Origin of the sequence: Rhizobium sp. J15, from assembly GCF_002531825.1 — a bacterium.
Lineage (GTDB): Bacteria > Pseudomonadota > Alphaproteobacteria > Rhizobiales > Rhizobiaceae > Rhizobium.
Genome location: NZ_NWSX01000037.1, coordinates 1 through 55427, shown reverse-complemented (window position 1 = coordinate 55427; position 55427 = coordinate 1). Strand labels below are relative to the sequence as shown.

Here is a 55427-nt window from a genome sequence, read left to right as displayed (position 1 = left end):
GGATCAGCTTCGCCATGGGACCACCCCTTTCGGCAGGCGTTTGGCCAGGAGTTCGAGCAGCAGCATCATGACGACGACCATGAGAACGACGAGCACCGACAGCGCCGAGGCAAGGTCGGAGCTGCCGCTGTCGTCGAGATTGTAGATGGCGACGCCGAGCGTCTGGGTGCCGGCCGACCAGAGCAGTGCCGAGATCGTCAGCTCGTTGCAGGCGATCAGGAAGACGAGAATGACGGAGGCCCCGGCGGCCGGTGCAATCAGCGGCACGATGATATCGGAAAGTCTTCGGAAGAAGCCGGCGCCGGAAAGACGTGCCGCCTCCTCCAGCGCCGGATCGAGCTGGTGGAAGGCGCTGACGACGGGCTTCAGGCTGACGGCGAAGAAGGAGGAGAAATAGGCGAGAAGAATGATCCAGATCGTGCCGTAGAGCGAGATGTGGAGGAAGGGGATCGGTGCCGCGAAGACCAGGATGAAGGCGACCGCCATGACGATGCCGGGCAGCGAATAGGGTATCTCGATCAGGCTGGCGACGATGCGGGACACCGCATCCTTCCGCCGCGTCAGCGCATAGGCCGTAAGCACGGTCACCACCAGGAGACATAAGGCGGTGGCGCCGGCGAGCGACAGCGAATTGACGAAGGCGGTGCGCGTTATCGCCTGCCGGAACAGGATCTCCTGAAAGGCATGCAGCGACATGGTCTTGAAGGTGAGCGGTACGCCATAGGCCGGCACCAGCGCGCCGGCGACGAGCGCGAAGAAGGGAGCGGCGAGCATGAAGAACAGGATCGCCCAAAGAAGCGGCGTGAAGGCAAGCCGCCAAGGGCCGAGCGCCAAAGCCGCATTAGCGCCCGAAAGCCCGATGACGCGATAGTCGCGGCCTCTGAGCGCCCGGTCCTGGATCATCAGCCCGGCGACCGAGATCATCGCGATGATGCCTGAGAGCACCGCAACATCACCGAAGGTGCGGCTGGTGAAGGCGGAAAACTTGGTGAAGATGAGCGTCGGCAGCGTGAAGATCGAGGCCGGAATGCCGAGAATGGCGGGAATGCCGAAATTGCCGGTGCAGGAGACGAAGGAGATCGCGGCACCCGCGATGATGCCGGGCAGCGACAGCGGCAGGATGATATCGCGGAACACCCGCAAGCTGGATGCGCCGGAAAGCCGTGCGGCCTCCACGCCATCGCGCGGCAGCGTCATCAGCCCGGCCCGGAGCGCGAGATAGACGAGCGGCGCGTGCTGGACGCCGTAGAGCAGCGCGATGCCGCCGACCGAATAAAGCGGCTGCGGCGAGCCGAGCGGCGGAGCGATCGCGAGCGCCTTCAAGAGCGGGCTCGATGGTCCCGACATCTGCACCCAGGCAAGCGCCGTCACCTGCGGCGGGATCATCATGGGCAGCACGAAGAAGAAGCTGAGCGGCCCCCTACCCGGAAGGTCCGTCAGCGTCAGCAGGAAGGCGAAGAGGCAGCCGATCAGAAGCGAGACGATCGTGCCGAGAACCGAGGTGACGAGGGTGTAATAGGTCGCCTGCCAGAGCGACGCCTCGCTCAGCACATCGATGACGCCGCCGCTGGCAAAGGCCGCAATCCCTGCCATGGCAAGGCGGGCGAGCGGCAGCACGCTGAGGACGAGCACGGTGATGACGATAAAAGGAAACAGCCAGGCAGGCTGGCTGTTTCCCGATCTTGCAGAGAATTGCATGAAAGGATCAGTTCGAGCCGTAAATGCCCGAGAAGGTCTTCAGATCCTGGTCGGTATTCTTGAGCGCTTCGGCCGCCTTGATCGGCAGCACCTTGATCGTATCGCGCGCCGGGAAACCTTCCGGCAGCTTCATGCCGTTGCGGGCCGGGATATAGCCGAGCTTGAGGAAGCCTTCCTGGCCCTTTTCCGAGAGCACATAATCGACGAACTTCTTGGCGGCCTCGGCATTCTTGGTGCTGGCGAGGATGCCGACCGGCTCGGTGACGGCCGACACGCCTTCGCTCGGGAAGACGAATTCGACGGGCGCGCCCTTGGCCTTCTCGCGGATCGGCAGGTAATCGACGACCATGCCGTAAGCCTTCTCGCCCGAGGCGACCGACTTCAAGACGGCGCCGTTGCCGCCGGCGGCGATCGCGCCGTTTTCGGCGAGCGACTTGTAGAAATCCCAGCCGAGGCCGGGCACGGCGGCCAGCGTCTGGGCGTGGATAAGCGCCGCACCCGAAGCAAGCGGGCTCGGCATGGTGACGAGGCCCTTGGCTTCCGGCTTGGTCAGATCCTTCCAGCTCGCCGGCTTCATGCCGGCCGAGGTGTTGTACATGATGCCGGTGGTGATCAGCTTGGTCGAGTAATAGTAGCCGTCGGCATCATAGAGGGTGGCGTCGTATTGGGCGGCTTCCGGCGACTTGTAGGCCAGCAGCTTGCCCTCCTGCTTCAGGCGCTCCAGCGTCACCACGTCGGCGATCAGGAGAAGATCGGCGACCGGATTGCCGGCCTGGATCTCGGCCTGCAGCTTGGCGATGATCTTCGGCGTGCCGTCGCGCACCCAGTCGACCTTGATATCGGGATTGGCGGCCATGAAGCCATCGACGGTCGCCTGTGCGTCTTCGTTCGGCTGGCTGGTATAGAGAACGAGGTTTGCGGCCGAAGCCGGAATGGCAAGCAGGCTCGCGGCGAGAAGGGCTGCGGCGGAAACGATCGTTTTCATAGGGAGGGGTCCTCGGAATTGCGTCACCCCTCCCTTATTAGGGGTCGTTGACAGAGATGTGACAGGCGGTGGCAGGCTCCGCTTGCCGGCATCGGGCCGCGGCACTTGCGCGCCGCGGCCCGTTGGAGAAGGTTACTTCGCGGCCTCTTCGATGAGTTCCGCCACTTTCTCAGGATGCGAAACCATCACGACATGAGAGGCGCCGTCGACCACGACGGTCCGCTTGGACCCTGCCCGCTCGGCCATGAAGCCGAGGGCTGCGGCCGGGATGTTCTTGTCGCCGGTGCCGTAGACGAACCATGACGGCAGCTTCTTCCAGGCGGGCTCGCCGGATTTTTCGGTGAGCGCCGCTTCGGTGATCGGCCGTTGGGCAGCCGCCATCAGCGCGGCCTGTTCGGCCGGCACGTCGCTCGCGAACTGGTCATGGAATTTCGCCTGGTCGATATAGAGATCGACGCCGCCGCTGGCGAGTTTCACCGGCGCCGCCAACGCGCCGCTCAGCGTGCCGCCCGGAAACTTGCCGGCGAGATCTGCAACCGATTCACCGGCATCGGGCGCGAAGGCCGCGACATAGACCAGCGACTTGACGTTGTCGTGGCCATTCGCGGCGGCCGAGATCACCTGCCCTCCATAGGAATGGCCGACGAGGACCACGGGACCGGCGATGCTGCCGACGACGTCGGAGACATAGGCGGCATCGCTGGAAACGCTGCGCAGCGGATTGGCGGCCGCCACGACCGGGAAGCCGTCCTTGCGCAGGATTTCGACGACGCCGTTCCAGCTGGAGGAATCGGCAAAGGCGCCATGAACGAGGACGACGGTCGGCTTGGCCGGCTCGGCAACGGCAGCACCGGAGAAGAGAGCGCCCGCCAGGGCGACGGCAGCAGCAAGTTTGAACATTGGTCATTCCTTTCGTCGGTTGAGTGTCACAGGAGCCGAACCGGGTTCGCGTGTTCACGAGCTCTCGTGTTCGGTATATAATTTGTAAGCGATTTCTTTGTACACGATCTAATTAGTTCGTCTCGTCGGCGGCGTCAATAGCTTGCAAACAGATCGCGCACAAATTATATGGAACGGAGAGGAGAGCGTGATGAAAGACACCCCATCGAATGATCTCGCCGGTGTGCCCCAGATCGATGAAATGCTTTGCTTTTCAATCTATTCGGCCGGCCACGCCTTCAACCAGCTTTACCGCCCCCTGCTCGACGAAATGGAACTCACCTATCCGCAGTTCCTCGTCATGACCGCCCTGTGGGCGCGTGACGACCGCACGGTGAAGGATCTCGGCGAGACGCTTTTCCTCGACTCCAGCACCCTCACCCCGCTGCTGAAGCGGCTGGAAAATGTCGGCCTCGTCACCCGCAACCGAAATCCCGCCGATGAACGCCAGGTGCTCCTGCGGCTGACGAAGAAGGGACTGGCCCTGAAGAGCCGCGCCGCCCATGTGTTCGACTGCATCGGCAAAGCAGTCGGTCTCGACGCCGAGACCGTCGGCAAGATCCGGGACACGATCGCGTCGATCCGCGACAACATTCACGGCAAGGACAAGGACGAGGCCTGACGCGAGCTGCGCCAGGACGATTTCCGTCGACAAGCCGATAGCATATTGTACGATCCGTCTGCTGCCGGCACGCGCCATTGGTCAACACCGCAACGCGGCCCGAACTGCCGGTGCCCGCACTCTTGCCTAAGCCTCACGCAGGCGTGACCACGCCGCCATTGCCATCCGGCCGCGCTGAGGTACGTCAATCCTGTTTCGATGAAGGAGGAGTTTCAATGGAATATCGTCTGCTCGGCCGCTCCGGCCTGAAAATCTCGACATTGACCATGGGCACGATGACCTTCGGCGGCGTCGGCTGGGCAAAGATGGTCGGCGATCTCGGCGTCTCCGAAGCCAAGAAGATGATCGACATGTGCATCGACGCCGGCATCAACCTGATCGATACCGCCAACGTCTATTCGTCAGGCGAATGCGAAAACATCATCGGTGAGGCGCTCGCCGGCAAGCGGCCGCAGGGCGTGCTGCTCGCCACCAAGGCCCGCTTCGGCATGGGCGAAGGCCCGAACGACCGCGGTCTCTCGCGCTACCACCTGATCCGTGAATGCGAGGCGAGCCTGAAGCGCTTGAGGACCGATGTCATCGACCTCTACCAGGTGCATGAATGGGACGGCCAGACGCCGCTCGAAGAGACGATGGAAGCGCTCGACACGCTGATCCGGCAGGGCAAGGTGCGTTATGTCGGCTGCTCGAACTATTCCGGCTGGCACATCATGAAAGCGCTCGGCATCGCCAACGAACACAAATACCAGCGCTTCGTCAGCCAGCAGATCCACTATACGCTCGAAGCCCGCGACGCCGAATACGAGCTGCTGCCGATCTCGATCGACCAGGGCCTCGGCGTGCTCGTCTGGAGCCCGCTCGCCGGCGGCCTGCTTTCCGGCAAGCACCGCCGCAACCAGGCAGCGCCCGAAGGCACCCGCCAGTTCGCCGGCTGGACCGAGCCGCCGATCCGCGACGAAAACCGCCTCTGGAACATCGTCGAGACACTGGTCGCGATCGGTGAGGAGCGCGGCGTCTCGGCCGCGCAGGTGGCGCTCGCCTGGCTGATCGGCCGCAAGGCGGTCACCTCGGTCATCATCGGCGGGCGCACCGAGGCCCAGTTCCGCGACAATATCGCCGCCGCCGAGCTGAAGCTGACGGAGGAGGAACGCAAGCGCCTCGACGCCGTCAGCCTGCCGCCGATCCTCTACCCATATTGGCACCAGTTGAACACGGCGAGCGACAGGCTCGGCGAAGCCGACCTCGAGCTTTTCGGCCCGCATCTCCAGCCATAGCCCCGAGGCATTGCACGGCGGAGGATAGGCGTCACAAAAGATGCACTTTATCAGTGCTAGCATGAGATCCCGCCACCGCCAGGGAGGTTCTCATGCTGAAGAATTACAAGGTCCTGAAGGGTACGGCGAGCGCGCTCGCCCTCGATGACGACAACGATCCCCATATCGAGATCCGCATCGAGGCGGCAGGCGTCAGCTACCGCATCGCGCTCAACGTCCGCTCGAAGACGTCGCCGCACGACCTGCTCTACGCCAACATCGTCGATTTCAAGCACCAGGCGCTGACGGAGGCGCTCGAAGCTCTGCCGATGGGCCTGATCGACATTCGCAAGGACCGCCCGGAGCTTGCGATCGATTATGTCCGCGGCGGCCTGATCGAGCGCGAGGATATGGATGTCGCGCCCTTCCAGCTCTCCGGCCCGAAGAACGATCTGCGCGAATTCATCGAGCCGATCGTCGAGGAAGGCATTGCCGATCCCGACATTCATTTCTATGCCTTCGGCGAGGCCTGGGGGCCGGAGCACGACAAGCCCGATCAATATTTCGATTTCGAGCCCGGCAACGGTATCCACGACATCCACATGAACCAGGGCGACGGCGGCAGCTTCAAGGCCACCAACGGCCCGAACCAGGATGGGGCGCTGCTCGTCCATTTCACCGATACCGACGAATGGGCGGCGATTTTCCTCTGCTTCCAGTCGCAGAACTGGAACACCGATGCCGAGACCGGCCATCCCGTCTCCGAAAACCGCGGCGGCCAGGGCCGCGGCGAAGGCACGCGCCGGCCGCAGCCGGTCGTCGCCTCGTCGCTGCGCATCATCGCCGCGCTGATCAACCCGGTAAACGGCGAAGGCGGCATTGAGGCCGAGACGGTGACAATCATCAACCGCTCCGACATGTCGGCGTCGCTCGACGGCTGGAAGCTTGAGGATGAAAACGGCCGGACGCAGACGCTGTCGGGCACGCTTGCCGCGGGCGAGATCCGCACCATCGCACTCAACGCCGCCGCCGGCGGCCCGCAGCTCGCCAACAAAGGCGGCGACATCATCCTGCGCAACGGCGACGGAGCGGTGGCCGACCGCGTCGGCTACGGCAAGAGCGAAACGGCAAACGAGGGCTGGACGACGATCTTTTGATTGGGTGTCGGTCTCGGTTGGGTTCTCCCTCTTCTCCCCAGCGGGGAGAAGGTGGCCCGAAGGGTCGGATGAGGGGGCCACACGGCACGCCTGGGCCTGCCTTCGCTTGCGCTCAGCGCATTCGCGGCTCTGCCGCTCACCCCCTCATCTGCCTGCCGGCATCTTCTCCCCGCTGGGGAGAAGGGACTCGTGGCAGCGTCTCGCCCTGCTCGCCGCAATCACCCGCCGATCTCATCCGAGATCAGCTTGCCCAACCGGCCGATCCCATCCTCGATCATCTGCTCGTTGGCGCAGGAGAAGCTGACGCGGAAGGTGTTGGCGCCGGAGCCGTCGGCGAAGAAGGCCTTGCCGGGGACGAAGGCGACCTTGGCGGTTTCCAGCGATTTCGCGAGCAGCTTGGCGCCGTCCATGCCTTCCGGCAGCGTGATCCAGATGAACATGCCGCCTTCCGGCTTCGTCCAGCTGGTGCCCTTGGGCATATATTTCTCCAGCGCCGCCAGCATGCAGTCGCGCCGCTTGCTGTAGACGGCCTTGATCTTGGCGACCTGCGCGTCGAAGCCGCGCTCGGCGACATGGGTGATCGCGATCTGGTTGATCGTCGAGGAATGCAGGTCGGCCGCCTGCTTCATCAGCACCAGCTTGCGGATGACGGGCGCATTGGCGACGATGAAGCCGACGCGAAGGCCGGGCGCCAGCGTCTTGGAAAAGCTGCCGCAATAGATCGTGCGGGTGTTGTCGATATGACCCTTCTCGGCGATTTCGAGCGCCAGGATCGGCGGGATCGGATCGCCGTCGTAGCGCAGCGACTGATAGGCCGCATCCTCGATGACGGCGATATCGAGCTCTTCGGCGAGCGCCAGCACCCGCTTGCGGCCGGCGAGATCGACCGATTCGCCGGTCGGATTGGAAAATTCGGCGGAGAGATAGGCGAACTTCACCTTGCCGCCGGCAGCAGCAGCCGCGGCACGATAGGATTCCGGCGTCCGGTTCCCGCCCGGCGTCAGCTGGTCGTAGGCCGGCTCATAGGCATTGAAGGCCTGCAGCGCGCCGAGATAGGTCGGCCATGTCACCAGCGCCGTATCATTGGGCGACAGGAACAGCTTGCCGAGATAATCGAGCCCCTGCTGCGAGCCGGAAACGATGAAGACATTGTCGAGCCCGCAGGCAATGCCGAGCGCCGCCATCTGCCCGACCAGCCATTCGCGCAGCGGCTTATAGCCTTCGCTGACCGAATATTGCAGCGCCGAACTGACCGCGGCGCTTGCGAAGATATCGGCATAGGCCTGCTTGAATTCCTGATCGGGAAACAGCGCCGGATCCGGAATGCCGCCGGCAAAGGAGATGATCTCGGGCCGGTCGAGCAGCTTCAGCAGTTCGCGGATTTCGGATGCGCGCATGCGCGAAGAGCGCGACGCAAACATGGTGTCCCAGTTCAGCATGGGGTTTCCTCGTATTTTCTTAGCATTGCCCACAGACCACGCAGGGAAATTTATGTCAACAATACTGACCTATTTTCTTGTCCCCCTGACAAGTTTCAAGCGGCAAGTTTGTAGGTCTGGTGATTATGCGCGGCCACGCCGAGTAGCCTGCCCCATTGCATGAAACGATCACGAGACAAAATGGCCGCATTCAGACCTTTCCAAAACCGGCCTGGTGGCAGTAGTGTGCGCGCCATTATCCAATGGACTACCCAAGGTGCCAGCAATGATCGCGACGTCGACCTCTCCTGAAATCACAATCGAATTCCACAAGTCTCCCGTCTCCGACGCCGACCGCATCAAGGCACTGGAAACACCCGGCTTCGGTAAAGTCTTTACGGATCACATGGTCCTGGCACGCTGGACGCCCGACAAGGGTTGGCACGACGCAAAGGTGACGCCGCGCCGCCCCCTGGAACTCGACCCGGCAAGCGCCGTGCTGCACTACGCCCAGGAAATCTTCGAAGGCATGAAGGCCTATAAGGCCGACGACGGCCGCATCCTGCTCTTCCGGCCGGAAGAAAACGCCCGCCGCTTCGCCCAGTCGGCAGCCCGCATGGCAATGCCTGAGGTACCGGAAGAACTTTTCCTGAAGGCCGTCGAAGAGCTGGTCCGGGTCGACAAGAACTGGATACCGTCAGGCGACGCCAGCCTCTACCTTCGACCTTTCATGTTCGCTAACGAGGCATTTCTCGGCGTTCGTCCGGCTCAGGAATACATCTTCTGCATCATCGCCTCTCCGGTCGGCGCCTACTTCAAAGGCGGAGCGAAGGCGGTTTCCCTATGGGTCGAGACCGAATACACCCGCGCAGCCGCCGGCGGCACGGGTGCAGCAAAATGCGGCGGAAACTATGCAGCCAGCCTCGTGGCGCAAGCGGAAGCCGCCAAGAGGGATTGCGATCAGGTCGTCTTCCTGGATGCAGCAGAGCATCGCTGGGTCGAGGAGCTCGGCGGCATGAACGTCTTCTTCGTCATGAATGACGGATCGGTGGTGACCCCGCCTCTTGGCGGCACCATCCTGCCGGGCATCACCCGGGCTTCGGTGATCGCGCTCGCCGGAGAAAAGGGCCTTCGCGTCGAGCAGCGTCCCTACTCCTTCGAGGAATGGCAGGCCGACGCAGCCAGCGGCAAGCTCGTCGAAGCCTTTGCTTGCGGCACGGCCGCGGTGCTGGCGGGCATCGGCCTGGTTCGGCATGCAGGCGGCGAGTTCAAGGTCGGAGACGGACAGACGGGCAAGCTGACCAGCGAGCTGCGCCAGCAGCTCGTCAGCCTGCAGAAGGGCGCCACGAATGATGAGCGCGGCTGGACACGCCTCATCCCGGCCTAAACTTCAGACTTTCCACGCGAATGGCGGCGCCAACACCGACATGGTGGGCGCCGCTCTCCGCCTCGCCCGCAAAACCCGCCGGACTGTCGCAAACTCGCCGCTGCCGATGCAATCATCCATGCAGCGGCCGAGCGTCACGGCGATATCCGGACCTGCGACGCCCGTTTCAAGGGCCTTCCGCACCTCGTCCGCATCGATAAAAAGACTGACCCGCATGTGACCCAAGTGCTCGACGGCGGGCCGCCACGCCTCTATCACAAGATGGGGAATGGTGGCCCGGCATCAGGGACAGCTGACAGCCGGCATGTGCGGACGGGACCGAATTCGATGGCGAAAATGACGATCTCGCTTCCGGATAGTCTGGCGGATTATGTCGCGCGCCGTGTCGCAAGCGGCAGATACGAGAGCGCCGACGCATTCCTGGCGGAGCTGATCGTGAAGGACCAGGACCACCGCAAGCTCGACGACGACGAACTGCGCGACATTCTGAGGCAGGCCGAGGAAAGCGGCATCAGCGACCGGCGCATTCTCGATATATTGCTGGAAACGAAGGCGAAGCTGCGTGACAACTACCTATAGGCTGACCCGAACCGCCGATGCGGTGCTGTCGGGCATCGACGAATATGCCAGCCTGCATTTCGGCGAGGCGCAGGCCGATGCCTATCTCCTCGATTGGGACAGGATCTTCGTGCTTCTCTCGCGCGTGCCGTCCATGGGAGACGCGTGCGACGAGCTCGGCGCCGGCCTGCGCCGCCTCCTCCACATGCGCCACGTCGCCTTCTACCGCGAAATACCGGATGGCATTCTCGTCATCGACATCATCGGCGCCGACCGGCTTCCCGAAAGGCACCTCCAATCCACCCGACGCTCAGGATCGACCGGCCCGCATGCCCAATGACAGCACCTCCTCCTTCTACGCGGAAAACGCCGAAACTTACGCCAACCGCACGCGCAGCCTGCCGAAGCTCGAGCTGGACGCCTTCCTCGCCGGGCTAGCGCCGGGCGCCTCGATCCTCGAACTCGGCTGCGGCGCCGGGCAGGACAGCGCCTACATGCTCCAGCAAGGCTTCGACGTCACCCCGACCGACGGTTCGGCCGAACTCGCAAGACAGGCGGAGGCACGGATCGGCAGGCCTGTCCGCGTCATGCTGTTCCAGCACCTCGACGCCGAAAACGCCTATGACGGCGTCTGGGCGCATGCGAGCCTGCTCCATGTCCCCCGCCCCGAGCTGCCCGACGTCTTCGCCCGCATCCGCCGCGCGCTGAGGCCTTCGGGCCTCCTCCACGCAAGCTTCAAGGCCGGCGAAGCGGAAGGCCACGACGGCCTCGGCCGCTATTACAACTATCCCTCCGCCGCCTGGCTGTCGGACATCCTGACCAACGGCGGCTGGCGCGACATCGCCATCGCCGAGCACGACGGCGGCGGCTATGACGGCAAACCGACGCGGTGGCTCACGGTCAGCGCGAGGCAGTGAAAGGATCCGGCGAAGGCCAGGCCGCCTCACCGCACGACGTGCTGACGCCGGCCTCAGCTATCGTGCGCCGGCCGCCAATGCGGATAGGTGACATAGGCGGTCAAGGCGCCCTCCTCGTGCGAGCGGATGGTCACCGTCTCGCCCTTGGGCATGTAGACGATCTCGCCCGGGCCCGCGGTGACGGTGCCGGCGTCGGTCGAGACCGAGAGCCGTCCCTCCAGAACGATCATCACGTCGTCGACCGCCATCGTCTCGCTGAGGCTCTGGCCGGGGGCGTAGCGTCCGTAGCCGATGGTGATCGGCCCGCCGTCCCGCTCGTCGACCAGATTGCCGACGGATATGTCGGCCTCCTGCCCCGGGGAACACTCGAGCGATGCGTCGGCGATTGAGAACTTGCGCATTTTCATCGTCTGCCTCCCTGCCAAGGCGGAGGTAGCGCACCGGTCCGCTCCGCCAAGTGGATTGTGACGCATCGCCGGTTTGCCGCGGCGGTCTCCAACCTTACCAATCCGTATGTTGTGGCGGGCCTGTGCCGCTGGTTAGATGCGGACTTTACAGTGCGGGCACGACCAGGCGCATGAAAATCCTGCTTATCGAGGACGACGCCAAGACGTCGGATTATGTCTCCAAGGGCTTCTCCGAGGCGGGCCACGTCTGCGACGTGTTCGCCGATGGCCGCGACAGCCTGTTTCAGGCGCAGCGGGAAGCCTATGACGTCATCGTCGTCGATCGCATGCTTCCCGGCCTCGATGGCCTTGCCATCGTCCGCTCGCTTCGCGCGGCCAGGATCGGCACGCCGGCGCTGTTTCTGACGTCGATCGGCGGGGTGGACGACCGCGTCGAGGGGCTGGAAGCGGGCGGTGACGATTATCTCACCAAACCCTTCGCCTTCTCCGAGCTTCTCGCCCGCGTCAACGCGCTCGGCCGCCGGCCGCCGGTGCAGGAGCAGAAGACCGTGCTGAAGGTTGCCGATCTCGAGCTCGACCTCATCCGGCGCGAGGCCCGCCGCGGCGGTCAGGCCATCGAGCTGCAGCCGCGCGAATTCACGCTGCTGGAAGTGCTGATGCGCGGCGAAGGCCGGGTCATCACCAAGACGATGCTGCTGGAGCGGGTCTGGGACTTTCATTTCGACCCGAAGACCAGCGTCGTCGAGACCCATATCAGCCGGCTGAGGGCGAAGGTCGACAAGCCCTTCGAAACGCAGCTTCTGCACACGGTCCGCAACACCGGATACAGCCTGCATGCGCCTCGCTAAGCTGCGCCGGAGCACGCCGTTCCGGCTTGCCGTCACTTTCGGCGTCCTCTTCGTCGCCACCTTCATCTTCAGCGGCGCGATCATGTACCACATGCTGCGCGCCGGCCTCGAGCGCGACCTGGAACAATCGCTCCACGAGATGAATTCGCTGATCGCCTCGGCCTACCAGCCGCACGATACCGAGGATCTGATCAACACGCTGAACAATTATGCGAGCTTCCAATCGACCTCCGACGGGCTCTACTCGCTGATGGATGCGGGCGGGCGCAAACTGGCCGGCAATTTCGCCGCACCCCGAATCCCGAACGGCGTCTATACCGTCACCTCGCGTGACGTCGGGCTGAAGGGGCACGAACGCTACCGTATGCAGGTCTCGGCGATCGGCCCCTATACGCTGGTGGTCGCCGAAAACTTCAACGATGTCGACGAAATGCTGCGGATCGTGCTCGTCAGCTTCGAATGGGCTGCCGCGATTGCCGTGGCGACCGCCATCGTCGGCGGCGTCTTCCTGGCGTTTCGCGCCCAGGCGAGACTGGACAGGGTTGCCAACACCATGAACGACGTCGCCCATGGCGCGCTGCAGGCCCGCATTCCGATCACCGGAAACGGCGACGATCTCGACACGGTGGCCATCCAGATCAATGCGGCCCTGGAACGGCTGCAGACACTGGTCGAGAGCATGCGGCAGGTGAGCGCCGATATCGCCCACGATCTCAAGACGCCTCTCAACAGGCTGCGCCTGACGCTGGACGCCGCCGTGGCGCGAAACGACCGGCAGCTCGACGTTTCGGCTCTTCTCGATGAGGCGAGAAGCGAGAGCGACCGGATCAACACCACCTTCGCGGCACTCCTGCGCATTTCCCAGATCGAGGCCGGCGCCCGCAAGGAGCGTTTCCAGGCGACCGACATCGATGACGTGCTGGCCGTCATTTCCGAGGTCTATGCCGACGTAGCCGAAGACGCCGGCCAGTCCCTCGCAATCGCCGAGCGCTGCTCGGCGCTCGTCTGGGGCGACCGGGATCTGCTGACGCAGATGATCGCCAATCTGGTGGAGAACGCCATCAACCACTGCCCCGGCGGAACTGTCATCACGCTGTCGCTGCGGCGACAGGACGATCGCGCCATATTGGCGGTCGCCGACAGCGGGCCGGGCATTCCCGCCGAGGAGCGGGACAAGGTGTTCCGCCGTCTCTACCGCCTCGACAAGAGCCGCACGACTGAGGGAAGCGGCCTTGGCCTCAGCCTGGTCAAGGCGGTTGCCGACCTGCATTCGGCGGAGATCGCCATGGGCGACAACCATCCCGGCCTCACCGTTTCGATAGGCTTCCCGCTGCCGCCGGCCCATCTTTCCAGCCTCGCATCCGCAGCGCCGCAAGCCTGATGAAACGCGCCGCGAACCGGCGCACTTCCGCCGCCGTGCGATACGGTAGGACGCTCCACGGCCGGCGGCGGCCAAGCCGGTAGGTCGAGAGCCCCGCCTGTATCTGGGAATGCCGATCGGCCCGCTGGCTGACCGGAACGGGATCGACGAAACAAGCCTGCAGCCCCTCGTCGAATTCCAGATCGAACGCGAGATCATAGGGCAGCCGCATCGGAACCAGCCTATCGGCAATCCAGCCGGCGGCCTTGCGATTGATCAGATAGGCGCCCGAACCCTTCTCGCGGGTGAGCGCGATCGCAAGCGAGCGGGATGCCGTCAGCGGCTCCACCCTGTGCTTGCGGCCCGTACTCACTGTCGAAAGCCGCAGGATATCCCAGGATGCGTGATGATCGAGCGCGGCGGCGAGCACCTCGGCGAAGTCGTCGTCGAAATCGAGATCGTCTTCGAGAATGAGAGCGAATTCGCCGTTGCCGGCAAGGAAGCGCCTGGCACACTCGACATGGCTCAGATAGCAGCCGATCTCGAAAGGATTCGGCCTGCGGCCATGCCGGCGCAGATAGGACTGCCCGTCGAAATCGCGGCGCGGCAGGGATATGCCAACGCCGTCGACGGCCGCCACGCGCTCGAAGCCTATGCCGATCTCCGACAGCAGGCGCTCCATGCGAAACCGGCGAAGCTCCGCCCGGTCGAGATTGATGAGATAGGTATTGATCCGCAGGCTGACCGGATGGACTGCCGTGGCGATGGCGGCGGTTGCGGCGCGCATGTTCATGAGAGCTGGCCTCGACTTGGATGTGACGACGGCACCAAGCTGCGCCCGAAAACTCACGGGGACTTCGCCCGAACTATACAAATTCGTAAAGCACGCCCGCCTTCTGCCGATCGCAGGCATCCGGGCAGCACCTCGATGCGCGAATGATGGGTTGAGATGATTTCCGGCAACGGCTATTTCAGGCAAAACTCAGGCGGGTTCCTCCGCAAACGACAAGGCCACGGCTTCCATGATCCCAGATTTCCTCGTCACCCATTCCGGTGGCTTCCATGCCGACGAACTGCTGTCGAGCGTCATCCTGACCCGGCTGTTCCCGCAGGCGCGCATCGTCCGCAGCCGCGCACCGGAATGGATCACGCCGGGGCCAAACCGCATCATCTACGATGTCGGCGGCGCCTATGACGCCGAGGCTGGGATTTTCGATCATCATCAGCGTGGCGCGCCGTTGCGTAGAGATGGCCAGCCCTTCAGCTCCTTCGGACTGATCTGGAAGCATTACGGCCATGATTATCTCGCCGCCGCCGGCATTCCCGAAGAGCATGTCGCCGAACTCCACGCCTCCTTCGATGCGAGCTTCGTCTTGCCGGTCGACCTGACGGACAATGGCGCGCTCAGCCCCTCCGGGCCGCTCGCCGGGCTCACCCTGCCCGCCCTGCTGGAAACCTTGAAACCGGTTTTCGACGATCGCGATCCCGAGGCCGACGGCCGCGCTTTCCACGCCGCACTTGCCGTCGCCCGCAGCTTCGTCGAGGCGAAGATCGCCCAGAGCGCCGCAAAATTGCGGGCAGAGGCCATCGTGCATCAGGCCATCCGCAATACCGGCGAGCGCCGCGTTCTCGAATTGCCGATGGGCATGCCCTTTCGCCCTGCGATCGTGAAGGCAGGCGCCGATCACCTGCTCTTCGTCGTCCACCCGCGCGAAAAGGACTGGTGCGTGACCGGCATCCGCCGCGCCGACGAAGGCTTCGAACTGAGAGCCGATCTGCCCGCCGCCTGGGCCGGCCTGACCAATGGCGAGCTGGAGGCCGTCTGCGGCGTGCCCGGCGCCAGCTTCTGCCACAACGGCCGCTTCATCGCCGCCGCCAAGACCCGCGAGGCAGCCCTCGCCATGGCCGAGCTTGCGGTCGAGGAGGCTGTTTCCGGCTGAAAGGTCTGATTGCTGCAGACGCCGCAGCCCCACATCGGATTGCTGGCAGGTTGGCCCACCAACCCGCCTTCATGCTCGGGCTTGTCCCGAGCATCTGCCCCCGTTCGGTAGGGCAGCAGATCCTCGGCACAAGGCCGAGGATGACGTTGAGTAAAAGAGCGAAGCAAAAAAAAGAGGCCGGAGCTTTCACCCCGGCCTCCCGTTCAATATCAGCGAAATCGCTTAGTTCACGCTCTTGTCGACCAGCTTGTTCTTGCCGATCCAGGGCATCATGCCGCGCAGCTTGGCGCCGACTTCCTCGATCTGGTGGCTGTCGTTGTTGCGGCGGATGCCCTTGAAGCGGGCGGCACCGGAGCGGTATTCCTGCATCCACTCGGAGGTGAACTTGCCGGTCTGGATGTCCTTGAGGACGCGCTTCATCTCGGCCTTGGTTTCTTCGGTGATGATGCGCGGACCGGTGACGTATTCGCCCCACTCGGCCGTGTTGGAGATCGAGTAATTCATGTTGGCGATGCCGCCTTCATAGATCAGGTCGACGATCAGCTTCACTTCGTGCAGGCACTCGAAATAGGCCATTTCGGGCGCGTAACCGGCTTCGGTGAGCGTTTCGAAACCGGCGCGGATGAGCTCGACGAGACCGCCGCAGAGAACGACCTGTTCGCCGAAGAGGTCGGTTTCGCACTCTTCGCGGAAGTTGGTTTCGATGATGCCCGAACGGCCGCCGCCGACGCCGCAGGCGTAGGAGAGAGCGAGTTCAAGGGCGTTGCCGGAAGCGTTCTGATGAACGGCAACGAGGCAGGGAACGCCGCCGCCCTTCTGGTATTCGCCGCGAACCGTGTGGCCCGGGCCCTTCGGCGCGATCATGACGACGTCGACCGAAGCCTTCGGCTCGATCAGGCCGAAGTGAACGTTGAGGCCGTGGGCGAAAGCGATCGCAGCGCCATCGCGGATGTTCGGAGCGATGTCGGCCTTGTAGATGTCGGCCTGCAGCTCGTCCGGCGTCGCCATCATCATCAGGTCGGCCCATCCGGCGGCTTCGGCAACGGTCATGACCTTGAAGCCGTCGGCTTCGGCCTTCTTGACGGTGGGCGAACCGGCCTTGAGAGCGATGACGAGGTTCTGGGCGCCGCTGTCCTTGAGGTTCAGCGCATGGGCGCGGCCCTGCGAGCCGTAGCCGATGACGGCGACCTTCTTGGCCTTGATGAGGTTGAGATCGGCATCACGATCGTAATAGACGCGCATTTGAAGTTCCTTCCCTTGTGCTTGTCCTGTTGACTGTCATTAAGGCGAAATCAGCCGAGAGCCGGCATCTCCGCCAGTACCTTTTCCGTGCCGTAGAGCCGGAGGAAGGCGGTCACCGCCTTCTCCGCCTGGCGCGCGGTATCCTTGAGGCCGGGCTCCCCGAGCAGCATGCGCACATGCAGGTCGGAAACGACAAGACCGTAAAGCGTATGATAGGCCTCGTCGGCATCGGCAAAGCGCAGCAGCCCCGCCCTCTTGCCGGCATCGATCAGCGCCATGGCGCGCCGGTCGATCTGGCGGCGGCCGCGCTCCAGCAGAAGCTTTCCGAGCTTCGAACCGTCGCGATGGGACTGGCCGATCGCCAGCCGGTTCAGCGCCAGCGAGACATCGCCGGCCAGCACCTCGAGCAGGTCGCGCGCGAAGATGACCACATGGTCGTGCAGGCTCGCCGCCGTCAGCCGCTCGCCGTTGCGCTCGAAGGTGCGCACCTTGCTCGCCTGATAGGCGATCATCGCAGACAGCAGTCCGTCGCGGTCGCCGAACCACTTGTAGAGGCTTTCCTTGGAGCAATTGGCAGCGCGCGCCACCCCCGAGGTCGTCAGCGCCTTCTCGCCGCCATCGACGAGCAGCCGCAGCGCCTGCTCCAGAACGGCGTTCTGGCGCGGCGAAAATTCGCTCGACTCTACGGCATCGACGGACACGGTCACGGCTCCCATATACGTACCGTACGGTACGGTTCGTGAGCTTTATGCGGCAAACCGATCGGGCCGTCAAGCCGGGCCCGGCAGATTTTTATACGGGAAAGGCGGGCGCAGCACCAGAATTGGATAGGCGGACACTGATGGCGATTGCATAATGCTTGTCGAACGTCATTTGCCGGGAGCCTTCCATGCCGCGTCTGTCTGCTGCCCTTCTCCTGGCCGGAGCGATGCTCCTGGCAGCGACGCCCTTCACCGGCCGCGCCGCCGCGCAGGATAGCGAGGTCTATGACCGCATCGAGGAATTGCACGGCGATGCCGCGGGCTTCGACCGGCCGCTGCGCCAGCTCGTTCTCGCCATGCGCTCCGGCGATGCCGAGACCATTGCCGGCCTTGCCGAATATCCGCTGAGCGTGAAGGCCAATGGCGAGACCTACGATGTCGAGAACGCCGAGGATTTCGTCGAGAATTTCGACGATCTGGTGACGCCGGAGACCCGCCGCGCCGTCGGCCGCCAGCAATATCAGGATCTCTTCGTCAGCAGCGAGGGCGTCATGCTCGCCAACGGCGCCGTCTGGATGGGCGCGGTCTGCGACGACAACGCCTGCGACGAGAGCCATTGGGCGATCATCGCCATCAACAATTAGCCTCGCGCAGCCATGTCAGCCATCGCTGCGAAGCTTGCGCGCCAGCGTCTGCAGCTCCTTGAAGGCTTCGTAACGCCTGCGGTGCAGATCGGAAACCTCGCCCTCTGACGGCTGAAAACGTGTTTCCACCCTGGTGAGCTCGCCCATCGCCGCGCGCACGTCGGCAAATTGCCGGCCGGCGACGGCGCCGAGGATCGCTGCGCCGAGCAGCACCGGCTCTTCGGCCTTCGTGGCGACCACCGGCTTGCCGCTCGCATCGGCGAGCACCTGGCGCACGAAATCGTGCTGGCCGGCGCCGCCGCTGATGACGATGTTTTCGACGCTGACGCCCGCCTCGGCCTGCGTTTCGATGATCTGCCGGAGGCCGTAGCCGATGCCGCAAAGCCCGGCGATGTAGAGCGCAACCAGGCTGTCGAGATCCCGCTCCATGCCGAGACCGGCGATAACAGCCCGGGCATGCGGATCGGCAAAGGGCGCGCGATTGCCGAGGAACTCGGGAACGACATGCAGCCCGGCCGCCAGCTTGACCGCATCGGAAGCACGGCCCGCCTTGCCGGCGGCCATGTCGGCAAGCAGGACCGGCAGCGCGGTGCCCGCGCTCGTCGCAAGCTCCCTCGCCTCGCCGGCCGCCGGATGGAAGGAGAGGAGCTGGTCGATCGCCGCGCCGGCGGCACTCTGGCCGCCCTCGTTCAGCCAGAGGCCCGGCACCATCGCCGAATAGTAAGGACCCCAGACGCCGGAAACGAAAGACGGTTCCGCCGTCGAGGTCATCGTGCAGGAGGACGTCCCGAAGACATAGGCAAGATTGGCCTGCGGATCGGCGCCGACGGTTCCGACGCCGCCGGCATGGGCATCGATCAGCCCGGCCGCGACGGCCGTGCCCGGGACCAGGCCGAGTTCATCGGCTGCCGCAGCGGTCAGTCCCTGGCCAAGCGCCGACCCCGGCTCGACGATGGACGTGCCGATGCGGGCAAAACCTTCGTCTGCCAGCACGCCGAGGCCGATCTGGTGGAAATAGCCGCCGTCCCAGCGCTTCTCATGGGCGAGATAGGTCCACTTGCAGGTGACCGTGCAGGTCGAGCGCGACAGGTCGCCGGTCGCCCGCCAGGTCAGGAAATCCGCAAGATCGAAGAATTGCCAGGCGGCATCGAACACGGCGGGACGGTTTTCCCGGAGCCAGAGAAGCTTCGGCGTTTCCATCTCGGGCGAGATGCGGCCGCCGACATAACGCAGCACGTCATGCCCGAATGCATTGATGCGCTCCGCCTGCGGGACGGCCCGGTGGTCCATCCACACGATGATATCCCGGTCCGGATCTTCCGAAGGTCCGACGGGCAGCGGCTTGCCGCCTTGGCCGAGGACGACGAGCGAGCACGTCGCGTCGAATCCGAGCCCGACCACCGAAGCCCGATCGATGCCGGCTGCTGCAACCACCTCCCGCACGGCGGCGCAAACGGCGCGCCAGATCTCGCTGCTCGACTGCTCGACGATGGAACCGGCCTCATGAAACAGGCTGATATTGCGCTTGGCAGAGGCAAGCATGCTGCCGGCCATATCGAACAGGCCCGCCCGGGCGCTGCCGGTGCCGACATCGACGCCGATGACGTATTTGGCGCCGGCTTCCGGGGTGTGGGATGTGTCGCTCATGGTCTCTCGTTTCAGATCGCCGGGGATCGGGTTGATGGGCAGCCGTGGCCGGGGACGCTGACATTACGCGGTCGCGGCGACATGGCAAGGTGAGCACGCGCTGGCGAGCTCGCCGTCACAGCATGCCTCCGACATTTTCCAGAATGGCGGTCAGTTCCCCTGCCCCTGTCGCGACGGCGGCGGCTCCGGCGGCATCGAGCACCGCGCGGCGGCCGGGCCTCGGATCGGCCGGATCGACGAAACCGATGGCCGTCATGCCTGCGGCGAGTGCCGACGCCACGCCGTGGACGCTGTCGTCGATCATGACGCATCTGCCCGGACGGGCCCGGAAGCGGTCGGCGCAATGCAGCAGCAGATCGGGGGCCGGCTTCGGCCGCGAGACGGCTTCGGCGCTGAAGACGCTCTCGCCGAAGGCGCTCCAGAGATCGAGCTTGCCCAGGCTGTTGCGCAGCCGCCGCATCGTGCTGTTCGAGGCGACGCATTTCGGACGGTCGAGGCTGTTGACGACCTCGGCAATGCCGGCAATCGGCGTCAGCGAACGGGCGAATTCCTCGAACAGATGACGATGCCACTGCTCGAACAGCGCGGCGACGTCGGCGATGCCGTATTCAAGCCGGCACATTTCGGCGATGACGCTTTCCGAATTGCCGGTGAATTTGACATGGGCCTCCGCCGCGCTGATCGCAATGCCCGCGCCTTGCAGCGTTTCCGCGAGCGTACGGCTGGCGATCGGCTCGCTGTCAATCAGCACGCCGTCGCAATCGAAGATCACGAGGTCGATGCTGTCCATGGCGCCTCGGGTACCGGGATGATCGATGCGGTTATCGAGCATGCCTCACCTCCGCGCCTGCAGGGCGAGATCCGGCCGGTCCGTGGTGATCTGCCGGATCGGTTTGGCGAGCCAGTATTCGAGATCGCTCGTCTCGTTCGGAACCCAGGCGCCGAGCCGGTCGAGCGGCACGAGACGGGTGATCTCGTCCCACTGCGCCTGAAGCAGCGACTTCTCGACGGCGATGATATCCGAGCATTGCTTCATCAGGCTGAGGCCGCTCGCAAGGCCGAGGCGCTCGGCCGACTTGGCGTCGAAGGATGACAGGGTGCGAATCCCGGGCGCGGCCCTGCGGATATCGGCAAGCACATCGGGATGAAAGCTCGTCAGGATCGAGCGCTCCGTCAGACCAAGCCGCTCGACGGCGGCGAATGCCTTGGCGGCCAGCCCCTCGTAGGGCGTGCCATCGGCATGCGTCTTCAGTTCGATATGAAGCTCGAGCGGCGTGTTCTTGAAGACGGCAAGCACTTCTTCCAAGGTGGGGATCACCTCCCCGTCGCTGTCCTTGAGGTTGATTTCACGATGTTTTCCGGGGCCAAGATCGGCGACCGGGCCGCGCGCATCCGTCGTGCGTTCGAGCGTCGGGTCGTGAATGACGAGCATTTCACCCGAGCGCGTCAGGTGGATGTCGAACTCCACGCCATCGACCGGCATTTGCGCGAGTTTGCGGAAGCCCGAAAGACTGTTTTCGGGCCAGAGATTGCGGCCACCGCGGTGGCCGATAATATGCACCATCGTCTGAATATCCTTGAAATTCGGCGTGTTACTTTCCTGAATCCACCAGCCCCTTGGTGAACCAGCGTTGCATGAAGAGAATGACGGCTGCTGGCGGCAGCATGACGAGCAGTGCAGCGCTCATCGCAATGTTCCAGGCGGGCGCGGAGTCGGAGACCGGAACGAGCTGCTTCAGCCCGAGCACCGCCGTTCCCATCTCCTTGTCGGTGGTGAAGAGCAGCGGCCACAAATACTGGTTCCAGCCATAGAGAAACAGGATGATCGACAGCGCCGCGATATTGGCGCTCGACAGCGGCAGCAGGATATCCTTGAAGAACTTCAAGGGGCCGGCCCCGTCGAGCTTGGCCGCCTCGCAAAGCTCGTCGGGAACGGTCAGGAAGAACTGCCGGAACAGGAAGGTTGCCGAGGCGGAGGCGATCAGCGGCAGGATCAGGCCGGCATAGCTGTTGACCATGTTCCATTTCAACGAGGCTTCGATGCTGTATCCCGTCAGCCCTTCGACGACGCCGGAAAGACCGATGATGCCGGCGAGCCAGCGGATTGGCCCGGCGGCATCGGCGACCGCCTCATAGGTCGGGATGATGCGGACCTCGACCGGAAGCATCAGCGACACGAAGATCAGCCAGAACGCCGTCATCCGGAACGGGAAGCGGAAATAGGTCACGCCGAATGCGGCAATCAGCGAGATCGCCAGCTTGCCGACGACGATGCCGGCGGTGACGATGATCGAATTCAGGAACAGCTGCGAGAACTCGCCCTGCTGCCAGGCGGCGGCCAGTTTTCGAAGAAATGCGAGCCCGGCAGCACCGGAAACGGCGCCTGCTGAACCTCCTGCAAGGTCAGCGAGCCGGCGACGAAGGCGAAATAGAGCGGCAGGCAGACGAAAACCGCGCCGATCAGCAATATGGCGTGGCAGAAGATCGAAAGACCGAGATGGCGTTCGGGCATGGCTACACCTGGTAATTGACCTTGCGCTCGAGCGCGCGGAATTGAACGATGGTGAAGAGGATGGCGATCAGCATCAGAAGCACCGATTGCGCGGCCGACGAGCCGAGGTCGAGCTGCACAAAACCATCCTGATAGACCTTGTAGACCAGGCTGTTCGTCGCCCCCGCCGGACCGCCGCGGGTGACCGCGTCGATGATGCCGAAGGTTTCGAACAGGCCGTAGACGAAGTTCATCACCACGAGGAAGAAGATCGTCGGCGAGATCAGGGGAAGCGAAATGGTGAAGAAGCGCCGCACCGGCCTTGCGCCGTCGAGCTTCGCCGCTTCCAGCAGCGAGGCCGGCACGGCCAGCAAGGCGGCGACGAGAAAGATGTAGTCGTAACAGACATTCTTCCAGACCGAGGCGATCGTCACCAGAAGCTGCGCATCGAAAGGCCGCCGGTTCGGGTCCCATTCGAAACCGAACCCATGCAGAAGCTGCGCGACCGGCCCCACCGCCGGATTGAACAGGAAGGCCCAGATCACCCCCGATATGACAGGCGCGATCGCATAGGGAAGCAGGATGATGCTCTTGTAGATCCCCCTGCCCCTGATCACGAAATCGGTCGCGAAGGCAAAGAGACCGGCAAGCAGAAGCGTTGCGGCGTTCTGGGCAACGGTGAACCAGAGCGTGAACAGCGCGCTGCCGCGATATTCCGGGCTTGCGAACAGATTGTAGAAATTCGTGAGCCCGACGAAAATCTGGGTGCCGCCGAAGGGATCGACCTGAACGAAGGCCAGCGACAGCGCCTTGTAGGAAGGGATGAAAAAGAAGAACAGCAGGATCAGCAGCTGCGGCGCGACCAGCCCGAAGGCAAGCCACGGCCTGTTGAAGTGGGCGGACTTCAACCCGGCCTCCGACGGCTGCGTCACCGAACGGCCCGTCGACAGAAGATCCGGGATGCGAAGGCGCCGGGCGGCGCCTTCCATCTTTCCCATGGTTCTACTTTGCCGCATGAAGCTGCTCGTACTGGCGAAGGATCTGGTTGCCGCGCGCCGCCGCCGCATCCAGCGCCTCCTGCGGGGTCTTCTGGCCGGTCCACACACCCTGGATCTCTTCCACCAGAAGCGCCATCGACTGGTTATGATTGCCGAAGCGGAAGCCGCGCGAATTGTCGCTCGGCGTGCCGCGCGTCAGCTGGAGGATGGCGATCTCGCGCGTCGGGTGGTCCTTGAAATAGCCCTCGGACTTGGCCTGTTGATAGGCGGCGTTGGTGACCGGCACATAGCCGGTCTGCTTGCTCCACCAGACCTGCGTCTTCGGTGAGGCGAGGAAGTTCAGGAAGGCGGCGGCGCCGGCATATTCTTCCTCCGACTTGCCTTTCAGGACCCAGAGTGCACCGCCGCCGATGGTGCTGTTCTTCGGCTGGATACCCTCCTCATGCGGCAGGAAGGTCGCGCTCCAATTGAATTTCGCACCGCTTTCGACAGCAGCATGCGCCGCGGTGGAGGCCACATAGGTCGAGCAGGTGCCCGAGGTGAAAAACTGGTCGGGCGAGAGCCCCTGCCCGGCGATCTGCAGGATGCCGGCGTCGAGCCACGTCTTCAAGCGCGTCACCTGGCCGACGACGAGCGGGCTCTTGTTGAAGATGAATTCGATGTCGAGGCCGCCGAAGCCATTCGCCTTGGTGCCGTAAGGCTGGTCCTGGATCGCCGCGTAATTCTCGATCAGGCTCCAGTAGAAGTCGTTGGCCAGCGCCATCTGGCACTTCGAAACGCCCTTCTCCTTGATGGCGCGCAGCTGCTTGTCGAGCTCCTGCCAGGTCTCGCCCGGCTTGTCGAAGCCGGCTGCCTTGAAGTGATCGGCATTGTACCAGAAGATCGGCGTCGAGCTGTTGAAGGGCATCGCCGCCGGCTTGCCGTCGACCAGATAGAAACCGGCGACCGGCGCGACGAAATCGTTCCAGTCGATCTTGTAGCCTTCCTTCTCCATCAGTTGCGGCACCGGAATGATGGCGCCGGAATTGTACATGGTCAGGAATCCCCGCTCGGCCGCCTGGATCAGCACCGGCTGCTGGTGGACGCGGTAGGCGGCCACCATCGCCGCCATGGTCTCCTCGTAATTGCCTTTGCCGATGCCGACGACCTCGTATTTGTCCTGCGAGGCGTTGAAGTCGGCAATCAGCTTGTTGGTGATCTCGGCGAGGCGCCCGCCTGCCGCATTCCACCATTCGATCTTGACGCGATCGGCCGCGCTGGCGTCACCCGCAGCAGCCAATCCGAGCGTCACCAGAGCCGCGCCCGCCGCGAACGAGCGGATCGTCCGCCGCAAGCGGGCGCCCATCGAAGACTTTGCCGTCATTTCGTTTTCCTCTCCATAGCCGTTGTTCGCCGACCGGTGCGTCTGCGCCGGTCAACCCCTCCCAGAGTGGCGATAAAACAAGGTTGGGGTTACTTGTTACAAATGTCAATAGCGTGTTACAAATGTATGACGACAGCGAAGGAGGATGCCATGGCAGCGATCGAACTCATCGATCTGAAGAAGAATTACGGAGCGGTCCCCGCGGTAAAAGGGATCAATCTCAGCGTCGCCGATGGCGAGATGATCGTGCTGGTCGGCCCGTCGGGATGCGGAAAATCGACCCTGCTGCGGATGATTGCCGGCCTCGAAGCCATCAGCTCGGGCCACCTCAGGATCGCAGGAAACGACGTCGGCCATGTCGATCCGGCCGACCGCAACATCGCCATGGTCTTCCAGAACTACGCGCTCTATCCGCATATGACCGTTCGCCAGAATCTCGAATACGGCCTCAAGAACCGCCGCGTGCCGCGCGGCGAGATCGACCGGCGAATCGCCAACGCCGCCGGCATTCTGGAGATCGGCGAGTTCCTCGAGCGGCGCCCCCGCCAGCTCTCGGGCGGCCAGCGCCAACGCGTCGCCATGGGCCGCGCCATCGTCCGCGATCCCGCCGCCTTCCTGTTCGACGAGCCCTTGTCCAATCTCGATGCGAAGCTTCGCGTGCAGATGCGCGTCGAGATCCGCAGGCTGCAGCGGCAGCTGAAGACGACGAGCCTCTATGTCACGCACGACCAGCTCGAAGCGATGACGCTGGCCGACCGGCTGGTCGTCATGAACGGCGGCAGGATCGAGCAGATCGGCACGCCGATCGAGGTCTATCGCCGCCCCGAGACCGTGTTCGTTGCCGGCTTCATCGGCTCTCCGCCGATGAACCTGATCGATCTCGATGAGCTCGGCCCCTGCGACCTCCCGCTGCCGCGGGATACGGATCTCATCGGCATCAGGCCGGGCGCGATCAACCTCGGCGATGGTTCCGCCCAAAATCTCCAGTTCGACGCTTATGTCGAATTGATCGAGACCGTCGGCGACGAGAACAACGTGCATCTGCGCATCGACGGCAGCGATAAGCGCATCGTCGCAAGCGTGCCCACCGATCGGCACCTGCAGGAAGGCGAGCGCATGTCCTGTCGTGTGCGAAAGGATGATCTGCATCCCTTCAACAGGACGACGGGGCGGCGAACCGATTGACCGGCTGACGGCAGGCCCCTGCGATTGACAAGCGCCGGGGATTTGAGATCCATGGCGTCGAAGCGGAGGCGCAGTTTATCGCATGTCACAGAACAGAAGTGCTTCTTTCGCGTCCGTAGCGCTGCCCGACGAGCAGATGCAGGTGCGCGTGGTCTGGCTCTATTACATGGAGGGACGCACGCAGGGCGAAATCGCCGAAGCGCTGTCGACCAACCGGCTTCGCGTCAACAAGATCATCGCCGAGGCGCGCCGCTCCGGCCTGGTGACGATCACCCTCAATTCCCGGCTGACCTCCTGCGTCGCCCTGGAGCAGCTGCTGGCGGCGGAATTCAACCTCAGTCGGGCGATCATCGTACCGACGCCGGAGGATGCGGAACTCATCCCCGTCCTGCTCGGCCAGGCGGCCGCCGATTATCTCGTGCAATTGCTGAACGGCGGCAATATCCGCGGCGTCGGCGTCGGCTGGGGGGCGACGCTGCGCGAAATGGTACGCCACATGCCGTCGCTGAGACGGCCCGATCTCTGCGTCAACTCGGTCATGGGTGGGCTGACCCACGGCATCGAAATCAACACGTTCGACATTGCGAGCGATCTCGCCCGCCAGCTCAATGCCGAATGCGCCTATCTCGCAGCGCCGATCTATGCCGGCAGCCCGGAGTCGCGCACCGCGATCATCAAGCAAGACGTCTTCGAAACGGCCTTTCGCCAGATCGAGGCCAATGACGTCATCGTGCTCAGCATCGGCGACATGACCGAACGCTCACTGCTGATGCGCTACGGCCTGTCGAGCAACGTCAACATCGAGGAACTGGTCGCAGCCGGCGCCTGCGGCGATGTTCTCGGCCAATTCGTCGACAAGACAGGGCGGCCGATCGAACATGCGATCAACAGATGCGCGATCGCGCCCGAACTCGAGGCCCTGCGCGCCATTCCGAACGTCATTTTCGCCTCTGGCGGCCTGAACAAGGCGCAGGCTATCGCCGCCGTGCTGCTGTCCGGCCTGGGCAACGTGCTGATCTGCGACGAAGACACGGCCCGGCAGGCGCGACAGCTTGCACTCGATCTCCGGGCAGGCAGCGGTTCATAGAACCAAGTATGCGCGGCATCGCCAATCTATGACGCCCTGGCGCAACCGGTCGGGATCGAGAGAGGCTCCACCGGCATCGCCTTGCCGATCGCATAGAGCTTCGCGAAGCCGGCATCTTCGATAAGCGTCAGTCCGCCCGGCATCGAAGCGCCGACATAGCGGTCGGGAATATCGGCATTGACGACGAGGATGAAATCGAAACGCCTGCGCCAATCCGACAGATAGGGCGTAAAACCCTTATATTCGCGCATCATTGCGGGGCATGAAAGCACACCGATCGATACCAGATTGCCCTCGGGAACCGCGATATCAGACCATGGCGGCAGAACGGACAAAGGCTGTTTGCCTTTGGCAGTGAAGATTGTCGGCACGAAAGCATGCGAGAAGGGTACGACGAGCGCCGGCAGATGTCGGAACGTATCCAATCCCCAGGCAAAGTGCCGGTTAGAGTGCGCAAGGCTGCTGGCGGTCTCCGGTTCATGCCCCAAAGGCAGCACGGCCGCACCGGCTGGCACCTTTTTGAGCACGGTCTCGACAGCGGCGACATCTTTATGCGCCAGCCACCAATTCCACCCGATCCAGCCAGCGCGACCGAAGACCGCGAGATTGATCATCAGCGCCAGCGACAGCGCCTGCCGGCGCGTCAGATTGGCAAATGGGGACACCATCGCCATGCCGACAAGCGCCGCCATGATCGGAAAGCGCCAGCTGATCCAGCCGGTGCCGAGCATGTGACGCGGCGAAATACAGGAGAAAAGCAGCAAACCGCAAGCGGTAACGGCAAGCCCGGCATGAATGCGGATGTCGCCGGCGCGTGCGGCGCGCGTGCAGATGAGGATCAGTGGCAGAACCAACACCACATCCACGACCGGGACATAGGTGGTGATGGCGGAAAGCAGGTTCATGACGATCAGCACGATGCCATCGTTCCAGACCAGCCCAAGGCCATCGCCGCCGGCATTCGGCAAGGCGGTGGTGCGCAGATAGAGCGCGAGCGGCGGCAGAGCGCAGGCGCCGATCGCCAGCGCCAAACGGCCGGCGAGCCGCATCAGCCCCGCCTTCGACCGCAAGATGTCGAAACGCCAGGAAAATTCGAGGCCGCAGACAACAGCCATATAGAAGCCGAGCGAGAAGATGTGCATCACCGTCAGCATCAGGGCGGCGGCAAGCCGCCAGGCAAACAGCAATGCCGGATTTCCACGCTGCAGCCGCAGATCGGCGCAGGCGAAGAACAGGGCCATGCCGAGGCCGATCTGGAAATTGATGAAGCCGCCGACCATCGTCGCGCACCAGCCGAGCGACAGCATGGCGATCTGCCAATAATGCCGGCCGCCGAACAGCGCCCGGTGCAGCGCAATCGCGCCGAGCGGCGGCAGCACGATTGCCAGGAAAAGTAAGGCGCGCGCCAGCCTGTCGGCGCCGACGAGCGGCCCTATCCAGGCCGCCAGAAGATCGATCCCGACATTGGTGAAGGTGCGGCTCCAATCGATCGCATAGATCTCGGGAAAGGGCTGCTCGCCGATGCCGCCCGAAAGCAGCCAGATGCGGGCGTAGTGATTGGCGTAATCGAGAATGGGCGGAAAGCGGAACAGCACCACCAGGGCCGCGGCAAGCGCCACGAAAGCAATGATCGCAACCGTGGAATCCTGCCGGACGGTGAGATCCTCAGGTCCGGCTGCCGCATGAACAGGCGCAGCGATCCGGTCCATCATCCGGCCCGGCTGTTCTTCTTCGGGCGTGGTTCGCCTGAGGCAAAGGCCGCATCCAGTGCTGCGCGCTTGTCACCGGCGCCCATCTCCGAAAAAGCGGTCGGCAGCTCGGCCTGTTCGCCGCCGCGCAGGATCGTCTCGATCATGAACATCGGCCGCTTCTTGCTCTCCTGCACGAGACGGCCGAGATATTCGCCGATGATGCCGATGCAGATCAGCTGGATAGCGCTGAAGGCGCTGACGGCGGCCATGATCGACGACCAGCCGGTGACCGTCTCGCCCTGGAGCCAGCGCACGAAGGTATAGACGAGCAGCGCCATCGCCACACCGGCGCTGATCATGCCGAGCCATGTGGCGATGCGTAGCGGCGTCGTCGAAAAGCTGGTGATCGCGTCGAGCGCGAAGTTGATCATCTTGCGCAGCGGATATTTCGTCGTGCCGGCAAAACGGGCGTCCCGCTCATAAGGAAGAGCCACCTGCCGGCCGCCGATCCAGCTGACCATGCCGCGGATAAAGCGGTCGCGCTCCGGCATAGCCAGCAGAATATCGACGACGCGCCGGCGCATCAGCCGGAAATCGCCGGTATCGCGCGGAATGGTCACGGAAGCGAGCCTGGAAAGCGTGCGGTAGAACAGCGAAGCGGTCGCGAGCTTGAACCAGGTTTCGCCCTCACGGCGCGTGCGCTGGCCGTAGACGACGTCGGCGCCGCGCTCCATGATCGGCATCATCATCAACAGCAGTTCGGGCGGGTCCTGAAGATCGGCGTCGATCAGAAGAACGCGCTCGCCGCGCGAGGCGGAAAGACCCGCCGTCGACGCCAGCTGGTGGCCGTGATTGCGCAACAGGCGAACACCGAGCACCTGCGGCACTTTGGCCGCCAGCTCCGAAATGATCTCCCAGGTGCTGTCGGAGGAACCGTCATCGACGAGGATGAGCTCGAAGGCGTCGCCGGCAACACTCTGCGCGGCGGCAGAGGCGCGGCGGCAGAATTCGCGCAAGCCCTCTTCCTCATTGTGACAAGGCGCGACGATGGAAAGAAACGGTGCTTGCGTCATACGGACGGCGGTGCCTGCTTGATTGATGGCTCCAGCCTAGCCGGGAAAGGTCAAGCATCCTTTAATACAGGATGGCGGCCGCCGATCGCTCCCCGCGCGCTATTCCGCCGCAATGATCTCGCGCCCGCCGTCGACGTCGCGCGCCGGTGAAGCGCCGTAGAGGCGGCTGTATTCGCGGCTGAACTGCGACGGGCTTTGATAGCCGACGCGGTGGCCTGCCGTGCCGGCATCGAGACGCTCGACGAACATCAGCCGGCGCGCTTCATGCAGGCGGAGCTGCTTCTGATACTGCACCGGCGTCATCGCCGTCACCGATTTGAAGTGGTGATGGAAGGACGAGACGCTCATATTGACGCGGTCGGCCAGGTCTTCGATGCGCAGCGGCCGCGCGAAATTTTCCTTCAGCCATGCGACGGCGCGTGCAATCCTGTTGCTGTGGCTGTCCGACGTGGCGATGTTGATCAGACGGGCGCCATGCGGCCCGGTCAGCACCCGGTAGAGAATTTCCTGCTCGATCAGTGGCGCCATGGCGGGAATGTCGCCTGGACGATCGAGCAAGCGCAGCAGGCGGACGGCGGCATCCATCAGCTCCGGCGGCGCGACGTTCACCACCATGCCGCGCTGCCCGTCGGTATGAGCGGCCGGGCGGGGAATATCGATGCGGCTGAGCAGCTCCAATAGCTTTTCGGAATCGATTGCCAGCCCCAGGCAGAGATGCGGGACCTCGGGGCTTGCCTCCGTGACGCGCCAGGCGACCGGAAGGTCGAGCGAGGTGAGCAGATAGTCCCCCGTCCCGTAGCTGATAAGCTCAGTGCCGAGCTGCAGGCTTTTGGCCCCCTGCAGCACGAAGCCAAAACAGGGCCGGTAGCTGCTGTACGAGGGATCGCTGGGCTTGGAGCGGCGGCTGACGTGAAGATTGCCGATGGCGGTCGAAAACTCGCCGTCATCGGGCGCGAAGCGCATCGCGATATCGACGATTTCCTGATAGGGGCTGAAGGGCAAAGTCATGCGGCAACTCTTTCTGCCGGCTGTCTGACGCCGACGCTACCGCCCTTATCTAGAGTGCCTTTTGCGATTTCGCAAACAGGTGGGCGCCGCACTTTTGCAGGATCGTGCAAGAAGCTGAGAGGATCGCTCTAACGCCCTTGCCAACATCCGGGCAATAGTCCGCCATCCCGCTCAACCCCTCCCAACCCCAAAGGAAGCTTCAGATGGCTATCGCAAAAGGCTATGCCGCAACCGACGCGTCGCAACCGCTGACCCCCTTCACCTTCGAGCGTCGCGAACCCAATGATGACGACGTCGTCATCGCGGTTCAATATTGCGGTGTCTGCCACTCCGACATTCACCAGGCCCGCAACGAATGGGGCAATTCCATATTCCCGATGGTGCCGGGCCACGAAGTTGCCGGCGTCGTTTCCGCCGTCGGCTCCAAGGTGACGAAGTTCAAGGTCGGCGACCGCGTCGGCGTCGGCTGCTTCGTCGATTCCTGCGTCGGCTGCGCCGCGCGTGATCTGGATTACGAACACTACCTGCCGGGCCTCGTCCCGACCTATAATGGCTATGAAGCCGATGGCACGACCCCGACCTTCGGCGGCTACTCCGACTCGATCGTCGTCAAGGAAGGTTATGTGCTGCGCTTCCCAGACAATATTCCGCTCGATTCCGGCGCCCCGCTGCTTTGCGCCGGTATCACGCTTTATTCGCCGCTCGCGCATTGGAAAGCCGGTCCTGGCAAGAAAATTGCGATTGTCGGCATGGGCGGTCTCGGCCATATGGGCGTGAAGATCGGTGCTGCGATGGGTGCCGACATCACCGTCCTTTCCCAGTCGCTGTCGAAGAAGGAAGACGGTCTCAAGCTCGGCGCCAAGGACTATTATGCAACGAGCGACGCCGAGACCTTCACCAAGCTCGCCGGCAGCTTCGACCTGATCATCAACACGGTCGGCACGGCAATCGATTGGAATGCCTATCTCAACCTGTTGAAGTCTGACGGCACAATGGTTCTGGTCGGCGTTCCTGAGCACCCGGTTCCGGTCCACGCCTTCTCGGTCATCGGCGGGCGCAAGAGCCTGGCGGGGTCGATGATCGGCTCGATCAAGGAAACCCAGGAGATGCTCGACTTCTGCGGCAAGCACAACATCGTCTCGGAGATCGAGAAGATCGACATCCAGAATATCAACGAAGCCTACGAGCGGGTCGTCAAGAGCGACGTCCGCTACCGCTTCGTCATCGACATCGCCTCGCTGGCGGCTTGAGGAATAAGAGCGGCTCCTTCGGGAGCCGCTTTTTTTATGACGACACACTTGAGCTTCCTCATGCTGAGGTGCGATCCGCAGGATCGCCTCGAAGCGTCCCCCGCCAACACCGCTCCAATCCGCCAACCGGAGCACCCGCCCCGTGCTTCGGGGCTCCGGCCTTCGGCCTGCGCACCTCAGCATGAGGCTCTCTTGGCCTGCAACCGCAACAGATATTCCACCGGATTGAACGGATCAGGCCCCGAACGCGGACGCAGGCGCGGCGGCCCTGATATCGGCGCATAGTGATCGAAAGCCGTTTCCATCGTCCCTGCCCCGCTCGTCAGCCCCGGCAATTGCTGCTGGACGCTCTGGACCGTCTGAGACGCCAGCGTGCCTTCGAGACGGGCGACGCCATCGGCGATCACCGAATCCGTCGTCGTCGCGGCGGATTTCGCCAGCAGGGCCAGTATGCCGCTGAGGCTTTCGGCCGGGGTTTCGAGATGAAAGCGGTCGACCGGTTCGCAGAGCACGGTTTGCGCGGCCGAGAGCGCTGACGCCAGAACCCAGGGCGTCAGCTGCCGGAAATCGGCGGCGGTGCTGGCCGGTGAGCTGTGGCGCGCCGCCGTCATCGCCACATGGCAATCGATGACCTGCCAGCCGAAAATGCCCTGCTTCAGCGTTTCGAACACGGTTTCCTCGACCGCCCGGTAGAAGGCGACCGGCATCTGGCCGACATCCACTTCGAGCGCAAAGCTGTTGCCCGTCCCGGCAGGGCGCGGCTCGACCCGCAGGCCGATGGTGGCGAGAAACGGATTGGGCTCCTTGAAGAGGATCTGCAGGCCGTTTCCTGTTGCCGCCGGCCTCTCGGCTAGGATGACCGTGCTTTCCTCGAATCGCGCCTCAAGGCCGAAATCGGCCAGCAGGGTCGCTTGGATCACCTCCTTCTGCACCTCGCCGTAGAGCGAGACGAAGACCTCGTCGGTCTCTTCGTCCCGGTGCAGGTTGATCAGGGGATCCTGTTCGGCCATCTGGCTCAACGCCAGCCACAGCGCCGCCCTCTCCGAAGGCTGCCGCGCAAGGACGCGGGTTTCGAGTGTCGGCGGCGCGAAGTGAGCCCTGCCGGCCGCACCCTGATCGCCGCCCACGGCATCACCGATCCGGGCGCCGGCAAGCCCGCTGACGCGCGCGATCTGTCCGGCAGCAAAGCTCTCGGCGCCATGACTGCGCCCGGCCTGAAAGAGCTGGATTGCGGTCACTCTTTCCGGGCCTTTCGGCAGATCGAGATATTGCCGCAGCCGCACCGTGCCGGATGTCAGATACACATAACACAGCTTCTCGCCGCCCCAGCCGCGCTCGATCTTGAAGATCTTGCCGGCGACCGGCCCGTCCGGGTCCGGGCGCCGCTCGGGCAGGATCGCCGCGATGGCCGAGGCCAGCGCCGACACGCCGGCGCCGGTTATCGCCGCGCCGGCGAAGACCGGATGCACCAGACCTCGCGCCACCTGATCGGCCAGAGCGCTGCCGAGCCTTTCCCGCGTCAGGCGCTCGGGGGCGAGCACATAGTCGTCGAGCAGCGCCTCGTCGTTTTCCCCGAGCGCCTCGCAGAGCGCCGAAAAAAGCGGTTCGTTTCCCGGGCCCAGCGCCTCCACCCGCGCGAGCTTGCCGCCGGCATCGATGACCGAAGACATGGCGATCGGCCGGACCGAAAGCTGCGCGGCCAGCGCCTCCATCACTTCCCCGTAGCGGGCGCCGAGGCGATCGACCTTGTTGACGAAGAAGACGAAGGGAACGCCGAGCCGCCGCAGCGCCCGCACCAGCACGCGCGTCTGCGCCTGCACGCCCTCGACCGCCGAAACCACGACCACCGCCGCATCCAGCAACCCGAGCACCCGCTCTACTTCGGCGATGAAATCCGGGTGGCCGGGTGTGTCGATCAGATTGACGGTCCTGCCGTCGATCGCAAACGACACCACCGCGGCCCGGATCGTGATGCCGCGCTGCCGTTCGAGTTCGAGCGTATCCGTTTGCGTATCGCCGCTATCGACGCTGCCGGGCTTGTCGATGACGCCGGCGTTAAAAAGCAGTCTTTCGGTAAGGCTAGTCTTGCCTGCATCCACATGGGCGAGGATGCCCAGATTCATAGTGCGCATGAACCACCATCTTCTCAGAAATTCGGATGTGATTTTCGTGAGAAGTGACTCGGCGCATTGGAACCTCTGTCCGTTGTTACGGCTGGATGCGGCATCCCGGAGATGGGAGACGCGGTCGGGATGCTAAGGGCGGGCGGGGAGATGTGTCAAGCTTGGGCCTTGGCTTACCCGCGTATCGCAAAAACCAAGTCTCATTTCGGCGGTAAATCTAGCGCGCGGACGTCCACCCCACTCACCCTCATCCCTGTGCTCGTCACAGGGACCAGCAAGCCCAAGTCCTTGGGCGCGAAAGACCTTCGTTCATGAAAGTCATTCACGGCGCGGACGCGCCGTGGCTGGATTCCTGTGACAAGCACAGGAACGACGGAGGAGAAGGTGCCCCCGTGTGACACCCCCTCTGTCCTGCCGGACATCTCCCCCACAAGGGGGAGATCGGCAAGTGGCCTAAACTCTGCGCCTATCTACCGTTTCGTCAGGCTGTGACTCTCGTTGTTGGGGGAAGACGTCGCGCCCAGCCAATCTCCCCACCTGTGGGGGGTCCGAAGGACGGGTCGAGACCCGTGGCTCGACCCCGGGTCAGGCAGGACAGAGGGAGGCCACACGACACATCCTCTCCCCCGTCCTCCACCTTGAGCCTACCCCTCCTCCCGCATCGTCTCCCGCTGCGTGATGAGCCGCGCGCTGTGCTGGCCGCTCAGATAGATCCACAGCCAGCTCCAGGCGACGGAGAAGCGGGAGCGGGTGCCGATCAGGAAGTAGATGTGGGCGATGCCCCAGATCCACCAGGCGATCCAGCCTTTCAGCTTGACCTTGCCGAAATCGATGATCGCCGCACTCTGGCCGATCGTCGCAAGGCTGCCCTGGTGCCAATATTTGAAAGGTGCCGGCGCCGGTTTGCCAGACAGGCGGGCGCGGATGACCTTGGCGACGTAGCCGCCCTGCTGCTTGGCCGCCGGCGCGATGCCCGGCACCGGCTTGCCGTCGTCGCGCATGACCGATGCGGTATCGCCGATGACGAAGACGTCGGGCAGGCCGGGCGCGCTCAGGTCCTTTTCGACGACGACGCGCCCTGCCCTGTCGGCCGGCACATCAAGCCACCGGGCCGCCGGCGAGGCGGTGACGCCGGCCGCCCAGACGATCGTGCGGCTGGCGACGAAGGCCTCGCCGATCCGCACACCGTCGGCGCCGCATTCGGTCACCGGCTTGCCGAGAAACACCTCGACGCCGAGTTTCTCCAGCGCCTTTTTCGCATAGGCCGAAAGCTCGTCGGCGAAGGCCGGCAGCACCCGCGGGCCGGCTTCAACCAGCACGACGCGGGTCTTGCGCGTATCGATGTTGCGGAACTCCTTCGGCAGGGTGGAATGCGCAAGCTCGGCGATGATGCCTGCAAGCTCGACGCCGGTCGGCCCGGCGCCGACGATGGTGAAGGTCAAAAGCGCATCCCGCACGGCGGGATCGGCCTCCATTTCGGCCTTTTCGAACGCGAGCAGCACGCGCCGTCGGATGGTCGTGGCGTCTTCCAGCGTCTTCAGGCCAGGCGCCACCGGCTCCCATTCGTCATGGCCGAAATAGGCATGCGTCGCCCCGGTCGCCAGCACCAGCGTATCGTAACGCAGAGTCATGCCGTTACGCAGCGACACGGTCTTTACGCCGCTGTCGACATCGGTGACCTCGCCGAGCAGCACCGTCACGTCGGGCCGATCGGCATAGAGGCGGCGGATCGGCCAGGCGATCTCCGAGGTGGAGAGAATGGTCGTCGCCACCTGATAGAGCAGCGGCTGGAAAAGATGATGATTGCGCCGGTCGACGAGCGTGATCTTCACGCCCGCGCCCTTCAACCCGTTGACGAGCTGCAGCCCGCCGAAACCGCCGCCGACAACGACGACATGATGATCGCTCATGACCTACCCTTTTGCGCCATTTTGCTGAACGTCAATTTGGCCTATGCCGCGAACCTTGCAAGCGCCGTTTCGGCATGCCTGCCCTGCGCCTCCGGCAGTCAAGCGAAGTCTGCAGGGCGGACATCAGACACAGTTTCGCCCGTCCGGGCCGAGCTTCGGCGGTCGCAAGACGTTCATGCATATCATCGGGAAGTGTGCGGCGGTTCCGGGATAACGCCACAAGTAACTTCGAGCGCGTCGCATGATGCGGCGCGCTTCAGTCAGCCTGGAACCCGTTCACAGCGCGGGATGCGGAACTGCCGATCAATAGGGACCGATGCACTGGCGGCGCGGTCCGTTATAGGGCTGGAAGGTATTGTCATAAGCCCTGTACGAACGATAGCGCGAGTAGCACCAGGCCTCGTGGCCACCCCTTCCATAATAGGCGGGCGCTGCATAGGTGCGATAGGGCCGGCCATAATAACGGCCGTAATAACGGTATGGCGGACCATAGCGGTAGGGCGCGCCGTAATAGCGGTAAGGCGAGCCATAATAGCCGTAGGGCGAACCGTAATACGAGCCGTAATAGGGCTGGGCCAATGCGCCGCCGATGATCGTGCCGACAGCCAGACCACCCAAGGCCCAGCCCCAACCCGATCCATTATGGTGGTGCCCCCCGTGATATCCGCCGCGGTAGTAGCCGCCTCGGCCACGCCATTGCACATGCTCTATCTGCTGCTGAGCTTCGATCCTGGGTGGATTGATAGCCGGAAACGCCTGAGCCGGGGTGATGCCGGGAATCCCGATGATCAAGCATAACGCGGCGACGGTTAGCTTTCTCATGACTGTCCTCCTCTACTCCTCAGGAGGAGGACACATCTTCCCCCTCTTGAACCAAAGGTGAACGCAATTTGCCGAAAATCGTTCCGTATCGGAACAAATTATTTGCTGTCGATGGCGCCGAGGATTGACGGCTCTTCCTCCAGACGATGGCTCACCGGACATAACCCACGGGTATGCCCAATCCGTGTTTCAATTCTTCCATCGAGATCGACGCCGAGACGTCGAAGAGTTCCAGCTTGCGCACGATCTGCTTATAGATGACGTCGTAATGCTCGACACGCGGCAGCACGATCTTCAGGATGTAATCGTGATTGCCGGTTAGCCGGTGCGCCTCGACGATTTCGGGGATGTCGCCGATGATCCGGCGGAAGGATTCCGTCCACTCGTCGGAATGGTGGGCCGTCTTGACGAGCGCGAAGACCGTCGTCGGCACGCCCATCTTTTCGCGGTCGAGCACGATGATGCGCCGCAGGATATGGCCGCTCTCCTCCAGTCGCTGGATGCGCCGGGAACAGGCCGAGACCGAAAGCGCCACCCGCTCGGCCAGGTCGGTCACGGATATGCCGGCATCTCTTTGCAGCATGTCGAGAATGCGTCTGTCGCGATCGTCAAGCATTGTGTGAAATGAACCTCGCGCCCGAAATTTGCGCCATTTCGCCAAACCGTGCAAAATAATAGCACGCTCTTCTCATGAAGAGCAAACAACGCAAACACCCCGCGCGGCCATTGCGGCATCATTTTCGAAACTCGCAGCATGGGAGCATGAAGAGATGGAAACGATCGGCCTGATCGGCGGCATGAGTTTCGAAAGTTCGGCGGTCTATTATCGCCTGGTCAACGAGATGGTGCGCGCCCGCAGAGGCGGCCTCGCCTCGGCCGAGCTCATCCTGCATTCGGTCAATTTCGAGGAGATCGTCGCGCTGCAGAAGGCCGGAGACTGGGCCGGAGCCGCTCGCCGCCTCGGCGATGTGGCGGAGTGCCTGCAGGCCGGCGGTGCCGGCTGCGTCCTCATCTGCACCAACACCATGCACCTGATCGCCGACGAGGTCGCCGCCAGGGTGTCCGTGCCGCTGATCCACATCATCGACGAAACGGCGAAATCGCTGCATGCGGCCGGCCGCAAGCGGCCGCTGCTGCTCGCCACGCGCTACACGATGGAGCACGGTTTCTATACCGACCGCATGAAGAGCCTCGGCCTCGACGTCATGGTGCCCGAAGCCGCCGACCGCACCACCGTGCACGACATCATCTTCAACGAACTCTGCGCCGGCAGGGTGCACGACAGCTCGCGCGAAAAGCTGATCGATATCATCGACCGCGCCGCCGAGCGCGGCGCCGACAGCATCATCCTCGGCTGCACCGAGATCTGCCTGATCCTCGATCCCGACCGCCTGCCGCTGCCGGGTTTCGACACCACGACGATCCATGCGCGGGCGGCCGTCGATTTCGCGCTCGGCGCGGAGGAAGAAGACGCAGAAGAGGCGGCGTGACGGCAGCTACAATTTGGTTGACTCAGTCAACTAAATGCGTGACAAAGGTCTTCTATCCGCAGACCTCGGTTGGTTCGCGAGCCTGATCTTCTTACTCGACGTCATCCTCGGCCTTGTGCCGAGGATCTGCTGCCCTATCGACCGGAAGCAGATGCTCGGGACAAGCCCGAGCATGACGGAAGGGTGGGCGGCCAACTTGCCATCAGCATGGGTCTTCTTCCGGAGATCACCATGTCCGACACCGCCCTCATCGAAATCGCCCGCGATTTCAACCGCTTCTACACGAATTTCCTCGGCCTGCTGAACAAGGCCTATCTCGACTCGCCCTATACGCTGACGGATGCCCGCATCCTCTTCGAGATCGGCTCGCATCAGGGCATCAGCGCCGCCGCTCTTGTCCGCGACCTGCATCTCGACCCGGCCTATCTCAGCCGCATCCTCAAGCGTTTCCGCGCCGAGGGGCTGATCGAGACCAGCCCCGATCCGGCCGATCTGCGCAGCCAGATCATCACTGTCACCGAGCGGGGACGAGGAGAGTTCGAAGAACTCGGCCGGCGCGCCAATGCCCAGATCGCCGCGCGTTTCGACACCCTCGCCACCGGCGAGCCGCAGGCGGTGGTCTCGGCCATGGACACGATCCGCGCCCTGCTCGACCCGGCCGCCAAGCCCGCACCCGCGATCATCCGCCCTCACCGCGCCGGCGATATCGGCTGGATCGTTCAGAGCCAGGGCCGCTTCTATGCCGAGGAATATGGCTGGGACCTGCGCTTCGAGGCGCTGGTCGCCGAGGTCGCCGGCAAATTCCTCGCCAATTTCGATCCCGCCATGGAATATTGCTGGATCGCCGAGCGCGGCGGCGTCAATGTCGGCTCGGTCCTCGTCGCCAATGGCGGCGATGGCATCGCCAAGCTGCGGCTGCTCTATGTCGATAAATCGACCCGCGGCCTCGGGCTCGGCAAGCTGCTGGTCGACGAATGCATCCGCTTTTGCCGGCAGAAGGGCTATCGCGAGCTTTCGCTCTGGACCAACGACATGCTGGAGACCGCCCGCGCCATCTACATCAAATCCGGCTTCCGCCTTGTCTCCGAGGAGAGACATAGGATGTTCGGCCCTGAGGCGAACGGTCAGACCTGGGTGCTCACCCTCTGATTTACCGCCTCGCGGAAATTCCGCTTGATTTGGAAACGATCATTCCCTAATTAGGCGTCATGACCGACGCCAGCCTCAAATTGGATGAAACAACCCGCAGCCGTGGCCGTCCGCGCGCGTTCGATATGGATGCGGCATTGGATGCGGCCCTGCGGGTCTTTTCCGAACGCGGCTACCATGCCACCTCGATCAGCGACCTGACCGAGGCGATGGGCCTCGCCTCCGGCAGCATCTACAAGGCGTTCAAGGACAAGCGCGGCGTCTTCCTCGCCGCCTTCACCCGTTATCGCCAGCTCGGCCGGCGCCGTCTGGAAGCGATGATTGCGTCCGCAACGACCGGCCGCGAAAAAGTCTTCCAGATGGTGATGTATTATACCGAGCTTTCCCATGGCGAGGCCGGCCGCAAGGGCTGCCTCGTCGTCGGCGGCGCCAATGATTTCGCCCTGCTCGATGAGCAAACCGCCGCCCATGTCGCGACGGCCTTTGCCGCGGACGAGAAGCTGATGGCCGATCTCATCCACACCGGCCAGGCCGACGGCACCATTCCCCAGACGGTGGACGCTGACGCCGCCGCCCTCGCCTTTCTCTGCTTTACCAAAGGCTTGCGCGTCATCGGCAAGACGGGACGCAGCCAGCAGGAAATGATCGCCGCGACCGAAGCGGCGATGAAGCTCGTGACCTAAAGCAAATCGCGCAGCGGTTTTGTGCTGGCGAACGATCGAAATGGCGGCATCCGGTCAAGGATCGGGTGGCCGCAGCCAGCATTCCCACATTCCATTCTCATGAATCCGAATACCGGAGTTTCTGATGAGCATCTCAGCCACTACGCCGGATAATGCCATTCCACGCGCGCTATCCCCCTGGCTCACCTTCCTTTTCGCCGCCGCCTGCGGGCTGGTGGCCGCCAATCTCTATTACGGCCAGCCGCTGGCCGGCCCGATCAGCGCCGATCTCGGCTTCACGCCGGCCGCCACCGGCCTGATCGTCACGCTGACGCAGATCGGTTATGGTCTCGGCCTTCTGCTGATCGTACCGCTCGGTGACCTCACCGAAAACCGCCGCCTGGTGCTGCTGCTGATTTCCGTCTCGGCCGTTGCGCTCATCGGCGCCGCGCTGTCTTCGACGCCGGCCATGTTCCTCACCGCCTCGCTGTCGATCGGCCTTGCCTCGGTCGCCGTCCAGGTGCTCGTGCCCTTCGCTGCCAACATGGCGCCGGATGCAACGCGCGGCCAGGTCGTCGGCAATGTCATGAGCGGCCTGCTCTGTGGAATCATGCTGGCCCGCCCCTTCGCGAGCTTTCTCGCCGAGGCGTCATCCTGGCACATGGTCTATTACGTCACTGCGGCATTGATGATCGTGCTTGCCATCGTGCTGCGCGCCAACCTGCCGGTCCGCGTGCCGAAGACGAAGCTCGGCTACGGCGAACTGCTTGCCTCCATGGCGCATCTGGCCCTGACCTCGCGCGTGCTGCAGCGCCGCGCCCTCTACCAGGCCGGCATGTTCGGCGCCTTCAGCCTGTTCTGGACGACGACGCCGCTGCTGCTCGCCAGCCCGGCCTTCGGCCTGACGCAAAACGGCATCGCCCTCTTCGCGCTGGCGGGTGCGGCCGGCGCCGTCGCCTCGCCGATTGCCGGCCGGCTTGCCGACCGCGGCATGACGAAAATCGCCTCGACGATCGCCATGCTGCTCGGCATGGCGTCCTTCCTGATCAGCCATTTCGCGGCCGACGGCTCGCTCACCGCCCTGATCCTGCTGACGGTCGCCGCGATCATGCTCGATTTCGGCGTGACCACCAATCTCGTCTGCGGCCAGCGCGCCATCTATGGGCTGAACCCGGAACATCGGAGCCGGCTGAACGGTCTCTTCATGGCCACCTTCTTTGCCGGCGGCGCGCTTGGTTCGGCGCTCGGCGGCTGGGCCTATGCGACCGGCGGCTGGACGATGACCGCCTGGATCGGTTTCGCCTTCCCGGCGCTCGCCTTCCTGCTATTTTTGACGGAAGGACGCGGCAGGTAAGACAGCCGGACGCAAAGCCCTGCAAATCGGATTCGATTTCGGGGCGATACGCGGGTTAAAATGAGAAGTGACAGGATTCACTCATTTTTACAGGGATGCTTCCGGCATGGAAATGGATGAAGAAAAGATCGACGATGCCGTGCTCGCTTTGCTCTGGCTGACGCTGCATGACGGCGATCGCGCCTGGAAAGGCTTCGACTGGGACGTCATGGATCGTCTGTACAAGAAAGGTCTGATTGCCAATCCCGCGGGCAAGGCAAGTCGGTCGTTCTGAGCGACGAAGGGTTGCAGCGGTCGGAGGAACTGTTTCGCGCGCTGTTTACGCGCGCGAAGTGACAGAGCTCTAGAACAGGATGATTTTAGGCCCGGTTGGCCTAAAATCTGAATCCTGTTCTAAATTAAAGAGTTAGAGCATGATGTCGCCCGAAAACCGCTCACACTTTTCGGCATCATGCTCTAGCTTTCGGCTGAATCGAAACGCGAGCGGGCAGCGCGCACGGCATCGTGGTTCGCCTCCGCCCAGTTCAGGAGCTGCGACAGCGGCTGGTAGAGCGAGCGGCCCAAATCGGTCATCGAATATTCGACGCTCGGCGGCTTCGTCGGGAAGACCTCGCGGCCGATATAACCGTCCCGCTGCAGGTCGCGCAGCGTCTGCGTGAGCATGCGCTGCGAAATATCGGGAAGCATCCGCCTGAGTTCGCCGAAGCGGCGGGGCTCGGCCGCCAGCACTTCCAGCAGCAGCGTCGACCATTTCCCGCCGATCTGCTGCATCATGTCCCGGACCGGGCAATTGGAAAAATCGAGGCCGGCAAGATCGATCTCGCGCCGCGCCCCCGGCATCCTGTTCTTCAGACTGAGGACTGCGCCGCTCATCTGCTGGTTCCCTTCTGGTAACTTACAGCCGAAAAACTGCCTTCTTTACACCGCGAGGTCAATTCCCAATCTAGCGTTAGTCTCTTTTCGAGACCAGCTAAACGCAAAAGGAAACGACCTATGAGCGAAACCATCCTGGTCACCGGCGCCGCCGGGCAGCTCGGCCAGCGCGTCATCCATCACCTCATCGAGACCTATCATGTCGCCCCCGGCAAGATCGTCGCGGCGACCCGCAGCCCGGAGAAGCTCGCCGGGCTCGCCAGCAAGGGTGTCGTCACCCGCAAGGCCGATTTCGATGATGCCGCCGGCCTGGAACAGGCTTTCGCCGGCATCGACCGGCTGCTGATCATCAGCACCGATGCGCTGGATACCCCCGGCAAGCGCCTCGCCCAGCACAAGGCCGCCGTCGCCGCTGCCGCCAAGGCAGGCGTCAAGCACATCGCCTATACCTCGATGCCGGCGCCGGACAATTCGCTCGTCACCTTCGCGCCCGACCATCTCGGCAGCGAAAACGCCATCAAGGCAAGCGGCATCGCCTATACGATCATCCGCGACGCCTGGTATCACGACAATTACCTGCACAGCATGCCGCACAACCTGCAGGGCGGCAAATGGTACAGCGCCACCGGCAACGGCAAGGTCTCGACCATTTCGCGCGACGACTGCGCGCTCGCGATCGCCGCAGCCCTTGCCTCCGGCACCTCCGAAAGCGCCACCTACACGCTGACCGGCGCGGTATCGCTGAACAATCGCGAGATTGCCGCCATCGTCTCCGAAGCATCAGGCAAGCCGCTCGAAGTGGTGGACGTCAATGACGAACAGCTCGGCCAGGGCATGCGCGGCGCCGGCCTCCCCGGCTTCATCGCCGACATGCTCGTCTCCGCCGACGCCAACATCCGCGCCGGCAACTTCGACATCGTCACCGGCGATTTCACCAAGCTGACCGGCAAACAGCCACAGCCGCTGAAGGATTTCTTCGTGGCGCACAAGGCGGCGCTGACGACGGCTGGAGCTGGCGGGCACTGATACGGTTGGGGCGGCGGCTTGCGTCACCCCCCTCTGCCCTGCCGGGCATCTCCCCCACAAGGGGGGAGATCGGCAGGAGGTTGGAACCTCGCTCCCTCTCCACCGTATCGGCGTAGACGGGCGATAGTTGTCTGGGCAAAGCCGTCGCCCCTATCCGATCTCCCCCCTTGTGGGGGAGATGCCCGGCAGGGCAGAGGGGGTGGCCCCCGGGACGGCCAATTGCTTCCTTAACCCCCCTGCCCGCAAGCCCGGCAGAACCGCCGCACCGTCTCGGCCATCCCATACTCCAGCGCATCGGCCGTCAGCCCGTGGCCGATCGAGACTTCGGCAAGCGCTGGAATGCGCTTCACCAGATCGGGCAGGTTCGCGACCGTCAGGTCGTGGCCGGCATTGACGGCAAGGCCGATGGCGAGCGCGGCGTCCGCCGTCTGACCGAGCGCTTCGAGGATCGGCGCTGCCCGTTCCGGCGCATCGTAGCAGCCGCCATAGGGGCCGGTGTAGAGTTCGATCCGGTCGGCGCCCGTCGCCTTGGCCAGCTTCACCGCCTCGGCATCGCCGTCGCCGTCGGCAAACAGCGAGACCCGGCATCCCATCTTCTTCAGCCGCGCGACGACATCGGTCAGGAACGCCTGATGCTTGCGGAAATCCCAGCCGTGATCGGAGGTCGCCTGCGCGGGATCGTCGGGCACCAGCGTCACCTGCTCGGGTGCGGCGCCGGCGCAGAGTTCGAGGAATTCCTCGGTGGGATAGCCTTCGATGTTGAACTCCGCCTGCGGGAATTCGTCGTCGATCAGGTTGCGGATGACGGGTAGGTCGGAAAATCTTATATGGCGCTGGTCGGGGCGCGGATGCACCGTCAGGCCGCTCGCGCCCGCTGCAAGCGCGATGCGCCCGAGCGCTTCGACGCTCGGCCAGGGCAGATCACGCCGGTTGCGCAGCATGGCGATGGCGTTGAGGTTGACGGAGAGCTTGGCTGGCATGGCGGATTATCCATCGATCTCGGAAACGGGAGGCCCCGCTTTTAAGCCAAGTGCCCGGCAATGGCCAACGAGAATCGCAGATGAATGCGATGCCCGTCGCTGATGGATCGGCATTTTCAGTACCGTACGCGTACCGTAAATAGTAGTTTCCGTCGCCTCTGAAGAAGGCCGGCCGCGGCGGCGGCGCAGCGCGTGTTTTTTCCGCAGCATGTGGGCCGGAGCCCGCAGAACACGCCGTCACGTTGCTATCCCATTTAAAAGAGATTATTTTTAGCACTTATAAAAAAGATCGTTCACGCATAACGTGGACATTGTATCGCGTAAACGTAGGCCGCGTACTGCTTCTTTGCCCATAGAAGAACGCCTAGAGGAAACCCCACTCGCCGCGACCGGGAAGCAACTGGCAAGACCGCATGAGGTGCAACACGATGCCCTAGGAGGGTTCATGCCAGACGGTTCCAAACGCCTGTTTGCTACCGCCGGTATCGCTTCGGAGGCCCGGTCCAGATACCGGTTTCTGCCTTCGGCCGCGCTGCCGCCGGATTTGCCTGATGGCCCCGTGCCGATTGCCGACATGGCAAACGCATTCGGGGTTACGCACAGGACACTGCATTTCTACGAAGAGAAGGGATTGATCTCGGCCAATCGCATCGGCCTGATGCGGGTCTATGGCGAAGACGACGTGATGCGCATGGCCGTCATCACCGTCTGCCGCGAGACGGGCATGCCGATCGCCGTCATTCAGGAATTGATGCACGAGCTTCGCGCCGCCGATTCGCAGGAATCGGCCGAGGCGATGTTCCGCGAGGCCCTGCAGGTGCGCAAGCGCGAGCTGACGGCCGAAATGTCGACGCTCCACCGCCAGCTCCAGCAGGTCGGCGACCTCCTGGATTTCGACGAGGGCATCGGGACGCAGCCGCTCAACGACAATCAGGACAATTCCAGCCTGACCCCGCAGGAGAAGCATTGCCTGGAACTTATGGCCGAAGGCTACTCCACCCAGCGCATCGCCCGGGCGCTCGACCTGAAGCATGACGAGACCAGGGATCTCGAGGCCGGAATCATCCTGAAATTCCGCGCCAACAACCGCTTCCAGGCGATCGCCAAGGCCGTCCTGCTCGGCATCGTCCAGGCGTAATCCGGCACGCCCCCGACGGCCGCCACCGTCCCCTTCCCCGTTTGAGCATGACAAGACCCCTCCCCAACCCCTCCCCACAAGGGGGAGGGGCTAACCTGCCGCGCCCGTTGCCTTCCATTCACGGTTTCATCCGCAGAAGGCTTGATGCTTGGCGCAGCCGGCGCACCGCGTTAGTCCCTCCCCCTTGTGGGGAGGGGTTGGGGAGGGGTAGCAACAGCAGACCAAACAGCCCGTGCGCTCGACCGAAGTCACCACGCACGATCACAATCAGCGCACGATCGTCAGTGTCTCCGCCGCGCGGGTGATCGCCGTATAGAGCCAGCGTTCGCGCGTATCGCGAAAGGCCCAGCTCTCGTCGAAGAGCACGACGTCGTTCCATTGCGAGCCCTGCGCCTTGTGGACGGTCAGGGCATAGCCGTAGTCGAACTCGTCGTAGCGCTTGCGGGTGTTCCATGGGATCTCGCCTTCGACATCCTCGAAGGCCTGTTTCAAGAGCTTGATCTTGGCGGCGCCCCGGTCCATGTCGTCGTCCTCGGGACGGACGAGAAGATTGATGCCGGGTTTCGTCGTTTCCTTCGACGAGGTCATCACCTGCCAGAGCGAGCCGTTGAGCAAACCCTTGGCCGGATCGTTCCGGAGGCAGACGAGCTTGTCGCCGGTCTGGGGATAATCGGCGCTGAAACCCTTCAATTCGCGCAGGCGCTGATTATAGCGCCGCCGCGTCCGGTTGGTGCCGACGAGCACCTGGTCGGCATCGAGCACCAGCTGCTGCGTCACCTCGTTCTTCGGGATCACCTTGGCGGTGCCGTAGTCGCCATACATGATCTCGTTGCCTTCGCGCACCTGCATGGCAAGCTTGATGATCGGATTGTCGCGCGCCTGCCGGTGGATATCGGTCAGGAGGTAATCCGGCTCCTGATTGGTGAAGTAGCCGCCGCCGCTGACGGGCGGCAGCTGGCCGGGATCGCCAAGCACCAGGATCGGCGTGCCAAAACTCATCAGATCCTTGCCGAGCGCCTCGTCCACCATCGAGCATTCGTCGACGATGATCAGCGCGGCTTTCGCGACCGGGCTCTGCCGGTTGATCGAAAACATCGGCGCGATCGAGGTCTTGCCGGTCTCCTCGTCCTCCACCGCTTCTTCGCCGCGCGGGCGGTAGATCAGCGAATGGATGGTCTTGGCGTTGGAAGCGCCGCGCGAGCGCAGCACCTGCGCGGCCTTGCCGGTGAAGGCGGCAAACAGCACGTCGCCATCGACATTCTCGGCGAAATGCCGGGCAAGCGTCGTCTTGCCCGTTCCGGCATAGCCGAACAGGCGAAAGAGCGGCGAGCGCCCTTCGTTCAGCCATTTCGAAACAGCCTTCAGGGCTTCGTCTTGTTGCGGCGCAAATTGCATGATCGCAGGACTTGGCAGGATTCGCCTGATTTAGGCAAGGCGGAAAACGGCAAATCGCTTGGGCCGGGCGATCATCCCTCCCACGGCCGGTCCGCGCCGCTCGCGCACATGGACGGGTCCTGCGCCATGGCGCCGATGAGAAAATCCAGCACCGTCTTGACGCGCAGCGGCATGTTGCGCCGCGAGGGATAGACGACGGTGACCGGCAGCCGGCTTGGCTGATAGTTCTCCATCACGGGGATCAGCCGGCCGGCGGCGATATCAGGCCTGGCGATGACGTGCGAGAGCACGGCGAGACCCGCTCCGGCAAGGGCCGCGCGGTGAATGGCCACCGCATTGCAGGCCGTCAGCCGCGGCGAAATCCGGACCGATATGTCTTCCGAGCCATTCGAGAAGGACCAGCTATTGGCCTCGCCTGCCCTGTTGTAGCACAGGCATTCATGGTCCTTGATATCCCGAGGCGCGCGCGGAGTGGATTTCCGCGCGAGATAGGCGGGAGACGCGACGAGGAAGGCGGTCGTCCAGCCGATCCGCCGGCAGACGAGGCTGCTGTCGGCGACCGGACCGAGGCGCACTTCGAGATCCAGCCGCTCCTCGATCATGTCGGAGCTCTCCTCCCTGAAGAGCAGCTCGACCGAGAGTTTCGGATGGGCGGCAAGCAGATCGCCGAGCCGCTCGCTGAGATAGAGGCCGAGCGGCGCGGGAACGCTGAGCCTGACCTTGCCGGAGGCCATGGCGCCCTCCGAGCCGGCGGCATCGCCGAGCTCCTCCACCGCTTCGAGGATCCGGAGCGCCATCGGCAGCATCCGCTCTCCCTCCGCCGTCAGCGACAGGCCGCTCGTCGTACGGTGCAGGAGGCGCGTGTTGAAATGGCCTTCGAGCGCCGCGACCTGCCGCGAGACCGCCGGCTGCGTCACGTCGAGATCGTGCGCTGCCGCCGAGAAGGACCCCGTCTCCACGACGCGCTGGAAGGTCCGCAATGCCGAAACGATATCCATCCCTGCCCCCTCATACTTTTGCGCATAGGCTTTATGCGGGCAGACTAAGCGAGAATGGCTTTACAGTCCAGCAATTACGGATATCTTTTATCCATAAGGATACATAATATCCTTAATTGAAGGAGGCAGACATGACCCAGCGATTGAACTACGCCCAGCAGTCCCCCGAGCTTTTCAAGAAATTCATGGAATTCAGCATGGCGCTGAAGAGCAGCGTCATCGACGAGAAGCTGCAGGCGCTCGTCGAGATCCGCGCCTCGCAGATCAACGGATGCGGCTTTTGCCTCGATATGCATGTGAAGCAGGCAAAGATCCATGGCGAGAGCGAACTCAGGCTCTATCACGTCGCCATCTGGCGGGAATCGAACCTGTTCATCCCCCGCGAGCGCGCGGCGCTGGCCTGGACCGAGGCGCTGACCAGGCTGCCCGAGGGCGGCGTTCCCGACGAAATCTACGAGCGGGTGCGCGGCCAGCTTTCCGAGAAGGAAATCTCCGACCTGACCTTCGTCGTCATGGCCATCAATGCCTGGAACCGCGTCAATATCGGCTTCAAGACCGTGCCCGGCACCGCCGACAAGGCCTATGGCCTCGATAAATCAGGCCTGAACTAACCCTTACAATTCATTGAGAAGATTCAACTTTGACGCCGTCGGCATCCCGGCGACGAAAGGAGATCCGTTATGAAAATCGTCGTCATCGGCGGAACCGGCCTCATCGGTTCGAAGACTGTCGAACGCCTGCGCAAGCGCGGGCATGAGGTGATCGCCGCCTCGCCGAACTCGGGCGTCAACACGATCACCGGGGAAGGATTGGCGCAAGTGCTGACGGGCACCGACGTCGTGCTCGACCTCGCCAATTCGCCCTCCTTCGAGGACAAGGCGGTGCTCGAATTCTTCGAGACGTCGGGGCGCAATCTTCTCGCCGCCGAAAAGGCCGCCGGCGTGAAGCACCATATCGCGCTTTCCGTCGTCGGCACCGAGCGGCTGCAGGAAAGCGGTTATTTCCGCGGCAAGCTCGCCCAGGAACAGCTGATCAGGGCATCGGGCATTCCCTATACCATCGTGCATTCGACGCAGTTCATGGAATTCCTGAACGGTATCGCCCAGTCCGGCACGGTCGGCCAGACGGTTCGCCTGTCGCCCGCCTATGTGCAGCCGATCGCTTCCGACGATGTCGCTGACGCCATGGCCGACGTGGCGCTTTCGGCCCCGGCCAACAAGACGATCGAAATATCAGGCCCGGAACGCGTCCGTCTCAGCGAACTCGTCGCCCGCTATCTCCAGGCGATGAAGGACCCGAGGACCGTCGAGGCCGATGCCGAGGCGAAATATTTCGGCGCCAGGCTGAACGACCAGTCGCTCGTGTCCGACGACGATCCGCGGCTCGGCTCGATCACTTTCGAACAGTGGTTCGCCACATCCGCCCGGCCGAAATGATCGGCCTCTTCACCCCAGCCAATAAGGAGATTGCCATGATCAAGTTATCATTCCTCGCCGCCGCCCTCGCCTTTCTGGCGGCCACCGGCGCTTCAGCCCACGACAGCAGCAAGTCCGCCAAGGTGACGCTCGTCTATGAACACGAACTGCCGAACGTGCCGGGCAAGAGCATCAAGGGCGTGCTGGTCGAATACGGCCCCGGCGGCTTCTCCGAAGGCCACACCCATCCCGACTCGGCCTTCATCTACGCCACCGTGCTGGAAGGATCGATCCGCAGCCAGGTCAATGACGGTCCGGTCAAGACCTATCGGGCCGGCGAGAGCTTCTCGGAAATGCCGGGCGACCGCCACGGCGTCAGCGCCAATGGCAGCGAAACTGAGCCCGCCCGCCTGCTCGCCGTCTTCGTCGTCGACACCGACCAGAAAGAGCTGACGTTCCCGCTGCAGAACTGACGATCGCCGAAGGCCGGCCGCGCGGGCTCCATGCTTGCGCGGCCGGCCGACATGCACAATCATGTGCCGCCCGCCCTTCCCGGAGAAAGAGTGAGATGATCTACGACGCGCTCTTCGGCAAGCCGCTGATATCGCTCATAACGGTCGGCTTCGCCGGCATCGTCGTCTGGTATTTCCTCTCCAGCCAGCGGCCGACGACGCGGCTGGTGGTGCAGATCCTCTTCTTTGCGGTGATGACCCTGATCCTCGTCGGCAGCGGCATGGAACCGCATCGCTTTCAGGGATATCAGTCCGAAGACCCGCAGGCCCTGCTCGTCATCGTCGCCAAATCGCTCTGGTGGGTTCACCTGGCATGGGCCGTCATCGGTTTCATCAGGCTCTACCTGGTGCTGGAAGGCAGCCCGCGCGAGGCCCGCCTGCTCCAGGATCTCGTCATCGGCGTCGTCTATATCGGCATGATGCTCTCGATCCTCGCCTTCGTCTTCGGCGTGCCGATCGGAACCCTCGTCGCCACGTCAGGCGTCGTCGCCATCATTCTCGGTCTCGCGCTGCAGAACACGCTCGCCGACGTCTTCTCTGGTATCGCGCTGACACTCGGCCGGCCCTATGTCATCGGCGACTGGATCCTTTTGAGCGACGGCACGGAGGGGCGCGTCGTCGAGAGCAACTGGCGCGCGACGCACATCCTGACCCCCGGCAACAATATCGTCGTGCTGCCGAACAGCTTTCTCGCCAAGCTCGGCCTGACCAATGTCAGCCGGCCGGACGAGACCCACCTCCTGATCCTCACCATCCGCATCGCCCCGACGCGCATGCCGGCATCGATCCGTCAGGTCATGCTGACGGCGCTGACGAGCTGCAATTCGATCGTGCGCGACCCGCCGCCGGTGGTCGCCCTGAAGGGGCTCGACACCACTGCGCTCGAAGTCGAGCTGCAGTTCCGGGTGACGAGCCCCAGTCAGCGGGTGCCGGCGCGAAACGAGGTGCTCGATCTCGTCTATCGCCACTGCAAATCCGCCGGCCTGCTGCTCGCCGTCCCGCCCTCGGCCAGCATCCTTGCCGCCGACCTTCCGACCGAGGAAAACGCCAAGCCGCCGAGCGTGACGCCGCTTGCCCTGATCGAAGCTATTCCGGTCTTTGCGACGCTGACGGCGGAAGAAAAGGCAAAGCTCGCCGAAACCACCGCTGCCCGGCAGTTCCGCAAGGGCGATATCATCGTGCGCGAGGGCGAAATGCTGCCCTCGCTGATGATGGTGCGCGCCGGCATCATCGCCGCCCGGCATGCGGACGAGGAGCGCGGACGGCTGGCGCCCGGCGATTTCTTCGGCGAGACCGGCCTGCTCGCCGGCATGCAGGAAGTCTGCACCCTGGAGGCGCTGACACCGGTGACGGCCTATGAAATCGACCAGGAGGCCTTCGCGCCGCTGCTTGCCGAACGCTCAGGCCTGGCCGAAGAAATCGCCGAACACCTCGCCGGCCGCGCCGAACGCTTCCGCGACGGCGCCGCCCTGCCCCCGGAACAGATCCGCAGCGCCCATGCCATCCTGAAGACCATCAGGACGATTTTCAGGGCCTAGGATTTCGCACAGACCTCAGCCGGCTCGCTTCAGCACCCATTCGAACGTGTCCCGCCAGATATCGGGCGGAACCTCCTCGGACAGGGTGCCGACGAGATCGGAGAGGCGGACACACCTCAGCGTATTGCGCCAGGCCTCGTCGGCTTCCCACATGACGCGGGCGACCGCGCAGGGCTTGCTGTCGCAATAGCCGGCCGGCCGGCATGGATTGTTCTCCCGGATATTGGTGCAGGTGAAGCTGCGCGCCTTGCCCTCGACCGCCTCGACGATGTCGAGGAAATTGATCTCGGACGACGGCCTGGCAAGCCTGTAGCCGCCGCTCGGGCCGAGCGTGGTATCGACGAGAGAAGCCTGCGAAAGGTTCTGCAGCGCCTTGGAGAGATATTCCTTCGGCAGGCCATGAAGCTCGGCGAGCGCCTTGGTGGAGAGATACCTGCCTTCGGGCAGGCCCGCGAGAACGGCGCAGCAATGGAGCGCCCACTCGACCTGGCTTTTCAGGATCATTCAGCAACTCGCGTGATGGCTGGTTCTGCGAACGGAATTAAGGATATATATTATCCGCAAACCGGCATGATGTAAATGACCATGAAAGCGCGGTGTTGTGTGGCGAATGATCATCCGCCCGGCATAAAACTTTCCTGCTCGGGAATAAAACCGCCTCGCCTCGTGTCTCATCTCAGGTAGCGCGAAACCGCGTGCCCAACCCGAGGAGAAACATCATGAAGTCCGTGAAATTCCTGTCCGCCGTAGCGGCCGGCGCCTTTGCCGCGACCGCTGCCTTCGCCGCCGCCCCCGTCACGGAAGTCGATTCCGCCAAGGGCAAGGTTCTGGCCGGCGAAAACGGCATGACCCTCTACACCTTCAAGAAGGACGCCAAGGGCGTTTCCAACTGCTACGACGATTGCGCCAAGAACTGGCCGCCGCTGATGGCCGCTTCCGATGCCAAGGCCGATGGTGCATATTCGATCATCGATCGCAAGGATGGCACGAAGCAATGGGCCAAGGACGGCATGCCGCTCTATTACTGGGTCAAGGACAAGAAGGCCGGCGACATCACCGGCGACGGCGTCGGCGGCAACTGGGATCTTGCCAAACCTTGATCGTAAGGGCCCTGACATCAAGAGAGCCGGCGTGAAGACACCCGCACCTGAAAGTTTCGAGGGCCAGATCCTGGCCCTCCTCCCCTCGCTCAGGCGCTATTCGCGCAGCCTGACGCGCTCGGATGCCGATGGCGAGGATCTGCTGCAGGACTGTGTCGAGAAGATATTGACGCGCCGCGGCCAATGGCGCGGCCTCAATCTGCGCGGCTGGGTCCTGACGATCATGACCAATCTCTACCGCAACGGCCGGCGCGGCAAGGCGCGTGGCGGCCTGGTCGAGCTCGATGCCGCCGAGGATATGGCCGCCCCCGAACCGGTCGCCGATCCGCTGGAGCGCGCCCGGCTCAACGATGCGCTGAACAGCCTTTCGGAGGAACACCGCGCCGTGCTGATGCTGATCGTCATCGAGGGATATAGCTACAGCGAGGTCGCGACCGCGCTCGACATCCCCATCGGCACGGTCATGTCCCGCCTGTCGCGCGCCCGCCAACGCGTCGCCGAACACCTGAAGGCCGACAACATCATTACGCTTCGGAGACCGAAATGAACGACGCCAACCCGATCGTCACCGAAGCCGATCTCCACGCCTATGCCGACGGCCAGCTGCCCGAAACGGCGCGCGCCCGCATCGCGGCCTATCTCGCCGACAATCCCGACGAGGCGGCGATGGTCGCCGGATGGCAGGCGCAGAACGCGGGCATCCGCGCGCTGTTTGCAGGCTACGAAAAGGCCAGGGATAGCGATCCCATGCTCGTCTCCCCGGCGCGCACCGCCTCGCCGGCGGTAAAGCGCTTGGCGATCGCCGCGGCCGCCCTCCTCCTCTTCGCGCTCGGCGCCGTCACCGGCCATTATGGCCCGGCCCTTGTTCAGAAGCCGGACTTGCAGCTTGCCGGCTCCGAGACCCTGCCGAAACAGGCCGAAACCGCCTTCACCGTCTATGCCGCCGAAGTCCGCCATCCCGTCGAAGTCTTCGCCGACGAGGAAGCCCATCTCGCCACCTGGCTCGGCAAGCGGCTGGCGATCCAGAACCTCAAGATCCCGAACTTGCAGCCGCTCGGCTTCAAGCTGGTCGGCGGCCGACTGCTGCCGGTCGACGGCAGGCCGGGCGCCATGTTCATGTACGAGAACCAGGCGGGCGAGCGCCTGACCGTCGTCGTCGGCCGCAACAAGGAAAACCGCACGACGAGCTTCCGCTTCGCCTCGTCGGGCAATCTCGAAACCTTCTACTGGATCGACGGCGAACTCGGCTACGCCGTCACCGGCGAAATCTCACGCGAGTCGCTGCGCGCGGTGGCCGAGGAATGCTACCGGCAGTTTCCGTCGTGAGGATCAGCGCAGCGGATCGTTGGCAAGCTCGATCGGGTGGCCATGCGGCGTCGCTTCGGCGGCCCGCAGCCAGCTCTGCTGCAGGTCGAGGATGGCGGCTGCATCGGCCACGCCGCGGCTGACCAGCAGCTCCGAAAGCGCCGCCACCCAGCAGTCGAAATAATCGCTGCCGTCGTCAGCCCGTCCGGGCTGGTGCAATTGCCGCGAAAGGCTTTCCGCCCATTCGCTCCAGGAAAACAGCCCCTTCTCATGCAGATGCACGGTCATGGCGAAAGCCTCGGCCGCCCAGGGCTCGGGAAAGACCGGCGCCCCCTCCGGAGATTTCGGCAGACCGGGCGACTGGCTGAGCTCGGAGGGTATTTCACACACGCTCAAGATAGCTCTCCCACGCATCGATCGAGACCATCAGCGACGGGTCGGCGCCCTCGCCCCAGATCTCGCCGCCGTCGAAAACGACGGTATAGAGCCATTGCGGGTTCTCGCCCTTGCCATGCGCATTGTCATCGGGAAAGACGAAGGAACCCTGCACCGCTTCGACGACGCCGGTCTTGGCGCGGGCATAACGCGGCAGCCGCGTGTGGGTCGCCGGATTGAAATTCTTCGTCTTCACGGCCTCGCCGACGGCAAAGCGCGGCGCGGCTTCGACGGGCCGGTCGCAAGGGCCGCCCTTGGCCAGCGCGGCCGGCACCATCTCCGCCTTCAGCACCCGCTTCGGCGCAGCACCCTCCTGCAGCTTGTGGCCGGACAAGAGCTCCTCGCGCGTCGCAAAGCCGTGGCGCGCAAGCAGCGTCTCGACGCCGCGGATCCAGATCTCGTAATAGCTCGCCGAGAGGTAATCGGCCGGCGGGATATTCTCGCGCGCATGCCGGCTTTCATCGATCGTCCATGCACCGAAAGCGCCGCAGGAAAGCGTGATGCCGAGCGCCCGCTTTTCCCATTCCGCATGGAAATAGGGCTCGTCCTTTTCGGGCGCGACGGGCCCGAAGCCCATTTGCCCGCCGAGATCGTGCGGTCCGTTCATGACAAAGCCTCCGGGCTGCCGGCGACCGCCGTGCCGATCATCGCGTCGCGGCTGACGAGACCGGCAAGTGCAGCCTCGTCCATTCCCTCCGTGCCCTCCGGCCGTTCGGGGATCACGAGATAACGCAGCTCCGCCGTCGAATCCCAGACGCGGATCTTCTTGTCCTCCGCCAGCGTCAATCCGAATTCGGCAAGCACGCCGCGCGGATCGACGACCGCCCGCGAACGATAGGCCGGCGCCTTGTACCAGACCGGCGGCAGCCCGAGCACCGACCAGGGATAACAGGAGCAGAGCGTGCAGACGATGAGGTTATGGGTGTCTGATGTATTGAAGACGGCGCGCATATGCTCGCCCTGCCGGCCGGTATAACCGAGGCTCGCGATCGCCGCCGTCGCATCGCGCCTCAGCCAGTCGGCGAAATCAGGATCGCTCCAGGCCTTGGCGACGACATGCGCGCCATTCCTCGGCCCGACCTTCGTCTCGTACGTCTCGACGATCGCATCGATCGCCGCCGGGTCGATCAGCCCCTTCTCCGTCAGCAGCGTTTCCAGCGCCTTCACGCGGGCCTGCATGTCGGAGTAGTGGTTGTCGTGGTGGTGATGATGATGGTCGTGGTTGTGATCGTGATCGTCGTGCAAGATAATATCCTCCAAAACGGCGGTCTAAGAATCGCAAGGTCGGCGGCTTGCTCCCTCTTCTCCCCAGCGGGGAGAAGGTGCCCGTTAG

Annotated in this window: 56 protein-coding genes and 2 pseudogenes (1 of these 58 running past the window's edge); 28 read left to right on the top strand and 30 right to left on the bottom strand. The window is 63.7% G+C overall.

Features of this window, described 5'->3' with window-relative positions; genetic code table 11:
* From CO670_RS24775 to CO670_RS24760, 4 genes are all read right to left on the bottom strand, one after another.
* Positions 1-16, bottom strand: the 5' portion of a protein-coding gene (locus CO670_RS24775) for an ABC transporter ATP-binding protein (RefSeq protein WP_097592677.1). The gene continues 1004 nt to the left of window position 1, outside the view; 16 of the gene's 1020 nt are visible here — the first part of the coding sequence; it begins with the start codon at positions 14-16; its stop codon lies beyond the left edge, outside the window.
* Positions 4-1698: an iron ABC transporter permease gene (locus tag CO670_RS24770; RefSeq protein WP_097592676.1), complete on the bottom strand. Its 1695-nt coding sequence runs from the start codon at positions 1696-1698 to the stop codon at positions 4-6. The genes CO670_RS24775 and CO670_RS24770 overlap by 13 nt, the downstream gene beginning before the upstream one ends.
* Before the next feature lie 7 nt (positions 1699-1705).
* A complete protein-coding gene (locus CO670_RS24765) occupies positions 1706-2683 on the bottom strand; it encodes an ABC transporter substrate-binding protein (RefSeq protein ID WP_097592675.1) in 978 nt (325 codons plus the stop codon).
* 132 nt (positions 2684-2815) lie between these two features.
* A complete protein-coding gene (locus CO670_RS24760) occupies positions 2816-3583 on the bottom strand; it encodes an alpha/beta hydrolase (protein WP_097592674.1) in 768 nt (255 codons plus the stop codon).
* Positions 3584-3773: 190 nt separating this feature from the next.
* Here CO670_RS24760 and CO670_RS24755 point away from each other — a divergent pair, with 190 nt between their 5' ends.
* From CO670_RS24755 to CO670_RS24745, 3 genes are all read left to right on the top strand, one after another.
* A complete protein-coding gene (locus tag CO670_RS24755) occupies positions 3774-4244 on the top strand; it encodes a MarR family transcriptional regulator (protein ID WP_097592673.1) in 471 nt (156 codons plus the stop codon).
* 215 nt (positions 4245-4459) lie between these two features.
* The gene (locus tag CO670_RS24750; protein WP_097592672.1) at positions 4460-5518 is read left to right on the top strand and encodes an aldo/keto reductase; all 1059 of its coding nucleotides are present in this window, start codon (positions 4460-4462) and stop codon (positions 5516-5518) included.
* Between the two features lie 92 nt (positions 5519-5610).
* Positions 5611-6654, top strand: coding sequence for a DUF2278 family protein (locus tag CO670_RS24745; RefSeq protein WP_097592671.1), 1044 nt, complete (start codon positions 5611-5613; stop codon positions 6652-6654).
* 218 nt (positions 6655-6872) lie between these two features.
* On the opposite strand, the gene CO670_RS24740 is transcribed toward CO670_RS24745, so the two are convergent.
* Complete coding sequence (locus tag CO670_RS24740; RefSeq protein WP_097592670.1) at positions 6873-8093, bottom strand: PLP-dependent aminotransferase family protein; 1221 nt, start codon at positions 8091-8093, stop codon at positions 6873-6875.
* 265 nt (positions 8094-8358) lie between these two features.
* Here CO670_RS24740 and CO670_RS24735 point away from each other — a divergent pair, with 265 nt between their 5' ends.
* The 4 genes from CO670_RS24735 to CO670_RS24715 all read left to right on the top strand — a co-directional run bounded on the left by CO670_RS24735 (position 8359) and on the right by CO670_RS24715 (position 10934).
* Positions 8359-9459, top strand: a complete 1101-nt coding sequence (locus CO670_RS24735) for a branched-chain amino acid aminotransferase (protein ID WP_097592669.1) — start codon at positions 8359-8361, stop codon at positions 9457-9459.
* Between the two features lie 327 nt (positions 9460-9786).
* Positions 9787-10038, top strand: coding sequence for a transcriptional regulator (locus CO670_RS24725; protein ID WP_097592668.1), 252 nt, complete (start codon positions 9787-9789; stop codon positions 10036-10038).
* Positions 10022-10357: a type II toxin-antitoxin system RelE/ParE family toxin gene (locus CO670_RS24720; protein WP_097592667.1), complete on the top strand. Its 336-nt coding sequence runs from the start codon at positions 10022-10024 to the stop codon at positions 10355-10357. Before CO670_RS24725 ends, CO670_RS24720 begins: the two co-directional genes overlap by 17 nt.
* Positions 10347-10934: a class I SAM-dependent methyltransferase gene (locus CO670_RS24715; protein ID WP_097592666.1), complete on the top strand. Its 588-nt coding sequence runs from the start codon at positions 10347-10349 to the stop codon at positions 10932-10934. Before CO670_RS24720 ends, CO670_RS24715 begins: the two co-directional genes overlap by 11 nt.
* A 53-nt stretch (positions 10935-10987) precedes the next feature.
* Here CO670_RS24715 and CO670_RS24710 read toward each other — a convergent pair whose 3' ends face one another.
* Positions 10988-11341: an AraC family ligand binding domain-containing protein gene (locus tag CO670_RS24710; RefSeq protein WP_097592665.1), complete on the bottom strand. Its 354-nt coding sequence runs from the start codon at positions 11339-11341 to the stop codon at positions 10988-10990.
* A gap of 170 nt (positions 11342-11511) precedes the next feature.
* On the opposite strand from CO670_RS24710, the gene CO670_RS24705 reads away from it, so the two are divergent.
* The gene (locus tag CO670_RS24705) at positions 11512-12189 is read left to right on the top strand and encodes a winged helix-turn-helix domain-containing protein (protein WP_097592664.1); all 678 of its coding nucleotides are present in this window, start codon (positions 11512-11514) and stop codon (positions 12187-12189) included.
* A complete protein-coding gene (locus CO670_RS24700; RefSeq protein WP_097592663.1) occupies positions 12176-13570 on the top strand; it encodes a HAMP domain-containing sensor histidine kinase in 1395 nt (464 codons plus the stop codon). The genes CO670_RS24705 and CO670_RS24700 overlap by 14 nt, the downstream gene beginning before the upstream one ends.
* Here the strand turns inward: CO670_RS24700 and CO670_RS24695 are convergent.
* Positions 13497-14342, bottom strand: coding sequence for a glycosyltransferase family 25 protein (locus CO670_RS24695; protein ID WP_097592662.1), 846 nt, complete (start codon positions 14340-14342; stop codon positions 13497-13499). The two genes, CO670_RS24700 and CO670_RS24695, sit on opposite strands and share 74 nt — an antisense overlap.
* Before the next feature lie 229 nt (positions 14343-14571).
* Between CO670_RS24695 and CO670_RS24690 the strand changes: the two genes are divergently transcribed.
* Complete coding sequence (locus CO670_RS24690) at positions 14572-15489, top strand: MYG1 family protein (RefSeq protein WP_097592661.1); 918 nt, start codon at positions 14572-14574, stop codon at positions 15487-15489.
* 222 nt (positions 15490-15711) lie between these two features.
* On the opposite strand, the gene ilvC is transcribed toward CO670_RS24690, so the two are convergent.
* On the bottom strand, positions 15712-16731 hold the full coding sequence (gene ilvC, locus CO670_RS24685; RefSeq protein ID WP_004668557.1) for a ketol-acid reductoisomerase: 1020 nt from the start codon (positions 16729-16731) through the stop codon (positions 15712-15714).
* Positions 16732-16781: 50 nt separating this feature from the next.
* The gene (locus CO670_RS24680) at positions 16782-17447 is read right to left on the bottom strand and encodes a TetR/AcrR family transcriptional regulator C-terminal domain-containing protein (protein ID WP_176539014.1); all 666 of its coding nucleotides are present in this window, start codon (positions 17445-17447) and stop codon (positions 16782-16784) included.
* A gap of 173 nt (positions 17448-17620) precedes the next feature.
* Between CO670_RS24680 and CO670_RS24675 the strand changes: the two genes are divergently transcribed.
* Positions 17621-18076 carry a hypothetical protein gene (locus tag CO670_RS24675; RefSeq protein WP_097592660.1) on the top strand — a complete coding sequence of 152 codons (456 nt, stop codon included), beginning with the start codon at positions 17621-17623 and terminating at the stop codon, positions 18074-18076.
* A 15-nt stretch (positions 18077-18091) separates the two neighbouring features.
* Here CO670_RS24675 and CO670_RS24670 read toward each other — a convergent pair whose 3' ends face one another.
* From CO670_RS24670 to CO670_RS24645, 6 genes and pseudogenes are all read right to left on the bottom strand, one after another.
* On the bottom strand, positions 18092-19723 hold the full coding sequence (locus CO670_RS24670) for an FGGY-family carbohydrate kinase (RefSeq protein ID WP_097592659.1): 1632 nt from the start codon (positions 19721-19723) through the stop codon (positions 18092-18094).
* Between the two features lie 115 nt (positions 19724-19838).
* On the bottom strand, positions 19839-20555 hold the full coding sequence (locus CO670_RS24665; protein ID WP_097592658.1) for an HAD family hydrolase: 717 nt from the start codon (positions 20553-20555) through the stop codon (positions 19839-19841).
* Between the two features lie 3 nt (positions 20556-20558).
* Positions 20559-21287: a glycerophosphodiester phosphodiesterase family protein gene (locus tag CO670_RS24660; protein ID WP_097592657.1), complete on the bottom strand. Its 729-nt coding sequence runs from the start codon at positions 21285-21287 to the stop codon at positions 20559-20561.
* Positions 21288-21315: 28 nt separating this feature from the next.
* Positions 21316-22235 (bottom strand): annotated as a pseudogene (locus tag CO670_RS24655) (ABC transporter permease subunit).
* 2 nt (positions 22236-22237) lie between these two features.
* Positions 22238-23203 carry an ABC transporter permease subunit gene (locus tag CO670_RS24650; protein WP_176539015.1) on the bottom strand — a complete coding sequence of 322 codons (966 nt, stop codon included), beginning with the start codon at positions 23201-23203 and terminating at the stop codon, positions 22238-22240.
* A gap of 13 nt (positions 23204-23216) precedes the next feature.
* The gene (locus CO670_RS24645) at positions 23217-24575 is read right to left on the bottom strand and encodes an extracellular solute-binding protein (RefSeq protein ID WP_097592655.1); all 1359 of its coding nucleotides are present in this window, start codon (positions 24573-24575) and stop codon (positions 23217-23219) included.
* 150 nt (positions 24576-24725) lie between these two features.
* Here CO670_RS24645 and CO670_RS24640 point away from each other — a divergent pair, with 150 nt between their 5' ends.
* On the top strand, positions 24726-25760 hold the full coding sequence (locus CO670_RS24640) for a sn-glycerol-3-phosphate import ATP-binding protein UgpC (protein ID WP_097592654.1): 1035 nt from the start codon (positions 24726-24728) through the stop codon (positions 25758-25760).
* A gap of 82 nt (positions 25761-25842) precedes the next feature.
* On the top strand, positions 25843-26847 hold the full coding sequence (locus CO670_RS24635; RefSeq protein ID WP_097592653.1) for a sugar-binding transcriptional regulator: 1005 nt from the start codon (positions 25843-25845) through the stop codon (positions 26845-26847).
* 26 nt (positions 26848-26873) lie between these two features.
* Here the strand turns inward: CO670_RS24635 and CO670_RS24630 are convergent, their stop codons facing one another.
* The 3 genes from CO670_RS24630 to CO670_RS24620 all read right to left on the bottom strand — a co-directional run bounded on the left by CO670_RS24630 (position 26874) and on the right by CO670_RS24620 (position 30619).
* On the bottom strand, positions 26874-28556 hold the full coding sequence (locus CO670_RS24630; protein WP_097592652.1) for a hypothetical protein: 1683 nt from the start codon (positions 28554-28556) through the stop codon (positions 26874-26876).
* Entirely contained in the window at positions 28556-29611 is a 1056-nt protein-coding gene (locus tag CO670_RS24625) for a glycosyltransferase family 2 protein (protein WP_097592651.1), read from the bottom strand. Before CO670_RS24625 ends, CO670_RS24630 begins: the two co-directional genes overlap by 1 nt.
* A gap of 99 nt (positions 29612-29710) precedes the next feature.
* On the bottom strand, positions 29711-30619 hold the full coding sequence (locus CO670_RS24620; RefSeq protein WP_097592650.1) for an AraC family transcriptional regulator: 909 nt from the start codon (positions 30617-30619) through the stop codon (positions 29711-29713).
* Positions 30620-30822: 203 nt separating this feature from the next.
* Here CO670_RS24620 and CO670_RS24615 point away from each other — a divergent pair, with 203 nt between their 5' ends.
* A complete protein-coding gene (locus tag CO670_RS24615) occupies positions 30823-31869 on the top strand; it encodes an NAD(P)-dependent alcohol dehydrogenase (protein ID WP_097592649.1) in 1047 nt (348 codons plus the stop codon).
* Positions 31870-32045: 176 nt separating this feature from the next.
* Here the strand turns inward: CO670_RS24615 and CO670_RS24610 are convergent, their stop codons facing one another.
* The 4 genes from CO670_RS24610 to CO670_RS24595 form a co-directional block, all read right to left on the bottom strand.
* Positions 32046-34001: a TetM/TetW/TetO/TetS family tetracycline resistance ribosomal protection protein gene (locus tag CO670_RS24610; protein ID WP_097592648.1), complete on the bottom strand. Its 1956-nt coding sequence runs from the start codon at positions 33999-34001 to the stop codon at positions 32046-32048.
* Positions 34002-34636: 635 nt separating this feature from the next.
* Positions 34637-35902: an NAD(P)/FAD-dependent oxidoreductase gene (locus tag CO670_RS24605; protein WP_097592647.1), complete on the bottom strand. Its 1266-nt coding sequence runs from the start codon at positions 35900-35902 to the stop codon at positions 34637-34639.
* A 303-nt stretch (positions 35903-36205) separates the two neighbouring features.
* Positions 36206-36724 (bottom strand): BA14K family protein, encoded by a 519-nt coding sequence (locus tag CO670_RS24600; RefSeq protein WP_097592646.1) that lies wholly within the window; start codon positions 36722-36724, stop codon positions 36206-36208.
* A 151-nt stretch (positions 36725-36875) separates the two neighbouring features.
* On the bottom strand, positions 36876-37340 hold the full coding sequence (locus tag CO670_RS24595) for an Lrp/AsnC family transcriptional regulator (protein ID WP_097592645.1): 465 nt from the start codon (positions 37338-37340) through the stop codon (positions 36876-36878).
* 154 nt (positions 37341-37494) lie between these two features.
* Here CO670_RS24595 and CO670_RS24590 point away from each other — a divergent pair, with 154 nt between their 5' ends.
* From CO670_RS24590 to CO670_RS24570, 5 genes and pseudogenes are all read left to right on the top strand, one after another.
* Positions 37495-38214 (top strand): aspartate/glutamate racemase family protein, encoded by a 720-nt coding sequence (locus CO670_RS24590; protein WP_097592644.1) that lies wholly within the window; start codon positions 37495-37497, stop codon positions 38212-38214.
* A gap of 231 nt (positions 38215-38445) precedes the next feature.
* A complete protein-coding gene (locus tag CO670_RS24585) occupies positions 38446-39363 on the top strand; it encodes a helix-turn-helix domain-containing GNAT family N-acetyltransferase (protein ID WP_097592681.1) in 918 nt (305 codons plus the stop codon).
* A gap of 59 nt (positions 39364-39422) precedes the next feature.
* Positions 39423-40046: a TetR/AcrR family transcriptional regulator gene (locus tag CO670_RS24580; protein WP_097592643.1), complete on the top strand. Its 624-nt coding sequence runs from the start codon at positions 39423-39425 to the stop codon at positions 40044-40046.
* A 124-nt stretch (positions 40047-40170) separates the two neighbouring features.
* Positions 40171-41379, top strand: a complete 1209-nt coding sequence (locus CO670_RS24575; protein ID WP_097592642.1) for an MFS transporter — start codon at positions 40171-40173, stop codon at positions 41377-41379.
* A 106-nt stretch (positions 41380-41485) separates the two neighbouring features.
* Positions 41486-41715: pseudogene (locus CO670_RS24570) on the top strand (DUF6429 family protein).
* 120 nt (positions 41716-41835) lie between these two features.
* Here the strand turns inward: CO670_RS24570 and CO670_RS24565 are convergent.
* Positions 41836-42252 (bottom strand): helix-turn-helix domain-containing protein, encoded by a 417-nt coding sequence (locus CO670_RS24565; protein ID WP_088673335.1) that lies wholly within the window; start codon positions 42250-42252, stop codon positions 41836-41838.
* 120 nt (positions 42253-42372) lie between these two features.
* On the opposite strand from CO670_RS24565, the gene CO670_RS24560 reads away from it, so the two are divergent.
* Positions 42373-43278, top strand: a complete 906-nt coding sequence (locus CO670_RS24560) for an SDR family oxidoreductase (protein ID WP_097592641.1) — start codon at positions 42373-42375, stop codon at positions 43276-43278.
* A 227-nt stretch (positions 43279-43505) separates the two neighbouring features.
* On the opposite strand, the gene CO670_RS24550 is transcribed toward CO670_RS24560, so the two are convergent.
* Positions 43506-44258, bottom strand: a complete 753-nt coding sequence (locus CO670_RS24550) for a pyridoxine 5'-phosphate synthase (protein WP_097592640.1) — start codon at positions 44256-44258, stop codon at positions 43506-43508.
* 445 nt (positions 44259-44703) lie between these two features.
* Between CO670_RS24550 and CO670_RS24545 the strand changes: the two genes are divergently transcribed.
* Positions 44704-45396 (top strand): MerR family transcriptional regulator, encoded by a 693-nt coding sequence (locus CO670_RS24545; RefSeq protein WP_097592639.1) that lies wholly within the window; start codon positions 44704-44706, stop codon positions 45394-45396.
* A gap of 267 nt (positions 45397-45663) precedes the next feature.
* Here the strand turns inward: CO670_RS24545 and CO670_RS24540 are convergent, their stop codons facing one another.
* Complete coding sequence (locus CO670_RS24540) at positions 45664-46791, bottom strand: ATP-dependent RecD-like DNA helicase (RefSeq protein WP_097592638.1); 1128 nt, start codon at positions 46789-46791, stop codon at positions 45664-45666.
* Between the two features lie 71 nt (positions 46792-46862).
* Positions 46863-47789 carry a LysR family transcriptional regulator gene (locus tag CO670_RS24535; protein WP_097592637.1) on the bottom strand — a complete coding sequence of 309 codons (927 nt, stop codon included), beginning with the start codon at positions 47787-47789 and terminating at the stop codon, positions 46863-46865.
* A gap of 131 nt (positions 47790-47920) precedes the next feature.
* On the opposite strand from CO670_RS24535, the gene CO670_RS24530 reads away from it, so the two are divergent.
* The 4 genes from CO670_RS24530 to CO670_RS24515 all read left to right on the top strand — a co-directional run bounded on the left by CO670_RS24530 (position 47921) and on the right by CO670_RS24515 (position 51254).
* Positions 47921-48400, top strand: coding sequence for a carboxymuconolactone decarboxylase family protein (locus CO670_RS24530; RefSeq protein WP_097592636.1), 480 nt, complete (start codon positions 47921-47923; stop codon positions 48398-48400).
* 69 nt (positions 48401-48469) lie between these two features.
* The gene (locus CO670_RS24525; protein WP_097592635.1) at positions 48470-49225 is read left to right on the top strand and encodes an SDR family oxidoreductase; all 756 of its coding nucleotides are present in this window, start codon (positions 48470-48472) and stop codon (positions 49223-49225) included.
* 35 nt (positions 49226-49260) lie between these two features.
* Positions 49261-49677 carry a cupin domain-containing protein gene (locus tag CO670_RS24520; protein WP_097592680.1) on the top strand — a complete coding sequence of 139 codons (417 nt, stop codon included), beginning with the start codon at positions 49261-49263 and terminating at the stop codon, positions 49675-49677.
* 95 nt (positions 49678-49772) lie between these two features.
* Positions 49773-51254 carry a mechanosensitive ion channel family protein gene (locus CO670_RS24515; protein ID WP_097592634.1) on the top strand — a complete coding sequence of 494 codons (1482 nt, stop codon included), beginning with the start codon at positions 49773-49775 and terminating at the stop codon, positions 51252-51254.
* A 15-nt stretch (positions 51255-51269) separates the two neighbouring features.
* On the opposite strand, the gene CO670_RS24510 is transcribed toward CO670_RS24515, so the two are convergent.
* Complete coding sequence (locus tag CO670_RS24510) at positions 51270-51758, bottom strand: Rrf2 family transcriptional regulator (RefSeq protein WP_097592633.1); 489 nt, start codon at positions 51756-51758, stop codon at positions 51270-51272.
* A 215-nt stretch (positions 51759-51973) separates the two neighbouring features.
* On the opposite strand from CO670_RS24510, the gene CO670_RS24505 reads away from it, so the two are divergent.
* From CO670_RS24505 to CO670_RS24495, 3 genes are read left to right on the top strand one after another with little or no spacing between them, the layout of a single operon-like run.
* The gene (locus CO670_RS24505) at positions 51974-52354 is read left to right on the top strand and encodes a hypothetical protein (RefSeq protein WP_088673321.1); all 381 of its coding nucleotides are present in this window, start codon (positions 51974-51976) and stop codon (positions 52352-52354) included.
* A 31-nt stretch (positions 52355-52385) separates the two neighbouring features.
* Entirely contained in the window at positions 52386-52901 is a 516-nt protein-coding gene (locus CO670_RS24500) for an RNA polymerase sigma factor (protein WP_097592632.1), read from the top strand.
* Entirely contained in the window at positions 52898-53680 is a 783-nt protein-coding gene (locus CO670_RS24495; protein WP_097592631.1) for an anti-sigma factor, read from the top strand. The genes CO670_RS24500 and CO670_RS24495 overlap by 4 nt, the downstream gene beginning before the upstream one ends.
* A 3-nt stretch (positions 53681-53683) precedes the next feature.
* Here the strand turns inward: CO670_RS24495 and CO670_RS24490 are convergent, their stop codons facing one another.
* From CO670_RS24490 to nthA, 3 genes are read right to left on the bottom strand one after another with little or no spacing between them, the layout of a single operon-like run.
* Positions 53684-54055: a nitrile hydratase accessory protein gene (locus tag CO670_RS24490; protein ID WP_097592630.1), complete on the bottom strand. Its 372-nt coding sequence runs from the start codon at positions 54053-54055 to the stop codon at positions 53684-53686.
* The gene (nthB, locus tag CO670_RS24485; protein ID WP_097592629.1) at positions 54042-54701 is read right to left on the bottom strand and encodes a nitrile hydratase subunit beta; all 660 of its coding nucleotides are present in this window, start codon (positions 54699-54701) and stop codon (positions 54042-54044) included. The genes CO670_RS24490 and nthB overlap by 14 nt, the downstream gene beginning before the upstream one ends.
* The gene (nthA, locus tag CO670_RS24480) at positions 54698-55339 is read right to left on the bottom strand and encodes a nitrile hydratase subunit alpha (RefSeq protein ID WP_097592628.1); all 642 of its coding nucleotides are present in this window, start codon (positions 55337-55339) and stop codon (positions 54698-54700) included. Before nthA ends, nthB begins: the two co-directional genes overlap by 4 nt.
* Positions 55340-55427: the final 88 nt, after the last annotated feature.

Bases quoted from the DNA above. Each gene is read 5' to 3' on its own strand.
- CO670_RS24770 (WP_097592676.1), bottom strand. From the start codon at position 1,698: ATGCAATTCTCTGCAAGATCGGGAAACAGCCAGCCTGCCTGGCTGTTT.
- CO670_RS24765 (WP_097592675.1), bottom strand. From the start codon at position 2,683: ATGAAAACGATCGTTTCCGCCGCAGCCCTTCTCGCCGCGAGCCTGCTT.
- CO670_RS24760 (WP_097592674.1), bottom strand. From the start codon at position 3,583: ATGTTCAAACTTGCTGCTGCCGTCGCCCTGGCGGGCGCTCTCTTCTCC.
- CO670_RS24755 (WP_097592673.1), top strand. From the start codon at position 3,774: ATGAAAGACACCCCATCGAATGATCTCGCCGGTGTGCCCCAGATCGAT.
- CO670_RS24750 (WP_097592672.1), top strand. From the start codon at position 4,460: ATGGAATATCGTCTGCTCGGCCGCTCCGGCCTGAAAATCTCGACATTG.
- CO670_RS24745 (WP_097592671.1), top strand. From the start codon at position 5,611: ATGCTGAAGAATTACAAGGTCCTGAAGGGTACGGCGAGCGCGCTCGCC.
- CO670_RS24740 (WP_097592670.1), bottom strand. From the start codon at position 8,093: ATGCTGAACTGGGACACCATGTTTGCGTCGCGCTCTTCGCGCATGCGC.
- CO670_RS24735 (WP_097592669.1), top strand. From the start codon at position 8,359: ATGATCGCGACGTCGACCTCTCCTGAAATCACAATCGAATTCCACAAG.
- CO670_RS24725 (WP_097592668.1), top strand. From the start codon at position 9,787: ATGGCGAAAATGACGATCTCGCTTCCGGATAGTCTGGCGGATTATGTC.
- CO670_RS24715 (WP_097592666.1), top strand. From the start codon at position 10,347: ATGCCCAATGACAGCACCTCCTCCTTCTACGCGGAAAACGCCGAAACT.
- CO670_RS24710 (WP_097592665.1), bottom strand. From the start codon at position 11,341: ATGAAAATGCGCAAGTTCTCAATCGCCGACGCATCGCTCGAGTGTTCC.
- CO670_RS24705 (WP_097592664.1), top strand. From the start codon at position 11,512: ATGAAAATCCTGCTTATCGAGGACGACGCCAAGACGTCGGATTATGTC.
- CO670_RS24700 (WP_097592663.1), top strand. From the start codon at position 12,176: ATGCGCCTCGCTAAGCTGCGCCGGAGCACGCCGTTCCGGCTTGCCGTC.
- CO670_RS24695 (WP_097592662.1), bottom strand. From the start codon at position 14,342: ATGAACATGCGCGCCGCAACCGCCGCCATCGCCACGGCAGTCCATCCG.
- CO670_RS24690 (WP_097592661.1), top strand. From the start codon at position 14,572: ATGATCCCAGATTTCCTCGTCACCCATTCCGGTGGCTTCCATGCCGAC.
- ilvC (WP_004668557.1), bottom strand. From the start codon at position 16,731: ATGCGCGTCTATTACGATCGTGATGCCGATCTCAACCTCATCAAGGCC.
- CO670_RS24680 (WP_176539014.1), bottom strand. From the start codon at position 17,447: ATGGGAGCCGTGACCGTGTCCGTCGATGCCGTAGAGTCGAGCGAATTT.
- CO670_RS24675 (WP_097592660.1), top strand. From the start codon at position 17,621: ATGCCGCGTCTGTCTGCTGCCCTTCTCCTGGCCGGAGCGATGCTCCTG.
- CO670_RS24670 (WP_097592659.1), bottom strand. From the start codon at position 19,723: ATGAGCGACACATCCCACACCCCGGAAGCCGGCGCCAAATACGTCATC.
- CO670_RS24665 (WP_097592658.1), bottom strand. From the start codon at position 20,555: ATGCTCGATAACCGCATCGATCATCCCGGTACCCGAGGCGCCATGGAC.
- CO670_RS24660 (WP_097592657.1), bottom strand. From the start codon at position 21,287: ATGGTGCATATTATCGGCCACCGCGGTGGCCGCAATCTCTGGCCCGAA.
- CO670_RS24650 (WP_176539015.1), bottom strand. From the start codon at position 23,203: ATGGAAGGCGCCGCCCGGCGCCTTCGCATCCCGGATCTTCTGTCGACG.
- CO670_RS24645 (WP_097592655.1), bottom strand. From the start codon at position 24,575: ATGACGGCAAAGTCTTCGATGGGCGCCCGCTTGCGGCGGACGATCCGC.
- CO670_RS24640 (WP_097592654.1), top strand. From the start codon at position 24,726: ATGGCAGCGATCGAACTCATCGATCTGAAGAAGAATTACGGAGCGGTC.
- CO670_RS24635 (WP_097592653.1), top strand. From the start codon at position 25,843: ATGTCACAGAACAGAAGTGCTTCTTTCGCGTCCGTAGCGCTGCCCGAC.
- CO670_RS24630 (WP_097592652.1), bottom strand. From the start codon at position 28,556: ATGGACCGGATCGCTGCGCCTGTTCATGCGGCAGCCGGACCTGAGGAT.
- CO670_RS24625 (WP_097592651.1), bottom strand. From the start codon at position 29,611: ATGACGCAAGCACCGTTTCTTTCCATCGTCGCGCCTTGTCACAATGAG.
- CO670_RS24620 (WP_097592650.1), bottom strand. From the start codon at position 30,619: ATGACTTTGCCCTTCAGCCCCTATCAGGAAATCGTCGATATCGCGATG.
- CO670_RS24615 (WP_097592649.1), top strand. From the start codon at position 30,823: ATGGCTATCGCAAAAGGCTATGCCGCAACCGACGCGTCGCAACCGCTG.
- CO670_RS24610 (WP_097592648.1), bottom strand. From the start codon at position 34,001: ATGCGCACTATGAATCTGGGCATCCTCGCCCATGTGGATGCAGGCAAG.
- CO670_RS24605 (WP_097592647.1), bottom strand. From the start codon at position 35,902: ATGAGCGATCATCATGTCGTCGTTGTCGGCGGCGGTTTCGGCGGGCTG.
- CO670_RS24600 (WP_097592646.1), bottom strand. From the start codon at position 36,724: ATGAGAAAGCTAACCGTCGCCGCGTTATGCTTGATCATCGGGATTCCC.
- CO670_RS24595 (WP_097592645.1), bottom strand. From the start codon at position 37,340: ATGCTTGACGATCGCGACAGACGCATTCTCGACATGCTGCAAAGAGAT.
- CO670_RS24590 (WP_097592644.1), top strand. From the start codon at position 37,495: ATGGAAACGATCGGCCTGATCGGCGGCATGAGTTTCGAAAGTTCGGCG.
- CO670_RS24585 (WP_097592681.1), top strand. From the start codon at position 38,446: ATGTCCGACACCGCCCTCATCGAAATCGCCCGCGATTTCAACCGCTTC.
- CO670_RS24580 (WP_097592643.1), top strand. From the start codon at position 39,423: ATGACCGACGCCAGCCTCAAATTGGATGAAACAACCCGCAGCCGTGGC.
- CO670_RS24575 (WP_097592642.1), top strand. From the start codon at position 40,171: ATGAGCATCTCAGCCACTACGCCGGATAATGCCATTCCACGCGCGCTA.
- CO670_RS24565 (WP_088673335.1), bottom strand. From the start codon at position 42,252: ATGAGCGGCGCAGTCCTCAGTCTGAAGAACAGGATGCCGGGGGCGCGG.
- CO670_RS24560 (WP_097592641.1), top strand. From the start codon at position 42,373: ATGAGCGAAACCATCCTGGTCACCGGCGCCGCCGGGCAGCTCGGCCAG.
- CO670_RS24550 (WP_097592640.1), bottom strand. From the start codon at position 44,258: ATGCCAGCCAAGCTCTCCGTCAACCTCAACGCCATCGCCATGCTGCGC.
- CO670_RS24545 (WP_097592639.1), top strand. From the start codon at position 44,704: ATGCCAGACGGTTCCAAACGCCTGTTTGCTACCGCCGGTATCGCTTCG.
- CO670_RS24540 (WP_097592638.1), bottom strand. From the start codon at position 46,791: ATGCAATTTGCGCCGCAACAAGACGAAGCCCTGAAGGCTGTTTCGAAA.
- CO670_RS24535 (WP_097592637.1), bottom strand. From the start codon at position 47,789: ATGGATATCGTTTCGGCATTGCGGACCTTCCAGCGCGTCGTGGAGACG.
- CO670_RS24530 (WP_097592636.1), top strand. From the start codon at position 47,921: ATGACCCAGCGATTGAACTACGCCCAGCAGTCCCCCGAGCTTTTCAAG.
- CO670_RS24525 (WP_097592635.1), top strand. From the start codon at position 48,470: ATGAAAATCGTCGTCATCGGCGGAACCGGCCTCATCGGTTCGAAGACT.
- CO670_RS24520 (WP_097592680.1), top strand. From the start codon at position 49,261: ATGATCAAGTTATCATTCCTCGCCGCCGCCCTCGCCTTTCTGGCGGCC.
- CO670_RS24515 (WP_097592634.1), top strand. From the start codon at position 49,773: ATGATCTACGACGCGCTCTTCGGCAAGCCGCTGATATCGCTCATAACG.
- CO670_RS24510 (WP_097592633.1), bottom strand. From the start codon at position 51,758: ATGATCCTGAAAAGCCAGGTCGAGTGGGCGCTCCATTGCTGCGCCGTT.
- CO670_RS24505 (WP_088673321.1), top strand. From the start codon at position 51,974: ATGAAGTCCGTGAAATTCCTGTCCGCCGTAGCGGCCGGCGCCTTTGCC.
- CO670_RS24495 (WP_097592631.1), top strand. From the start codon at position 52,898: ATGAACGACGCCAACCCGATCGTCACCGAAGCCGATCTCCACGCCTAT.
- nthB (WP_097592629.1), bottom strand. From the start codon at position 54,701: ATGAACGGACCGCACGATCTCGGCGGGCAAATGGGCTTCGGGCCCGTC.